Source organism: Actinomyces sp. oral taxon 181 (assembly GCF_018370895.1).
Taxonomy (GTDB): Bacteria; Actinomycetota; Actinomycetes; order Actinomycetales; family Actinomycetaceae; genus Pauljensenia.
In genome coordinates this window covers 57,672-115,342 of record NZ_JAGYZL010000003.1, presented here as the reverse complement: position 1 = coordinate 115,342, position 57,671 = coordinate 57,672, and the positions used below count along the sequence as shown (strand labels likewise).

At 56.2% G+C, this 57,671-nt stretch carries 46 protein-coding genes and 1 tRNA gene (1 of these 47 only partly in view); 29 read left to right on the top strand and 18 right to left on the bottom strand.

The window, feature by feature from the left end:
• The 7 genes in view from KHW85_RS02390 to KHW85_RS02360 are tightly spaced (at most 34 nt apart) and all read left to right on the top strand, a layout consistent with a single transcriptional unit that may run on beyond the window.
• Nucleotides 1–122 carry the 3' end of an ATP-dependent DNA helicase RecG gene (locus KHW85_RS02390; RefSeq protein WP_291458654.1) on the top strand. 2,035 nt of this gene lie to the left of the window's left edge, so only the last 122 of its 2,157 coding nucleotides appear in the window; its start codon lies beyond the left edge, outside the window; the stop codon is at nucleotides 120–122.
• A 14-nt stretch (nucleotides 123–136) separates the two neighbouring features.
• Complete coding sequence (rsmD, locus tag KHW85_RS02385) at nucleotides 137–709, top strand: 16S rRNA (guanine(966)-N(2))-methyltransferase RsmD (protein WP_291458653.1); 573 nt, start codon at nucleotides 137–139, stop codon at nucleotides 707–709.
• Nucleotides 706–1,215, top strand: coding sequence for a pantetheine-phosphate adenylyltransferase (gene coaD / locus KHW85_RS02380; protein WP_291458652.1), 510 nt, complete (start codon nucleotides 706–708; stop codon nucleotides 1,213–1,215). The genes rsmD and coaD overlap by 4 nt, the downstream gene beginning before the upstream one ends.
• Nucleotides 1,208–1,924, top strand: coding sequence for a hypothetical protein (locus KHW85_RS02375; RefSeq protein WP_178707012.1), 717 nt, complete (start codon nucleotides 1,208–1,210; stop codon nucleotides 1,922–1,924). The genes coaD and KHW85_RS02375 overlap by 8 nt, the downstream gene beginning before the upstream one ends.
• Entirely contained in the window at nucleotides 1,917–2,480 is a 564-nt protein-coding gene (locus tag KHW85_RS02370; RefSeq protein ID WP_291458651.1) for a YceD family protein, read from the top strand. The genes KHW85_RS02375 and KHW85_RS02370 overlap by 8 nt, the downstream gene beginning before the upstream one ends.
• Nucleotides 2,480–3,232, top strand: coding sequence for a ribonuclease III (rnc, locus tag KHW85_RS02365; RefSeq protein ID WP_291458650.1), 753 nt, complete (start codon nucleotides 2,480–2,482; stop codon nucleotides 3,230–3,232). Before KHW85_RS02370 ends, rnc begins: the two co-directional genes overlap by 1 nt.
• Before the next feature lie 34 nt (nucleotides 3,233–3,266).
• Nucleotides 3,267–3,881 carry a response regulator transcription factor gene (locus tag KHW85_RS02360; protein WP_034234131.1) on the top strand — a complete coding sequence of 205 codons (615 nt, stop codon included), beginning with the start codon at nucleotides 3,267–3,269 and terminating at the stop codon, nucleotides 3,879–3,881.
• Nucleotide 3,882: 1 nt separating this feature from the next.
• Here the strand turns inward: KHW85_RS02360 and KHW85_RS02355 are convergent, their stop codons facing one another.
• The 5 genes from KHW85_RS02355 to KHW85_RS02335 all read right to left on the bottom strand — a co-directional run bounded on the left by KHW85_RS02355 (nucleotide 3,883) and on the right by KHW85_RS02335 (nucleotide 11,793).
• On the bottom strand, nucleotides 3,883–5,523 hold the full coding sequence (locus KHW85_RS02355) for a GAF domain-containing protein (protein ID WP_291458649.1): 1,641 nt from the start codon (nucleotides 5,521–5,523) through the stop codon (nucleotides 3,883–3,885).
• Entirely contained in the window at nucleotides 5,520–7,313 is a 1,794-nt protein-coding gene (cydC, locus tag KHW85_RS02350; protein WP_291458648.1) for a thiol reductant ABC exporter subunit CydC, read from the bottom strand. Before cydC ends, KHW85_RS02355 begins: the two co-directional genes overlap by 4 nt.
• Nucleotides 7,310–9,019, bottom strand: a complete 1,710-nt coding sequence (cydD, locus tag KHW85_RS02345; RefSeq protein ID WP_291458647.1) for a thiol reductant ABC exporter subunit CydD — start codon at nucleotides 9,017–9,019, stop codon at nucleotides 7,310–7,312. Before cydD ends, cydC begins: the two co-directional genes overlap by 4 nt.
• 87 nt (nucleotides 9,020–9,106) lie before the next feature.
• On the bottom strand, nucleotides 9,107–10,228 hold the full coding sequence (gene cydB, locus KHW85_RS02340) for a cytochrome d ubiquinol oxidase subunit II (RefSeq protein WP_291458646.1): 1,122 nt from the start codon (nucleotides 10,226–10,228) through the stop codon (nucleotides 9,107–9,109).
• A 14-nt stretch (nucleotides 10,229–10,242) separates the two neighbouring features.
• Entirely contained in the window at nucleotides 10,243–11,793 is a 1,551-nt protein-coding gene (locus tag KHW85_RS02335; protein ID WP_291458645.1) for a cytochrome ubiquinol oxidase subunit I, read from the bottom strand.
• 417 nt (nucleotides 11,794–12,210) lie between these two features.
• Here KHW85_RS02335 and KHW85_RS02330 point away from each other — a divergent pair, with 417 nt between their 5' ends.
• The 10 genes from KHW85_RS02330 (at nucleotide 12,211) to KHW85_RS02285 (ending at nucleotide 21,551) form a co-directional block, all read left to right on the top strand.
• Entirely contained in the window at nucleotides 12,211–14,658 is a 2,448-nt protein-coding gene (locus KHW85_RS02330; protein ID WP_291458644.1) for an Rne/Rng family ribonuclease, read from the top strand.
• A gap of 174 nt (nucleotides 14,659–14,832) precedes the next feature.
• Nucleotides 14,833–15,153: a 50S ribosomal protein L21 gene (gene rplU, locus KHW85_RS02325; RefSeq protein ID WP_034251010.1), complete on the top strand. Its 321-nt coding sequence runs from the start codon at nucleotides 14,833–14,835 to the stop codon at nucleotides 15,151–15,153.
• Nucleotides 15,154–15,182: 29 nt separating this feature from the next.
• A complete protein-coding gene (rpmA, locus tag KHW85_RS02320; RefSeq protein WP_009748005.1) occupies nucleotides 15,183–15,443 on the top strand; it encodes a 50S ribosomal protein L27 in 261 nt (86 codons plus the stop codon).
• Nucleotides 15,444–15,541: 98 nt separating this feature from the next.
• Nucleotides 15,542–17,065 carry a GTPase ObgE gene (gene obgE, locus KHW85_RS02315; protein WP_291458643.1) on the top strand — a complete coding sequence of 508 codons (1,524 nt, stop codon included), beginning with the start codon at nucleotides 15,542–15,544 and terminating at the stop codon, nucleotides 17,063–17,065.
• The gene (gene proB, locus KHW85_RS02310) at nucleotides 17,066–18,175 is read left to right on the top strand and encodes a glutamate 5-kinase (RefSeq protein ID WP_291458642.1); all 1,110 of its coding nucleotides are present in this window, start codon (nucleotides 17,066–17,068) and stop codon (nucleotides 18,173–18,175) included.
• Between the two features lie 3 nt (nucleotides 18,176–18,178).
• Nucleotides 18,179–19,459: a glutamate-5-semialdehyde dehydrogenase gene (locus KHW85_RS02305; protein ID WP_291458641.1), complete on the top strand. Its 1,281-nt coding sequence runs from the start codon at nucleotides 18,179–18,181 to the stop codon at nucleotides 19,457–19,459.
• An 11-nt stretch (nucleotides 19,460–19,470) separates the two neighbouring features.
• Nucleotides 19,471–20,082 (top strand): nicotinate-nucleotide adenylyltransferase, encoded by a 612-nt coding sequence (gene nadD, locus KHW85_RS02300; protein WP_291458640.1) that lies wholly within the window; start codon nucleotides 19,471–19,473, stop codon nucleotides 20,080–20,082.
• A gap of 93 nt (nucleotides 20,083–20,175) precedes the next feature.
• The gene (gene rsfS, locus KHW85_RS02295; protein ID WP_291458639.1) at nucleotides 20,176–20,601 is read left to right on the top strand and encodes a ribosome silencing factor; all 426 of its coding nucleotides are present in this window, start codon (nucleotides 20,176–20,178) and stop codon (nucleotides 20,599–20,601) included.
• Nucleotides 20,598–21,377 (top strand): histidine phosphatase family protein, encoded by a 780-nt coding sequence (locus KHW85_RS02290; RefSeq protein ID WP_291458638.1) that lies wholly within the window; start codon nucleotides 20,598–20,600, stop codon nucleotides 21,375–21,377. The genes rsfS and KHW85_RS02290 overlap by 4 nt, the downstream gene beginning before the upstream one ends.
• A 101-nt stretch (nucleotides 21,378–21,478) precedes the next feature.
• Nucleotides 21,479–21,551, top strand: a tRNA-Ala gene (locus KHW85_RS02285).
• A 165-nt stretch (nucleotides 21,552–21,716) separates the two neighbouring features.
• On the opposite strand, the gene KHW85_RS02280 is transcribed toward KHW85_RS02285, so the two are convergent.
• Nucleotides 21,717–23,738 carry an oligopeptide transporter, OPT family gene (locus KHW85_RS02280; protein WP_291458637.1) on the bottom strand — a complete coding sequence of 674 codons (2,022 nt, stop codon included), beginning with the start codon at nucleotides 23,736–23,738 and terminating at the stop codon, nucleotides 21,717–21,719.
• A gap of 173 nt (nucleotides 23,739–23,911) precedes the next feature.
• On the opposite strand from KHW85_RS02280, the gene KHW85_RS02275 reads away from it, so the two are divergent.
• Nucleotides 23,912–25,192, top strand: coding sequence for an MFS transporter (locus KHW85_RS02275; RefSeq protein WP_291458636.1), 1,281 nt, complete (start codon nucleotides 23,912–23,914; stop codon nucleotides 25,190–25,192).
• Between the two features lie 63 nt (nucleotides 25,193–25,255).
• On the opposite strand, the gene pepN is transcribed toward KHW85_RS02275, so the two are convergent.
• Nucleotides 25,256–27,814 (bottom strand): aminopeptidase N, encoded by a 2,559-nt coding sequence (gene pepN, locus KHW85_RS02270; RefSeq protein ID WP_291458635.1) that lies wholly within the window; start codon nucleotides 27,812–27,814, stop codon nucleotides 25,256–25,258.
• A gap of 144 nt (nucleotides 27,815–27,958) precedes the next feature.
• On the bottom strand, nucleotides 27,959–29,923 hold the full coding sequence (locus KHW85_RS02265) for a M13-type metalloendopeptidase (RefSeq protein ID WP_291458634.1): 1,965 nt from the start codon (nucleotides 29,921–29,923) through the stop codon (nucleotides 27,959–27,961).
• A gap of 200 nt (nucleotides 29,924–30,123) precedes the next feature.
• On the opposite strand from KHW85_RS02265, the gene glpA reads away from it, so the two are divergent.
• The 4 genes from glpA (at nucleotide 30,124) to KHW85_RS02245 (ending at nucleotide 35,122) form a co-directional block, all read left to right on the top strand.
• Nucleotides 30,124–31,791, top strand: coding sequence for an anaerobic glycerol-3-phosphate dehydrogenase subunit GlpA (gene glpA, locus KHW85_RS02260; protein ID WP_178706958.1), 1,668 nt, complete (start codon nucleotides 30,124–30,126; stop codon nucleotides 31,789–31,791).
• Nucleotides 31,784–33,031, top strand: a complete 1,248-nt coding sequence (glpB, locus tag KHW85_RS02255; RefSeq protein WP_291458633.1) for a glycerol-3-phosphate dehydrogenase subunit GlpB — start codon at nucleotides 31,784–31,786, stop codon at nucleotides 33,029–33,031. The genes glpA and glpB overlap by 8 nt, the downstream gene beginning before the upstream one ends.
• Nucleotides 33,028–34,302: an anaerobic glycerol-3-phosphate dehydrogenase subunit C gene (locus KHW85_RS02250; RefSeq protein WP_048712114.1), complete on the top strand. Its 1,275-nt coding sequence runs from the start codon at nucleotides 33,028–33,030 to the stop codon at nucleotides 34,300–34,302. Before glpB ends, KHW85_RS02250 begins: the two co-directional genes overlap by 4 nt.
• A 64-nt stretch (nucleotides 34,303–34,366) precedes the next feature.
• A complete protein-coding gene (locus KHW85_RS02245; protein WP_291458632.1) occupies nucleotides 34,367–35,122 on the top strand; it encodes an SDR family NAD(P)-dependent oxidoreductase in 756 nt (251 codons plus the stop codon).
• Between the two features lie 42 nt (nucleotides 35,123–35,164).
• On the opposite strand, the gene KHW85_RS02240 is transcribed toward KHW85_RS02245, so the two are convergent.
• The 5 genes from KHW85_RS02240 to KHW85_RS02220 form a co-directional block, all read right to left on the bottom strand.
• On the bottom strand, nucleotides 35,165–35,980 hold the full coding sequence (locus KHW85_RS02240) for a sulfite exporter TauE/SafE family protein (RefSeq protein ID WP_291458631.1): 816 nt from the start codon (nucleotides 35,978–35,980) through the stop codon (nucleotides 35,165–35,167).
• Entirely contained in the window at nucleotides 35,970–37,253 is a 1,284-nt protein-coding gene (locus KHW85_RS02235) for an anaerobic sulfatase maturase (protein ID WP_291458630.1), read from the bottom strand. The genes KHW85_RS02240 and KHW85_RS02235 overlap by 11 nt, the downstream gene beginning before the upstream one ends.
• Nucleotides 37,250–38,407 carry an ROK family transcriptional regulator gene (locus KHW85_RS02230; RefSeq protein ID WP_291458629.1) on the bottom strand — a complete coding sequence of 386 codons (1,158 nt, stop codon included), beginning with the start codon at nucleotides 38,405–38,407 and terminating at the stop codon, nucleotides 37,250–37,252. The genes KHW85_RS02235 and KHW85_RS02230 overlap by 4 nt, the downstream gene beginning before the upstream one ends.
• 68 nt (nucleotides 38,408–38,475) lie before the next feature.
• Complete coding sequence (locus tag KHW85_RS02225; RefSeq protein WP_291458628.1) at nucleotides 38,476–40,005, bottom strand: sulfatase-like hydrolase/transferase; 1,530 nt, start codon at nucleotides 40,003–40,005, stop codon at nucleotides 38,476–38,478.
• 10 nt (nucleotides 40,006–40,015) lie between these two features.
• On the bottom strand, nucleotides 40,016–41,476 hold the full coding sequence (locus tag KHW85_RS02220; protein ID WP_107086741.1) for a sugar porter family MFS transporter: 1,461 nt from the start codon (nucleotides 41,474–41,476) through the stop codon (nucleotides 40,016–40,018).
• 257 nt (nucleotides 41,477–41,733) lie between these two features.
• On the opposite strand from KHW85_RS02220, the gene KHW85_RS02215 reads away from it, so the two are divergent.
• Complete coding sequence (locus KHW85_RS02215; protein WP_291458627.1) at nucleotides 41,734–42,441, top strand: hypothetical protein; 708 nt, start codon at nucleotides 41,734–41,736, stop codon at nucleotides 42,439–42,441.
• A 51-nt stretch (nucleotides 42,442–42,492) separates the two neighbouring features.
• Here the strand turns inward: KHW85_RS02215 and KHW85_RS02210 are convergent, their stop codons facing one another.
• Nucleotides 42,493–43,224 (bottom strand): TIGR03943 family protein, encoded by a 732-nt coding sequence (locus KHW85_RS02210; RefSeq protein ID WP_291457393.1) that lies wholly within the window; start codon nucleotides 43,222–43,224, stop codon nucleotides 42,493–42,495.
• Nucleotides 43,221–44,234, bottom strand: a complete 1,014-nt coding sequence (locus KHW85_RS02205; protein WP_291458626.1) for a permease — start codon at nucleotides 44,232–44,234, stop codon at nucleotides 43,221–43,223. Before KHW85_RS02205 ends, KHW85_RS02210 begins: the two co-directional genes overlap by 4 nt.
• Before the next feature lie 340 nt (nucleotides 44,235–44,574).
• Between KHW85_RS02205 and ileS the strand changes: the two genes are divergently transcribed.
• Nucleotides 44,575–47,853: an isoleucine--tRNA ligase gene (gene ileS / locus KHW85_RS02200; protein ID WP_291458625.1), complete on the top strand. Its 3,279-nt coding sequence runs from the start codon at nucleotides 44,575–44,577 to the stop codon at nucleotides 47,851–47,853.
• Between the two features lie 90 nt (nucleotides 47,854–47,943).
• On the opposite strand, the gene KHW85_RS02195 is transcribed toward ileS, so the two are convergent.
• The gene (locus KHW85_RS02195; RefSeq protein WP_291458624.1) at nucleotides 47,944–50,757 is read right to left on the bottom strand and encodes a DNA methyltransferase; all 2,814 of its coding nucleotides are present in this window, start codon (nucleotides 50,755–50,757) and stop codon (nucleotides 47,944–47,946) included.
• Nucleotides 50,758–50,930: 173 nt separating this feature from the next.
• The gene (locus tag KHW85_RS02190; protein WP_291458623.1) at nucleotides 50,931–51,179 is read right to left on the bottom strand and encodes a hypothetical protein; all 249 of its coding nucleotides are present in this window, start codon (nucleotides 51,177–51,179) and stop codon (nucleotides 50,931–50,933) included.
• Nucleotides 51,180–51,332: 153 nt separating this feature from the next.
• On the opposite strand from KHW85_RS02190, the gene KHW85_RS02185 reads away from it, so the two are divergent.
• Genes KHW85_RS02185 through KHW85_RS02165 form a run of 5 tightly spaced genes read left to right on the top strand, consistent with a single transcriptional unit; the run spans nucleotide 51,333 to nucleotide 56,967 of the window.
• A complete protein-coding gene (locus tag KHW85_RS02185; RefSeq protein WP_291458622.1) occupies nucleotides 51,333–52,337 on the top strand; it encodes a LacI family DNA-binding transcriptional regulator in 1,005 nt (334 codons plus the stop codon).
• Between the two features lie 27 nt (nucleotides 52,338–52,364).
• Nucleotides 52,365–53,690, top strand: a complete 1,326-nt coding sequence (locus KHW85_RS02180; RefSeq protein ID WP_291458621.1) for a sugar ABC transporter substrate-binding protein — start codon at nucleotides 52,365–52,367, stop codon at nucleotides 53,688–53,690.
• Nucleotides 53,691–53,693: 3 nt separating this feature from the next.
• Entirely contained in the window at nucleotides 53,694–54,587 is an 894-nt protein-coding gene (locus KHW85_RS02175; RefSeq protein ID WP_291458620.1) for a sugar ABC transporter permease, read from the top strand.
• A complete protein-coding gene (locus KHW85_RS02170; RefSeq protein ID WP_291458619.1) occupies nucleotides 54,584–55,471 on the top strand; it encodes a carbohydrate ABC transporter permease in 888 nt (295 codons plus the stop codon). The genes KHW85_RS02175 and KHW85_RS02170 overlap by 4 nt, the downstream gene beginning before the upstream one ends.
• 8 nt (nucleotides 55,472–55,479) lie before the next feature.
• A complete protein-coding gene (locus KHW85_RS02165) occupies nucleotides 55,480–56,967 on the top strand; it encodes an arylsulfatase (RefSeq protein WP_291458618.1) in 1,488 nt (495 codons plus the stop codon).
• Nucleotides 56,968–57,012: 45 nt separating this feature from the next.
• On the opposite strand, the gene KHW85_RS02160 is transcribed toward KHW85_RS02165, so the two are convergent.
• Nucleotides 57,013–57,576, bottom strand: a complete 564-nt coding sequence (locus tag KHW85_RS02160) for a hypothetical protein (RefSeq protein WP_291458617.1) — start codon at nucleotides 57,574–57,576, stop codon at nucleotides 57,013–57,015.
• Between the last annotated feature and the right edge of the window lie 95 nt (nucleotides 57,577–57,671).

Sequence of the window (57,671 nt, the reverse complement as noted above, 5' to 3'; positions counted from 1 at the left end):
AAGCCCGAGAAAGCGCGGGCGAACTCGTTGCGGCAGATCCTTCTTTGGCCTCGTATCCGGAATTAGCGGCAAGTCTCAATGACGCTTCCAGCGAAGAGCTGGTGTGGATGGAACGCAGCTAACGTAGTCTTAAAGCATGACACGAATTATTGCCGGCACTTTGAAAGGTCGGACCCTGCATGTCCCGCCTTCGGGGACGCGCCCAACGTCTGAGCGCGTCCGTGAGGCAATGTTTTCGCGCCTTGAACACATGGACGTTATCGAAGGAGCTCGCGTTCTTGATCTGTATGCGGGAAGCGGAGCTCTGGGTTTTGAGGCGCTTTCGCGCGGCGCAGATCAATTAACCCTGGTTGATTCCTCGCAGGGTGCGCTGCGAACTCTGAAAAAGAATGCCGCCTTGGTTGCTCCGGGCAGCATAGTTATTGGTGCGGATGCGCTCGCGGCAGTTTCTGGACGGCTGAGCGGCCAATATGACCTAGTTTTTATTGATCCTCCCTATGAGTGTGAGAGCGCAACTATCACCGAGATCCTTACAGCATTGCTCGCATATTTAAGTCCAGATGCCTCGGTTGTCGTTGAGCGATCGACTCGCTCGACAGCTGTCGAGCTGCCTAAAGGACTCATCTGTGAGGACCAGCGCGATTGGGGGGAGACTCGCGTTCTTTTTCTTGCGCCCCCACTTCCACAAACCGGTAAGGAGAGTGAATGAAAGCCGTCATTCCCGGAAGCTTTGATCCACTTACCGTCGGGCATCTGGACTTTATTACTCGGGCGTCACGTCTTGTTGACCACCTGATCGTTGCCGTTGGAGTGAATTCAGCCAAGGCCTCGGCCAGCGATATCCGATGCCGCGTGGAAAGCGCCCGCGCGGGGCTTGCTCACCTGGCGAAGGTAGAAGTCCTGCCCATGAACACGCTTTTGGTTGATTTTTGTCGCGCACATGATGCGGATCTGGTGATCAAAGGGGTGCGCGGAAACGGTGACGTGGAGTCAGAGATGGCTCAGGCCGTGACAAATCGAGAGATCGGGGGAGTGGAAACACTGTGGATCCCCACCGATCCCGCGCTGGGACACGTGTCCTCATCCCTTGTTCGTGAACTTTTTGCGTGGGGAATGGATGTCTCTCGGTATGTTCCGGCCCCAGTTTTGGCCGTGTGGGGAGAAAATAGAGAAGCAGTGTACGCGCAAGACCCAATTGGAGGAGACAATGGCTGAAAACCATGATGAGCACGCGGAATCCTCGCAGCAGTGGGAGGATCAGACCGTGTACGGTCCCTCGACTGTGATTGCGGCTTTGGACCGAATTGAAGACCTCCTTGAGGCTGCACGTGCAGTTCCGCTCTCTGCTTCGGTAATGGTGAACCGAGCGGAGGTTCTTGATCTCCTCGATCAGGCTCGTGAAGCTCTTCCCGATGACCTCAAGGCCGCAGATGCGGTTGTTGCCGACGCAGACGCAGTGCTTGTGCGCGCGGACTCGGCCGCAGAGACGACCATTGCCGAGGCTAATGCCCGCGCTCGTTCGACCATCGACGAAGCCCGTGAAAAGGCTGATCAGCTGGTCGCTGAGGCCGAGGAACACGCCCAGAAGACCCGTGAAAAGGCCGAAGAAGATGCGAAGCGTGTGCGTGAACAGGCTGAGGCGGATGCGGAGAACACCCTTGCCGACGCCAATGCGCAGGCAGAGCGCCTTGTATCCGGAGAAAACATCAAGCAGATGGCTGAGGAGCGTGCACGCGAGATTGTTGGGCAAGCGCGTGCAGCTGAAAAGCAGATGCGTACCGGTGCCGATGAATACGCTGCCTCTTCACTTGCAGAACTATCTGCACTTCTTCAAGAACTTCAACGCCGTACCGATGCCGGTCGGCGTGCCATTGCTGAACGCAATGGCCGCGATATTACGAACGTGACTTTAGAAAATGAGTGAACCTTTAGAGATTTCTCTTCGTGATCTTTCGCGCTCGCCTGGTTCGACGCGCGACTATCACCTGACTTGGCAGGTTCCTGACGACCTGGGAACCTCGGTTATGCGAGTGGTTCCAGGAACCGAATTACCTATCGACGTGACTATTACTTCGGTTGATGACGGAGTTCTGATTCGTGCGCATACCGATGTTGATATCGACGGCGAATGCGTGCGTTGTCTTGATGAACTGACGCGTCACTATTCGGTCGATGTTGATGAACTGTTCTTCGAGCCGAAGGCTGCACAGCGTTTGCGTAATGAACAGGATGAGGAAGCAGAAGATTTCCCGACGATCTCGGCGCGCGACACCATCGATATTGAAGGAATTGTGCGTGACGGCATCGTGACGCTGATGGAAGACCGTCCTCTGTGTAAGCCTGATTGCCAGGGGCTTTGCCCGGGATGCGGTGAAAAATGGGAAGATCTTCCCGAAGATCATGAGCATGTGGTGATCGATCCGCGTCTTGCGGGTCTGTCGGGTCTTCTTGACCAGCTCACCGCGCGGGATGAGAACTAATGGCTCGTCGTTCAAAGCTTCCTGTACCCCCGCGTCCCAATACTGATACCTTGCTTGAGGCATGGGGAACTCCTGTGCGCCAGGATCTGTTGGAACTTGCGCTAATCCACCGTTCGTATGCAAATGAAGCCGGTGGAATTGCCCATAATGAACGCCTTGAGTTCCTGGGTGACTCTGTCCTTTCGATTGTCGTGGCCGACGAGCTGTATCACCGCCATGGCGACGTCCCCGAATCTGAATTGTCGCGGATGCGGGCAGCAACTGTTTCTCAAGAACCCTTAGCGCAAGCAGCTCGGCACATTGAGCTGGGGGAGTACATCTACTTAGGGCGTGGGGAAAGTACTCACGGTGGTCGAGACAAAGACTCCATCTTGTCTGATACTTTCGAAGCTCTGGTCGGTGCAACCTATCTGAGCGTAGGTATCGAAGGCGCGCGTGCAACTATTTTGCGGCATCTAGGTTTCTTGCTGGTTCATGCAGTCGAACGTGCTGCTGAACAGGACTGGAAGACAACCCTGACTGAGTTTGCCTTCAACCATGACCTAGGGGCGGTGACCTACGAGGTTGAGGGCGAAGGCCCAGACCATCAGAGGGTTTTTACTGCTCATGCCTTTGTTGCCTCAAGGGATGCCGAAGTTGGCCAAGGTGTTGGTACTTCGAAGAAACACGCAGAAAATGCGGCAGCAGCTGATGCAGTTGCTCGCCTCAGCGGTGAGAAGCGCGTTGATGAACAAGGAGAAAAACGTGACTGAAAACGATACCCCTTTGCAGACCCCAATCCGAGTCATGATCGTTGATGATCATGAGATCGTTCGTCGCGGGATTGCAGAGATTGTCGATCGTGCAGATGACCTTGAGGTGGTTGCAGAGGCCGGGACAGTTCAAGATGCTCTGCGCCGCGCTCAATTGGTCAGCCCCGATGTGATTTTGGTGGACCTCCAGCTTCCCGACGGAACGGGCATCGACATCATGGAATCTCTGGGGCAGACAAACCCCGAGATCCGCCCGATCGTCCTGACTTCTTTTGATGATGACGAGGCCCTGGCAGAATCCCTTGCAAAGGGTGCACGTGCCTACGTGCTCAAGACCGTTCGCGGTGCAGAAATTACCGATGTCATTAAGGCAGTCGCACAGGGACGCATCCTTCTTGATGAGCGAACACTGACCCGCAGGCGTGCAGATCATGATGATCCCACCGCAGACCTGACTCCTTCAGAGCGTAAGGTCTTGGAGCTGATCGGTGATGGCCTGTCGAACCGCGAAATTGGCGCAAAACTGGGCGTTGCAGAAAAGACCGTGAAGAACCACATCACATCCTTGCTGTCGAAGATGGGGCTTCAACGACGCACTCAGGTTGCTGCATGGGTAGCCGGACAGCGCGCTGCCGCTTGGCGTAACTGAGCTAGGCCAGGGGAACACTCCAGGTAATCTTTGTTCCTTTTCCTTCAAGACCTGTACCAACGGTGAAGGTTCCGCCGTTGAGGCGCGCACGTTCTGCCATATTTGCAAGGCCTGAATTGCGTGTATGTGCGGGGTCAATCCCGACTCCGTCATCAGAAACGGAAACCGTGAGCCTACCCGTTTTCCCGCTTCCCTCAAGTTCAACATTGACCGCACCCGCAGTCGCGTGTGCGTGACGGGCAATGTTGGACAGTCCCTCTCGAACGATTGCAACCGCATCATCGCTTCGCGAATCGTCAACGCGAGAATTGAGCAATTCAACGCGGTGATCTTCGCATTCTTTCTGTTCGTTGACCGATTGGCCGTCGACAGAAATGAGGAGCGAAGGCGCAAAGCCTAAAAATGAACGCGAGAGGGAGGACTCTCGACGGATACGCTCCACCAAGCCAACGTCAGAATCGGGTTCACGCAGATTATGGACGATTGCGCGGATCTGACGCACGGCCTCGTCAATGGACGCTAGAGACAGGTCAAGAGCGTGGATCACCTCGTCGACGCCGACTTGTTTTTCGCTGATCTTTTGCTTGGTCGAGTCCAATTGCATGCCCGCCGCAAAGAGCTGCTGGATCGCAAAATCATGTAGATCGCGGCCAATTCGATCACGTTCGTCAAGGAGGGAAGCGACGTCTTCAGCGTGGCGAGCCGAAGCGAGCTCCAGTGCAAGCGCAGCTTGAGCGGCCAGTGATTCCGCTAAAGCCAACTCGGAGTAGTCAAATTCTGGTTTTCCGGGAAGACGGAGCAGGATGAGGACGCCTGCGGGCTTCCCTCTTCCACGAAGAGGCGCATAGAGCGCCGGACCGAATTCGGAAAATTCGGGGATGCGCATGGTCTGGGCGCGCGCGAGGGAATCAACAATCATGCCGGTCCCTTCGTTAAGTACCGACATTGCGCGGCCTTCGTGGGGGAAGACAATTCCTAGCAAACGATCAGCGTGATGACCATCGGTAATTTCTGCAGCCCAGGTATCTTTCACTGAGGGCAAGACGATAATCGCGGTATCCGCCTGCGAGACGTCGCGAACGGTTTGAGCGATCAGGGTTAAACCTTCTTCCTCGTCTGCGCCTTCGAGCATCGAGGTGGTCAGCTGCTGCGAGGCTCGAATCCATCGCGCGCGCCTTCGAGCATCTGCATAGAGGTGAGCGTTTTCAACGGCAATACCGGCTGCCGCCGCCAAAGTCTGCACAATGCGAAGTGCACTGAGTCCGAAGCCTCCCAGGCGATTGACCAGGTATAGGCGTGCATAGATTTGCCCCTTGAAGGTGACAGAAACTCCTAGGAAGTTCTCAATTCCTTCAGCATTGTCAAGGGAAGCAGGATCGTTGAGAATCGCATATCCCTCATCGGTAATGCGTTGGATCAACTCGTCGGGAAGATTTGAGGCCTCACCGGCTGGAGCATCGCCGTATTCGACGAACATCGTCGTATCGCCCCAGGTATCAAGAACCGATAGCCCTGCGTAGCGTGCGCCGGTTAATGCGCATGCGCGCTCGACGAAATTCTCAAGGACTCGTTGAAGATCTAGGCTTGAGGTGACGTCAAGAGCAGCTTCAAGAAGTCGTGAATCGGTCCTTTCGGGGCTCATTCTTCCTCCTGCTTAAGTGCCCAACGGAAAGCTTCGCTCCTTGCGATGAGCTCATCACGTGTTCCTCGTTCAACGATGCGTGCAGGACGCAAGCGAGGATCATCGTGCGGATACCCCATCAGGATAATCTCATCTGCAATGTCAAGAGCGCTCAGGCGGTGCGTGACAATCACCAAGCCTTTATTCACTGCGTGTGCACGGATGGTTCTCATTAGTGCATCTGCGCTGTGAGGATCAAGGTGCTCACTGGCTTCATCCAAAAGCATGATGGGTGCATGTGAGGCGAGTGCTCGGGCAGCAAGAAGTCTGCGACGCTCACCACCGGATACTCCCGTTGCCCCAGCCCCAATTACGGTATCGATTCCCTGAGGAAGAGAAGCACACCAGTCCTTGAGGCCAACGGTGCTCAGAAATTCCTGAGCTTCTTCCTTCGACAGATCAGCGCGTGCAACGCGAAGATTTTCGTAGATGCTGGTTGCGAAGATATGGGCGTCTTCAGCGGTTACCTGAATGACGCTTGCACTCTCCTCGTGGGGAATGTCCCCAAGAGGAACCCCGTTGAGAGTGAGCTGCCCATCGCGTGCGGGGATCAATCCAGCCAGAGTATTCAGGAGTGTTGTTTTACCAATTCCCGAAGGGCCAACGATTGCGACGCAGCGACCGGGGACAACATCAAGATTGAGGTTTTCAACCAAGAGCGGGCCATCGGGCCATCCGATCGCCAGGTCACTTGCTTGAAGATTGGGGTGGTGTGTCGCATCTTCGGGAAGCCGAGTCTGCGCGATCTTCGAGGCCGTGGTGGTCGGTGCCTCCGAGCCGATAAGTTCGCGGATCCGCAGTGCTGCTTGAGCGCTACGGACGAGTTGCGCCATCGCGGAGTTCATCTGAGCCGAGGCCTCGAAAGAAGACAGGGGAGTGAGGGTAATGACCGCGAGAGCGACGGCGCTGAGGATCTGAGCCTGAACGGATGGAACTCCAACGAGGAGCGCCCCGACAACTGCTAGTCCCATAGATGCGCGATCGATGAATTGAGCCCAAGCAGAGGCGCGGGCGGCCCCTCGTCGAGATGACTCAATGTTGTCCTCGCTGCGTTCGAATTCGCCGCGCGCACGGTCAATGAGTCCGTTAATTGCCAGCTCATCGTAGCCATCGATCAAGGTCACCAGCGAGCTGCTCAGGGCAGCGCGTGCCTGGATTCCTTCGACTTGAGCTGCGCGTTGCGCTCGAGCGGTGATAACTGGGGCAACGATCCCAGAAAGGATTAAGCAAAGCGCCAAAATGACTGCGGCACCTGGAGAAAGAAATGCCAGAGCGCCGACGGTCGCGCTTCCTACAATCGCTGCGACACCTGCGGGAAGGACAGACTTCACAATAAAATCGCCGACCTCGTCGACATCGGATCCCATACGTGCCAGCAGATCACCGCGGCGAAGTGAGATCACTCTGCCGAGATCTGAAGATGCTAAGGCGTCGTAAAGGCTCAGTCGCAGATGGTCCATGCCCTCGAGCGCAACGCGGTGGGAAATCAGGCGTTGAACATAACGCAGAAGGGCACGCGAGACACCGAAAAGACGTACCGATGTTGCAGCAACAGAAAGTACTAAGACGGGAGGCATCTGTGAGGCTCGCGCGATGAGCCAAGCAGATGTTGCACCCAGAGCGATCGATGAACCAATTCCTAGGCTTGCCAGAAGGAGCGCGCCGATAAAACGCCACTTATCAACTCGGAGCAGTGACAACGCCCATCGCAAGGAGGAAGCTTCCTCAGAAGTGAGAATCCGCATTTTCATTGCTCTCCTCCAACTTCTGCCAATTCGGCCTGATCCTTAACCCGCGAATGAACGCTGATCACTTGGTCTGCTGCATCGATAAGAGCCTGGCGATGTGCGATCGCAATGACCGTTCGACCTTTCTTGCGCAGAGCCTCCATTGCTTTCAAAACGATCTCTTCACTCACAGCATCCAGGTGGGCGGTAGGTTCATCCAAGATGACAATGGGAGTTTGTGCTAGCAAAGCGCGGGTAAGGGCGAAACGTTGCCGTTGTCCAACGGAAAGACCGGCCCCGTCTTGGCCAATTTGCGTATCCCAACGCTGAGGAAGCGTGTCCAGAACTTCGGTGAATCCGCAAAGTGCTGCGGCAGCCTCGAGTTCTTCTTCTGTTGAAGGCGGAAGCTGCTCGCGTAGGCTTCCGGGAAGCAAAGAAGGGTGCTGCGGTACCCAAGTTATGGCTTTCCACAGTTTTTCTGTGGGAATGTTCTGAAGGGGAATTTCTTCTCCTTCAAAGGTCCGGACCATCAGGTATCCACTCTGAATCGGAAGCAGCCGCATCAGCGCGTAAATCGTACTGGTTTTTCCTGAACCTGAGGGGCCTGCAAGGACGCTCAGCGTTCCTGGCAGGATATCCGCGTTCAACCCTGCAGGTGCCCAAGTGCCGCGTGCCTCAATTGAAAGATCGCGCAATGAGAAGGCAGCTGAAGACCAATCAATACCGTGATCATCCTGAACAGAGTCTTCCCCTTCCGAGTCTTCAGCCATTGAAGGAATGGGAGTTTCTAAAATCTCGAAGGCTCGTTCGGCAGCGGCGACACCATTTGCGGAGGCGTGAAATTGAGCTCCGACCTGACGAAGAGGCTCAAAAACTTCCGGTGCAAGCATGATGACGGCTAGGCCGGTGAATAAAGAAACATGACCAAAAACCATTCGGAAGCCGACTTCGACGGCAACCAAGGCGACGCAGAGCGTGGAGAGAAACTCCAATACAGCGCCAGAGAGAAAAGCAATGCGCAGCGTCGACATTGTTGCGCGCGTATTGGATCGCGAGAGAGATTCTAAATGCGCACGAGGAGCGCTTTCTCGGCCCAAGGCGCGAAGGGTCGGCAGTCCTGCAATCAAATCCAGCATTTGCGCGCCCAAGGTCTGCATTGTTTCCAGTTTTTCTGAGGAAGCGCTCTGAGTAAAACGGCCAATTAAGGCCATAAAAATTGGGATCAGCGGAACAACGATTGCGGCAATGAAGGCCGACCAGAAATCGAGGAAAAGGATTGTTGCCAGGGCTAGGGGAGTCACAGTTGCTGTGAGAACCAACTGGGGAAGATAGTCGACGAAGTAAGGGGAAAGGTCCGTCAGGCCTCGGGAAAGGAGGGTCGAGGCCTCGGAACCGTGAGTGGCGCGCCAGCGTGGCCCCAGGTTTGAGATGTGTGTCAGGACGCGTCCACGCAACTCTCGGATTGTCCGGTCTGCTGCTCGGTGACCCAAGGCCTCGCGAACTCCGATGAGCGCCGCGCGTGCGATAACGATAGCGACCAAGAGAAGAAGCGGCGTGCGTACCTGGGCAAGCGAGGCACCAGATGTGACTGCGGGGGAGAGAGCGGCAGAAAGAGCAAGAGTCTGTGCAATCACCAAGACTGCCGTCACAATCCCCAAGATTGAGATGAGGAGGATATGACGACGCGCGCTCGATGCGTACTTGAGAAGACGGGGGTCCAGTGGGCGCATTCTTCTATTTTCTGTCCTTCGAGACGGTCGTGCTCGGTGAAAAAACTGGTGGCCCCGGTTCCCCGAGGCCACCAGCAGTGCGGACGATCAGCCCGCGAGGAAATTCTGATCCAGTCGGATCTTGTTCAAGATCAAACCGGTATTCGTTGAAACATCCGAGGAAGAAACGCGAGAGCGGAATTTCCAGTAGGACCACGCAGTGTAGACAAGAACCACGGGGACCAAGCAGAGGGCAACGATCGACATCACGGTGAGAGTTCCCGTAGTCGATGAGGCCTGTGCGATGGTCAGCGAATAAGCGGGATCGATGCTCGACTTCATGACGTTGGGCGCCATAGCTGCGAAGATCCATGCAACTGCTCCGGCCATTGCGAGGCAAGAGAAGAGGAAGGACAGACCTTCGTTACGCAAGACAGCCTGCGAGAAGACAGTCGAAGCGATGAGGCACAGTGCTGCGATGAGCAACGGGAGCCATGCCAGGACATTCGTTGTGTACGCGAACTGTCCCCAGATGACCCACACTGCAGCCAGAGCAGTGGCAACCACTGTCGCGGGAGCTGCGAAACCATTCGCACGTTCCTTCAGGTCACCTTCGGTCTTGAGGGCCAAGAACTGAGCGCCGTGAGCGAGGCACAGGGCAACCAGGACAAGACCACCCAAGAGAGTGTAGGGGGTGAGAAGTGAGAAGAAACCACCGGTCAGCTGGTGAACAGCTGTATTGAGGGAGGAGGGGACGTCGGCAGGTGCAACGACCGCGTTCGTTCCGTGAGTAACGACCTCAATCTTCATTCCCTGAACCAGGTTGGCAAATGCCACACCGAAGAGAAGGGGAACAAGCAGCGCGGAGACGGCGTGAACGCGATCCCAGACACTGCGCCATTGCTCAGACTTGAGCTTCGAGCGCCATTCAATCGCGCAGACGCGAACGATGAGCGCCAGCAGAATGAGGAAGAGTGCCAGGTACATTCCCGAGAACATGGTTGCGTACCATTCGGGGAATGCTGCGAAGGTCGCGCCACCGGCGGTCAGCAGCCAGACCTCGTTACCGTCCCAGTGGGGGCCGATTGTGCGTAGCGCTTGGGTGCGCTCGCGATCATCGCGTGCGAGGAAGCCCTGGAGCATTCCCACTCCGTAGTCGAAGCCCTCGAGGACCAGGTACATGGTCCACAAGACAGCGATGAGGATGAACCACAAAATACTCAAAGTCATGGTTTTTCCTTTCCTCAGTAGCCGAATGAGAGTGTGCCAGAGACTGCTTCCTTATCGGTAGCGTCCTTGGGGCGGGGGTGGAGTCCCTCGACGGCGTAGCGCTTCATGAGGATGAACCACACGACACCGAGGATTGCGTAGAGGATGGAGAAGACGCTCATCGACACCAGGACCTGCCAGGCGGGAACAGCGCTGGAGATACCGGCAGATGTCATCATCATGACCGATCCGACGGGATCGCCGCTTTCAAGGCCTGCGATGTTGGGAACAACGACCCAGGGTTGGCGGCCCATTTCGGTGAAGATCCAACCGAAAGAAGCACCGAGGAAGGGCATGGGGATTGATACGAGCGCGAAGATCCCCAGGGCCTTCGACGCGGAAGTCTGTCCCTTACGGGTTGCCCACAGTCCCCACAGCGCGAGTGCCGCGGAGAATGCTGCTGTACCGATCATCAGGCGGAATGTCCAGAAGGTCACCATCTGCGGGGGACGGAAATCGTATTGCTTCGCGTCACCGTAGGTCTTGACAAAATCCTCATTGGAGTTGAGGAGCTCAACCATGCGCTGCTGCTCATCTGCAACACCCTTAACCTCTGCAGAGAAGGAGTTATGAGACATGAAAGCAGCGACACCGGGAACCTGAATGAACTTGGTCGGTTGCTTGCCGTCATCGCCCAAGGGGCAGTCGCCGAACTGTGCAACGGTGAATGCTGCGCCTTGAGTATCGACACAGACACCTTCTGCAGCTGCCATCTTCATGGGCTGAATCTTGACCAGTTCTTGGCCCTGGAAGTGGCCGCTTGCTGCGGTTCCGAGCCCGCCGATGAGGATAACGAGCAGGCCGAAGCGGGCGATCGGACGCCACATAGACGAGGCTTCCTTTGCTCCCTCTTCACCACCGAGGCGCTTGGCGCGGGTCATCCACCAGAATGCGATGCCTGCAACGAAGGTGCCGGCAACAAGCCAAGCAGAGGTGATGACGTGGGAGTACTCCCACACAAGAACGGGGTTTGCGACGACCTTGAGGAAGCCGGCTACTCCGTCGAGCTCTGCACGGCCCGTTTCGGGATTGAAGCGTGCACCGACGGGGTGCTGCATCCAAGAGTTCGCGCCCAAGATCCACAGCGCCGAGAACATCGTGCCAAAGGAAACGAGCCAGATGCAGGCAAGGTGCCATCCCTTGGAAAGGCGGCCCCATCCAAAGATCCACAGACCCAGGAAGGTTGATTCAAGGAAGAAGGCCAGAAGGGCCTCGACTGCGAGCGGAGCGCCGAAGATATCACCGACGTAACGCGAGTACTCCGACCAGTTCATGCCGAATTGGAATTCCTGCACGATACCGGTGGCAACGCCAAGGGCGAAGTTGATCAGGAGCAACTTGCCAAAGAATCGAGTTGCCTGGAGCCATTCCTCTTTACCGGTCTTGTGCCACACGGTCTGCATAATTGCGACCAGGAGTGACAGACCAATGGTGAGAGGAACCAAGACGAAGTGGTAAACGGTCAGGATGCCGAATTGCCATCGTCCCAGTGTCAGCGCATCAAGTGCTGCTGGAGCAAAGGTCATGGTCATATTCCTGTCTCAGGGAAATTGTGTTCAGGGTGTGTCATAAGTTCGTCACGGCTGTGGCAAAACTTTGACGACGTTGTGTCAACAAATATAGTTGCCTACCGTGTTTAATGCCGTTTTTCTGAATAAAACCGCAGCTGTGTCGTTTTATTTAAAGTGATTCTATGGTGACGCGGTGGACATTGAAAGAACCGCCGTGAAAGTGCCCGGGCATGCCCGCAATCCCTATGAGAGAATGGGGGTTGCGAAATGGGTGGAGCGCACTCTCTACTCATCACAGAGCGGCCTGCTTGCAACAGATGAACGCCTGTGGTTGCCAGTTGCAACTTCGATAAGACTTCCGCTTTATTGCGTGTAATACAGACCTAGTAGTGCGAGCTCGGTCAACATACTGACATTGTGAAAGAAGAGGCCATGCCTGAAACCCCAGCAGCAACTCTGCTTTTCCAGGCTCCGACATTCCAGGAACCGACTTTTTCTGCCCCCGCCAATACTTTGCAGAGTGAGACGGAAGAAAAACCCCGTCGTCGCTCGCGTACCCGCGAAGTGAAGGCGGAGGAAACGACCGAAGAATCAACGACGAAGAAGCGTTCGCGTTCGCGAAAGAAGGCTGCAGACGACGATGCCTCCTCAGAGGCCGCTCAGCCAAAGCGCCGACGCTCTCGGCGTAAAGATCAGGACGAAGAAGCTTCCGAGGTTGTCGAGAAAGAACAGCCAGCACCTGCTAGTGAGGCTGCTGACGGCGCGGATAACTCTGAAAATGGTGAAGAGACGACGCGCCGTCGTCGCCGCCGTCGCGTTCGCGCCTCTGAAGCTCAAGAGGGAGCTGACGAAGTTCAAGCACTCAAGGGTTCAACCCGCCTCGAGGCCAAGAAGCAGCGCCGCAAGGAAGGGCGTCGTGAGGGACGTCGTCACCACCGCATTACCGAATCTGAATTCCTGGCTCGACGTGAGTCTGTGAATCGTAAGATGGTGATTCGTGGCCAAGATGGTCTAGATCAGATCGCAATTATTGAAGACGATCTTCTGGTCGAGCACTATGTTGCGCGCCGTACTCAAAAGACGGCGGTTGGCAATATCTATATGGGGCGCGTTCAAAACGTTCTGCCTTCGATGGAAGCTGCCTTCGTTGATATTGGTAAGGGACGAAATGCTGTCCTTTATGCCGGTGAAGTGAATTGGGACGCTGTCGGTCTTGAAGGAAAGCCTCGCCGCATTGAATCTGCCTTGAAATCCGGTGACCCGGTCCTCGTTCAGGTCACAAAGGATCCGATCGGCCACAAGGGTGCGCGTCTGACCAGTCAGATTACTTTGGCTGGACGCTATCTTGTCTTGATTCCCGGTGGCTCCATGATGGGCATTTCACGAAAGCTTCCTGAGCGTGAGCGCATCCGTTTGAAGAAGATCCTTAAGCAGGTTGTCCCTGATTCTGCCGGCGTTATTGTGCGTACCGCAGCTGAAGGGGCAACGGAAGAACAAATTCGCGATGATGTTCGCCGTTTGACTAAGCAGTGGGACGATATTGAATCCAAGCTTTCTTCGACGAAGAATGCCCCGGTTTTGCTGCGCGGCGAGCCTGAACTTGCGGTTCGTGTTGTCCGTGACATCTTCAATGAAGACTTTGCAGAGCTCATCATTGAAGGTAGCGAGACCTATGAAACGGTCAAGGCTTACGTTGATGAGCTCTCTCCAGAGCTTTCTGATCGCGTGACCAAGTGGGTTGGAACAGAAGATGTTTTCCATGCCTACCGCGTGGATGAGCAGCTTGCCAAGGGAATGGACCGCAAGGTCTGGTTGCCCAGTGGTGGCACGCTCATCATCGATCGCACCGAAGCCATGACCGTCATCGACGTCAACACCGGTAAGTTCATCGGTGCGGGCGGAACTTTGGAAGAGACGGTTACCCGAAATAATCTCGAGGCCGCCGAAGAGATTGTCCGTCAGCTTCGTCTGCGCGATATCGGCGGAATTGTCATTATCGACTTCGTTGACATGGTTTTGGAGTCGAACCGTGATCTTGTTCTTCGTCGTCTGGTTGAGTGCTTGGGCCGAGATCGCACACGTCATCAAGTCACTGAAATCACGTCACTGGGTCTGGTTCAGATGACCCGTAAGCGTGTCGGTGAGGGGCTGGTTGAGGCATTCTCTACCACCTGTGAGGCTTGCGAGGGCCGCGGATTCATTGTCCATCACCACCCGGTAGAGATTCAGGGTGCGGCTGAGGAAGCCCCGAAGCGTCAGAAGAAGTCTCAAAATCGTACGCGTGTTGAGGATAGCCCTGAGCATGAGCGAGCTCGTGAGGCGATGACTGCAATCGCAGCTGCAAGCAGTCGTGAGGAATCAGCTCAGTCTGCTCACCAAGACGATGAAGCGCAAGTTTCGGATGAAAAGTCCGAATCTGCACAGCAGGGTGCGTCGCAGCAGCGAGAGGCTGTGCGCGAGGCCTCGACAGAGATAAAACGCCAGCGTCGTTCACGCAGGGTCACGCGTCCCCAGGAAGATGGTCCTGCTACCCGTGGGGGAGAAGCTGATTCCGAGTCTCAGGATGCCCCCACAGCTGCGCCCGAACAAACCCAGCTGCAATCTGCAGCGGTTCGTGACGAAGCTTCGACCCCCGAGAAGGCTACTAAGCCGCCTCGTCCTGCGCGTTCACGTCGACGTCGCGCGGTGAGTGAGGCGAGTGAACCCACTCGGGTCCATATTGATCTTCCGGAGCCAGCTGCACCCGTTGCTGCAACCCATACGACGCAAGAGATTGTGATCAGCGTTCCCCCGCGGAGTGAAGAAACAGCTCCTGTAAAGCGCTCTCGCCGGCGCCGGGTTGCCGTGAGTGAACCCGCAGCACCCCCGGTTGAAGGGTGACAGTGCCCAAGCACACACCCAAAAAACGAAGAAAATCCCTCTAGCGGTTTGCTTCAGTCGGGGTTTTCAGCTAAATTTGATCGTCGGCGCAACGAGCGCCAACGGGCTTAGTGTTTCTTGATGAGGAACGTTGTTCGAACGTGGAAGCCTAGCCCGTCCAAGTTTCGAGAAGAGATGAGCTTCAACGTGGTCTACGCGATCGTCAAGGCCGGCGGCCGGCAGGAAAAGGTGTCCGTCGGTGACGTCGTCGTCGTCGACAAGCTGGCAGAAGAAATTGGTGCCAGCATCGAACTCCAGCCTTTGATGCTGGTCGATGGCGATGCAATCACCGTCGAACCCAGCGCACTGGAGAAGGTCACGGTCAAGGCAGAGGTTGTTGACTCTGCTAAGGGCCCGAAGATCTCCATTATTAAGTACAAGAACAAGACCGGTTACCGTAAGCGTCAGGGCCATCGCCAGAAGCTCTCGGTTGTCAAGATCACTGAGATCGCCTGAACCGTTCGATATAGAAAGTAGACGTCGAGATGGCACATAAGAAGGGCCTTGGCTCCTCCCGCAACGGCCGCGACTCGAACGCCCAGCGACTGGGCGTCAAGCGCTACGGCGGCCAGCTGGTAAACGCCGGCGAAATTATCGTTCGTCAGCGCGGCACCCACTTCCACCCCGGTGAGGGCGTTGGTCGTGGCAAGGACGACACCCTCTTCGCGCTGCGCGCGGGTGCGGTTGAGTTCGCAACCCGTCGTGACCGTAGGGTTGTCAACATCGTTGAGCCGGTCTCTGCCTGAGACCGACCGCTGATTGGGGGCGTCCGGCACAAGGCCGGATGCCCCTTTTCACTATCCTGATTCGCGCTGGCGCGCACTGGCCAAGACTGGAGACCACAGTGGCAAGCTTTGTCGATCGAGTAACGATTTTCGCCCAGGGAGGCAATGGCGGCCATGGCGTTGCCTCGGTGAAACGCGAAAAGTTTAAGCCGCTGGGAGGACCTGACGGTGGAAACGGTGGCAATGGTGGCTCTGTCATCCTTCAAGTCGACCCCCAGGTCACGACTCTGCTGACCTACCACCGGAACCCGCATCAGCGCGCGGAAAATGGAACCCAGGGCATGGGTGACTTCCGTCAGGGAAAAAATGGTGCGGACACAATTCTTCCTGTCCCGGATGGCACCGTTGTGAAGTCGACTCGCGGTGAGCTCCTTGCTGACCTTACGGGGGTTGGAGCTCAATTTGTCGTAGCCGAAGGTGGCCGCGGTGGTTTGGGGAATGCTGCCCTCGCCTCGAAGAAGCGTAAGGCTCCCGGTTTTGCTCTTCTGGGCGAACCCGGTGAAGAACACAATGTTGTTCTGGAGTTGAAGTCTGTTGCAGATGTTGCCCTTGTTGGATATCCCTCGGCTGGAAAGTCATCGTTAATCGCTGCGATGTCTGCAGCGCGTCCAAAGATTGCCGACTACCCCTTCACAACCCTCGTTCCCAACTTAGGCGTTGTCCAAGCTGGAGAAGCACGCTTCACCGTTGCTGATGTTCCCGGACTCATTCCCGGTGCTTCTGCAGGCAAGGGACTCGGTCTAGATTTTCTGCGCCATATCGAGCGTTGCGCAGTTATTGTGCACGTCTTGGATACTGCGACTTTTGAGGTCGATCGAGATCCGGTTTCCGACCTGCGGACGATTGAAGCAGAACTAGCTGCATACGAAGGCGATCTAGGCGAGATTGAGGGCTATGTTCCCCTGATGCAGCGTCCTCGTGTGATCGCGCTGAACAAGATCGATATTCCTGACGGCAAGGACTTGGCGGAGATTACCAAGCCTGAGCTTGAGGTCTTTGGTTGGCCGATTTTTGAGGTCTCAGCAGTAAGCCACGAAGGCCTGAAGGAATTTTCATTTGCGCTTGCTCGCCTTGTCGATGAACATCGAGCACAACTGCCCGCTCTCGAAGCGGCACGTACGGTTCTTCGGCCTCGACCGGTGGGAAGCAAGGATGAGATTAGCGTCCGCGTTGTCGAACACGCGGGGGAGACCGTTTACCAGGTGCGTGGGCGCAAACCCGAGCGTTGGGTGCTCCAGACCGACTTCTCCAACGACGAGGCCGTGGGTTACCTTGCCGATCGCCTTGCCGGTGCCGGTGTAGAAGAAGAACTGATGAAGGCGGGAGCTCACGCTGGCGATACCGTCGTTATCGGAACTCTTCACGACGGCGTTATTTTTGATTGGGAGCCTACCTTGACGACCGGTCCTGAGCTGCTTGGACAGCGAGGAACTGACCTGCGTCTGGACCGAAACGAGCGGCGTACAACAAGTGAACGTCGCGAACGCTATCGCGACATGATGGACGCGAAGTCAGCGGCTCGTGAAGAACTGTGGACCGAAAGGGCCAGTGGTGTCTGGACCGATCCGGAGGATGAACGCTAAATGTCCCCAAGGGGTAGTGCGGTGCAACAGGCGCGTCGCATCGTTGTGAAAATCGGCTCCTCATCGCTCACGCGTGAGGATGGCGGGCTTGATCTGAATCGCATTGATTCCGTTGCAAGGCTGGTTTCGGCGAAGGCAAGGCGAGGATGCGAGATTCTCATTGTTTCTTCGGGAGCTGTCGCTGCCGGTTTGGAGCCCCTCGGACTGAGTGCGCGCCCGAAGGACCTTGCAAGTGTGCAGGCTGCTGCGGCGATGGGACAGGGATACCTGATGGCTCGCTGGTCCTCAGCTTTCCAGGCTCACCATCTACACGTTGCGCAGGTGCTGCTGACCGCTGCGGATGTGATGCAGCGTGAACACTACACGAACGCGATGTCTGCGCTGGATAAACTTCTTGCCTACGGTGTTGTGCCGATCATTAATGAAAATGATGCGGTCACGACCCGTGAGGTACGTTTCGGTGATAATGACCGGCTGGCCTCGTATGTCGCGCAAATGGTGGGTGCGGATATCTTGATTCTGCTGACCGACGTCGATGGGCTCTATACAGCTCCTCCTTCGCAGCCCGATGCTCGTTTAATTTCTGAAGTTCACGCGACCGATGAACTCAGCAACGTTGATGTCAGGGGAGCGGGCTCGTCGGTGGGCACTGGAGGCATGGCAACGAAGCTACATGCAGCTAGCATGGCGCAACATGCCGGCATCGGAGTTGTTCTTACCAGTGCTGATCGTTTGAGCGAGGCTCTCAGCGGCGAAGCAGTTGGTACGTGGTTTGAACCCACGCGTCATCGCCCAGCTTCTCGCACGCTTTGGATTGCCCATGTCGCCACCTCTAATGGTCAATTACTCATTGATGCCGGTGCACGCAGAGCAATTACCCATGGGAAGAAATCCCTTCTTCCCGCGGGTATTAGAGAGGTCTTGGGTGTTTTTTCAGCGGGCGATGTTGTCGACATTGCAGATGATAATGGACTGATTGCGCGCGGAATTTCGCGCTACGACTCAGATACACTCGCGCGCATCATTGACTCGCACGAGGGCTCGGAAACGAATAAGCACATGCGCCCAGCGGTTCACCGCGATGATCTAGCCCTTCTGGTTCGGGAGTAGAACATGAGTAATGATCTGGATATTTTCGAGTTGACTGACCGTGCGAAGCGGGCGCAGCGAGCGCTGGCAACGTCGACTACCGCGCAGCGCAACGGCATTCTCCTGGCGATTTCTCGCGCAATCGTCGACCACTGTGAGCAGATCCTTCATGCGAATGCGCAGGACTGCCAGCGTGCCGAAGAACGCGGTATGGCTGCTGGTCTTATTGACCGTCTCCGACTTGATGAATCCCGTATTCGCGCGATTTCCAGCGCGGTACTTGACGTTATTGCTCTTGAGGACCCCGTTGGTACCGTGATCCGTGGCGGTCGTACAGACGATGGTCTTCGTGTTACTCAGCTTCGAGTTCCCATGGGTGTTATTGGGATGATTTATGAGGCTCGTCCGAATGTCACTGTCGACGCCTCGATCCTGTGTTTGAAAGCCGGAAATGCGGTGATCCTTCGTGGTGGAAGCGCAGCGCAGAATACCAACGAGACTCTTGTTGAGGTTATTCGTTCGGCCATTGATTCCCTTGGTTTTTCAGCTGATCTTGTCCAAACAGTTGATCCCTGGGGGAGGGATGGGGCACGTGCCATGATGCGCGCACGCGGAGGTATTGATGTTTTGATTCCGCGCGGTGGCGAAGGCCTGATCCGTGCAGTGGTGGAAGAATCGACCGTTCCTGTTATCGAAACGGGAACGGGAAACTGCCATGTCTATGTTGATTCGGGGGCAGACGTTGATGCGGCGCTGCGAATCATTATCAACGCGAAAACTCAAAGGGTGGGGGTCTGTAACGCAGCTGAAACCCTTCTTGTCCACCGCGATATGGTTCATAATTTCCTCCCTCAAGCTTTGGCGGAGCTTACTCGTCTTGGAGTGCGCATTCATGCCGATGCTGCAGCGCGTGAATGTGCCGCGCATGTGAGTAGCGTTGATCAGAATTTGATCAGCGAGGCGACAGAGGACGACTGGCGTACCGAATATTTGTCAATGGACCTGGCAGTGAAGGTCGTTGACTCTATTGAAGAAGCGGTTGAACATATTCGTCGCTATTCATCAGGACACACAGAAGCGATTTGTACGGTTTCAATAAGTGCGGCGAACTATTTCCGCTCAAATATTGATAGCGCAGCTATTGCCGTCAATGCCTCGACACGCTTCACTGATGGTGGACAACTTGGATTGGGTGCGGAAATCGGTATATCCACGCAGAAATTACATGCCCGTGGTCCAATGGGATTGGCTGAGCTGACAACCAGCCAGTGGGTTATTGAAGGTGACGGAGCAGTTCGAAAGTAGGGAAGGGAAGCATGCCAACTTTGGACTCGGCCTCGGGAAAACGACGTCGCTCGATCGGAATTATGGGTGGAACCTTCGATCCGATCCACCACGGTCACTTGGTGGCGGCATCTGAAGTTATGGATGTCTTCCAGCTCGACCAGGTGATTTTCGTCCCCACGGCTATGCAACCCTTCAAAGCGGGTCGCAAAGTGACTCCTGCGGAACACCGATATTTGATGACGGTGATCGCGACGGCCTCGAACCCCCGATTCTCAGTTTCGCGAGTCGATATTGATCGAGGCGGGACAACCTATACGATCGATACTCTTCACGATCTGCGAAAAATCTATCCGGATGCGGATTTCTACTTCATCACTGGTGCGGATGCACTGACACAGATCGTCCAGTGGAAAGACGCTGATCTTCTCTTCGAAATTGCGCACTTCATTGGGGTGACACGTCCGGGACACGTGCTTGATGCGAAGAAACTTCCAGCTTCGTCGGTGTCCTTACTGGAGGTGCCCGCAATGGCAATTTCTTCAACCGACTGCCGCAGGCGTGTCGAACGTGGAAAACCGGTGTGGTACCTAGTGCCCGATGGGGTTGTCCAATACATCAACAAATACAGGCTGTATCAGTAGCCCTCATACAGTCGTTCAGTTGCTGGACCATCGTGTCCTTCGGTAGCCGCACGGACCAGAAAATGGCAGACTGAAAACGGCGAAAGGAAAAATGTGGACGTTCAAAGCAAAGACCTGATTAGCAGTGCCCTGCGCGGCGCGGCCAATAAACTCGCGCAGGATCCAGTGTTGATTGACGTTTCACAGCGTCTGGGGATCGCGGAGTCTTTCCTTCTGGTCTCTGCCCCTTCGTCGCGTCAGGTGCGCGCAATCGCTGAGGAAATCATGGATGAGATTGGGCGCGATTACCACATCGTTCCTCAACGCATCGAGGGTCGCAGCGAAGGAACCTGGGTGTTGGCCGACTACGGCGATGTTGTTATTCACGTGATGAGCCAGGAAGACCGCGAGTTTTACGCTCTTGAGCGTTTGTGGTCAGATCAGACAATTACCCGCCTTGAACTTCCTGACGTGGCGCCCGGTGCACGCGTGCGTCCGTTTATGACTCCTTCACAGGTTATTGAGGAGATGAGCGAATGAGTATTGATACTTCTTCCGTTTCTGCCGAGGCCGTTGCTGGGTATTCCCAGATTGCTGGCGCACGGCGGATTGTTTTTCTTCGCCATGGGCAGACCGACTACAACGTCCAGCATCGTTTCCAGGGGATTATTGATATTCCTTTGAACTCGGTTGGTCGTGAGCAGGCTGTCGAAGGCGGTAAGGTTCTGGCTCGCCGGCTTGCCGGTGGAGGTCGAATTGGTGGTCTGAACGCCGATTATGTTTCAGCAACGGCTGTTCGTCTTGTCTCTTCACCTTTGGAACGTGCGTTAAATACTGCTCAGGCATTGGCTGAGGAGCTGAAGACCCTAGGCGTAGATGTGGGGGAGATCGCGGTCGATAAGCGCCTTCTCGAGCGTTCCTACGGCGTTTTTGAAGGTTTGGATTTCGATCATATTGCCGAGCAATACCCCGAGTGGTTGCTTGAGTGGCGTCAGACGGGCGAAAGTGCGGGAGCTGGTGTTGAGCCCGGAGGCACAGTGGGCGATCGCGTTCGCGAGGCCGTGCTTGAGCATGCCGCAGAGGTCCCCGAAGGTGGTACTTTGGTTGCCGTTTCGCATGGCGCTGCTATCGCGCGCGGTGTGATGTCCACGATCGGCTTGGATCCGCGTCATTTTGATTGCATTCGCGGCGTTGACAATGTTCACTGGTCAGAACTTGTTCTTGCCGGTGGCGGCGGTTCTGGTGCCTCGGGTGCGGCCCGTTGGCGTCTGGCTTCACACAATGTTGGGGCTCGCCCGGAGGTCTTTGGGGCGTAGGGGAGCGCAGGTGTGTTTCCTCGCACAGCTCGTTAATTTTGCCTTGGCGGGTATCGTCCGCTATTCTTAACAGGTCCGAGCGAGAAATCGCCGGAACCTACGGGGCTATGGCGCAGTTGGTAGCGCGCTTCCATGGCATGGAAGAGGTCAGGGGTTCGAATCCCCTTAGCTCCACAAAAAGACCGCTGGATGTGTGAACATCCAGCGGATTTTTGTATAGGAAAAGAAGTTAAATACGCGCGGCTACTGATAAGAAGTGATCTCAGGGAGTGCTTCGAATAGAGCGGGAGGGGAGTCGGATCAAATCCGGCTCCCCTCCAACTTTAGGCTAAGCGACGCTTAGTGCACGTCGATTGCTTCCTCAGCTCCTGCCTCGGGAAGGGTAGGCTCACTATCCGTGCGCGCAACCACTCCACGAATCCAGCGGTAGAGGAGGGCAATGCTTCCGATGAAGAAGATCGCGCCGATGAAGGTTGCCGGCGTTGCGAAGGAATCGCCCACGACGGCAAGGGGTTCTTCACTTCCTGTTGCGCCAACAATACCCGCGTAGATCACGCCAAAGAGGCTTTCGCCGACGATCAAGCCGGTTGCTAGGAGTGTACCCATACGGCGAGCACGCTCGGGATCCTTGCGAGTGAGCGACCAACGATCGTAGAAGAAGCCGATGATGCCGCCGACGGGAATCAGAATCGTCAGCGAGGCGGGAAGATACATACCCATGCCCACTGCCAAAGGCGGCAGAGCAAAACGACGCTTCGTGGTGAGGTTCAAAACCTCGTCAATGATGACGATAACAATGCCGATGATGGCTCCCAGACCCAGGAGGCTCCAATTCTGAGTTCCACCGATGACGCCCTTTGCGAGGGCGGAAATCAACGAGGCCTGAGGAGCGGCAAGCGCGTCAGCGCCGGCGTTGGGAGCTCCCTGGAAACCGAAGGCATTCTGCATAAGGTTCAAAACCGGAGGAATGACAAGCGCGCCAAAAACAACACCGATGACCAAAGCCACCTGCTGCTTCCACGGGGTTGCGTTTACCAGCTGACCGGTCTTGAGGTCCTGCAGGTTATCGTTCGAGATCGTCGCAATACAGAAGACAATCGCTGCGGTAAAGAGCGTGTAGGCAATTAGGGCTGTTGTCTCTGCAGCAGAGGAGCCGTGACCGTGAACCGCAACAATCGCCAGCGCAGTGAGGACGACAACCAAAATGCCCACGCCGGATACGGGGCTATTGGATGAACCGATGAGGCCGGCCATGTAACCACAGACCGCTGCGACCAGAAGGCCTGCAAGAAGGGTGAAGATCACCGAAACAGCGATGAGCATTGCTGTGTTATGTGCGATTTCCGTGCCGTTTGTAAACAGCCAGAGCAGGCCGCCCACGGGGATCATTGACAGCACAATCACCAGTGCGACAACCGTGATCGGGATGTCACGTTCGGTCTGAGGAACCTCGCCACCATCGTGACGGGTGTGTGAGGAGCGCATTGCATCGCGGATTCCCTTGACGATCGGAGAAATGATCTTGATAAGGGTCCAGATTGCGGCAACAGCCATGACACCTGCACCGATATAACGTACTTGGGTGGAAAAGACTGTATCGACGACATCAGACAATGCCGATCCATCAAGCTGGCCGGCGCTGAAGTAGGGAATCAGGATGAAGTAGGAAACGAACATGCCGATGAGCATCGCGATGCCAACAGTCAATCCAACAAGGTGCCCAACGCCGATCAGGGCAAGCGACAGGGAAGTGCCAATCGAGGTTGCTCCAGCTCCGAGCTTAAACGTTGCGGAAATCGATGAGGATGCAACCTTCATGTAGGACAGCAAAGACATCGCTGCTGAGCAAATCGAACCCCAGATAATTGCGTGGAGGCCAAGAGTGTTATCGTCTGACTTCTCGTGTGCATCGCCGACTTTGAGGATTTCGGCTCCTGCGACACCTTCGGGGTAGGGCAGATCAGATCCGGTTACCAGCGCTCGGCGCAGCGGGATCGAGTACATAACGCCTAGAAGGCCACCGACTGCGCAAACGGCCATTGTCGTCCAGTAGGGGAAGCCGCTCCACCAGCCGACAATGACCAAGCCGGGGAGGATGAAGATTACTGCGGAAAGAGTTCCTGCAGCAGATGCAATCGTTTGGACGATGTTGTTTTCTTGGATGGTGTGATCGGCAAAAAACCGTAGAATTGCCATCGAGATGACGGCTGCAGGGATCGAGGTTGCGAAGGTTAATCCGACTTTCAATCCGAGGTAAACGTTTGCCGCGGTGAACAATAGGGTGATAATTCCACCAATAATAATGCCGCGGAAGGTTAATTCCTTTAGTGACGAGCGAGTGCTCGTTGTAGGCGTAGACACGTGAATCCTTTCCGTGTGCTGACGGTGGGTGTGGTCGCTAATGCGGCCATCTCTCGGTCAGACTAGTGATTACAAGTCTAATCTCCTTATGAAAACTAAGTTCAATGCATGGTCACAATTTGGGAAAATTTTGTAAATACTGGGGATAATGAAATGAAGAACACACAGCGATGATGACTGAACGGCGAAAATCGTATTCCAGAGCCGCAGTCTCGACGTCTCTTGCCTTCCTTGGCATCGTCGTCATGAGTATGACCATGCGTTCCGGGGCAACATCAATTGGACCGTTACTTGGGCATATATCGCAGGCCTATCACGCGGGCGCGGGTGCACTGGGAGTTCTTTCTGCTCTTCCCTGTTTGGTTTTTGCAGGTGTTGGTCTGATGGCCGTCCCCATGTCGAAGCGCTGGGGAATGAGTATGCTCCTCACGCTTGGGACATTCATCAGTGGGCTTGGTTTGCTTTTTCGTCCCTGGGCTGGGAACTTTACTTTCTTCTGTGTCCTCAGTGTTGTTGCTCTCGTTGGGCCCGCGCTGGCTAATGTCTTGGTTCCCGCGTGGATTAAGTTCCACGAGGCCGGGAGGGGGACCCTGCTTGTAACTGCCTATGGGACGCTCCTTTTAATCGGCGGTGCCTTTGGCTCAGCTCTTGCTGTTCCTCTTGCTGGCAGGGATGGCCGTTATTGGCAGTATTCTCTGGCAGCTTGGGTTGTCTTTGCCTTCTTGGCAGGTCTGGTGTGGATCAGGGTTACAGTGCGTGCAGGCAAGGATCGCCCTGATGGCGCAGCGGTGCGGGTAGTGCATGAATCGCTCTCGGACGATAAACCTCAAAATCAGGAAGATTCTCTGCGAGTTTCGACCTCGAGATTGCCAATCTACCGCTCGCGAACAGCTATTGCTCTGGTTCTTGGATTTGGGCTGCAATCACTCAACGCCTATGTGCAATTTGCCTTCCTTCCTCAAATTCTGATGAATTCCGGGTACTCTGCATCCTTTGCTTCTCTCATGGCGGCGCTGGTCAATTTGTGGGCGGTTGTTGGCGGACTGGTGATTCCCTTCATGATTGATACCGTTGGAACGCATATTCCATGGCTCGCTGCATTCTTGGGTCTTCTTGCCTTCAGCGGTTGGATTGGACTTGCAGCGTTCCCCGGGAGCTATGCACTGATCTGGGTATCACTCTTAGCAATCGGCGGTTTTACCTTCCCACTGATTTTGGCGCTCATTCCCGCACGCTCTCGCGATGCCGCAGTGACTGCGGATCTGTCGGCCTTGGTTCAGCCGATCGGCTATATCATCGCTGCAGTTGGACCGATTGGTTTTGGTCTTTTGCTTCAGTCGCTTGGGAATCAAACCATTCCATTGATTGCCATGTCCGTAACCGGTTTACTCATGGGCGTAGCAACCTTTGTTGGTGCCGGAACGGGAATGATCGATGATGAGCTTGAAGTCTAAATTCGTATAAAACAAAGTGGGGGTTGGTTCACGTAGAACCAACCCCCACTTATATCGCTTATATCAGTTCAGGTCTGCAGCCTGAGCGTTCAGCATGCGCTCAGTGGTCGAAATCTGCTCGCGGAGCAGGCGAAGCAATGCAGCTGATGCCGTCCGGTGGTTGAAGATCCACTCGTTTCCCTTGGCGATCGGATCGATACCCTGGGTGTATCCCGCAATGGCCTTGGGGAACATCAAGGTCACAATATCTTCAGCGATGTGGAAGGTGTGATCCCTCCAGATCTGCTCAAGAGAATCGAAGTAGTCGGCAACCACCGGGACATACATGTCGGGGTTCGTTCGCGCCTGGGCCCAGAAGCCTGAAACCATCGCCCAACGGGTGTCATTGGGAATGGACAGATCGCGAAGAACAGCATCCCATGTCTGCTGCTTGACACCCTGATCGGGCACTGCGGCTCGCGCAGCGGCGGCCTTCTGGTGACCCGTCATCGTGTCGTCTTCGCTCTCGAGGGCTGCGATCTCGGCCTCGCCGGCAACGCCTCCGCGTACCAGAGCAATGAGAAGAGCCCAGCGCAGGTCAACGTCCAGATCCAGGCCCATCAGGGTCTGGGTTCCGTCGTAGAGTCCCTGAATGGCCTCGAAGTGCTCGGGGAGAACAGCGCAGTGCGCAAGCTCGCGCACAAAAAGCTGTTGTTCGTCGGAGTGGGCCGCCGCGGTACGCGCAAGGATAAGCAAAGCTGAAGCAACGCGCTCTTGCAGAGCAGCACGCTTCGAAGGCGCGACGTAGGTTTCCAGTGCCTGGTCAAGGTGACGCAGGTAAAGACGCAGCATGGTCGCATTGCGCTCAACAGGCAGAGCGGTGAGCAACAGCGTGAGGTAGTTGTGTGCGGGCATCTCACCATCGCGGGTCATGTCCCAAGCCGAGGCCATGATCACGCCGCGAGTCAAGGAATCCTCGAAGCGTGAGATATTGCGGATTGCAAAGTCAAGAGACTGCGGATCCAAGCGAACCTTTGCGTAGGCCAGATCTTGGTCGTTAATGAGGATGAGATCAGGGCGTGCGATTCCCTGAGCCTCTTCGACGATGGTCGAGGCGCCATCAACATCAAGTTCCTGGCTGAAGACACGAGAGATTGTTCCCTCTTCGTTTGCGCTGTAACCGGAAACAATCAAGCGGTGAGGACGCAGAGATGACCCCTCAGAGAAAGACTCCTGAAGCACAGCAAGCTTGGTGATCGTCCCGTTATCGTCGACCTCAATTTCGGGGCGAAGCAGAGTGATGCCTGCTTCTTCCAGCCAGACTCGCGACCACTGCTTGAGATCGCGGCCCGAGGCCTTTTCAAGTTCGTCAAGAAGATCTGCCAAGGTTGCGTTCTGGTAGGAGTGCTTCGTCAAGTATTCATGCAGGCCTGCGAAGAAGTGCTCGCGGCCAACATAGCTGACTAGCTGGCGGAGAACCGAGGCTCCCTTTGCATAGGTAATACCGTCGAAGTTCACCTCAACATCGGCAAGATCACGGATCTCAGCGGTAATGGGGTGAGTGGTAGGAAGCTGATCCTGGTTCATACCCCAGTCCTTACGGAGCATGAAGCCGGTCCAACCTTCTGTGTATTCGGTTGCCTCAGCCAGAGCCAAGTGGCTCATAAATTCAGCGAAAGACTCATTGAGCCACAGATCGTTCCACCACTGCATGGTGACCAGATCGCCAAACCACATGTGTGCCAGCTCGTGGAGGATCGTGTTGGCACGAGCTTCCAAGTCAGCAGTCGTGGGGCGGGTACGGAAAATGTACTGGTCACGGAAAGTGACACAGCCGGCGTTCTCCATCGCACCCGCGTTGTATTCGGGGACGAAGATCTGGTCGTAGGTCTTGAAGGGGTAAGGAATTCCGTAAGCGGCCTCGAAGAAGGAGAATCCCTGGCGGGTGATTTCGAGGATGCGATCAGAATCCAAGGAGTCGATAAGGGATGCGCGGCACCACACGCCGAGGGGAATTGTGCGGCCATCACTGGAGACTAGGGAATCGGTAACGCCCTGGTAGGGGCCAGCGATAATCGCAGTGATATAGGTTGAGATGCGCTCGGTTTCTTCGAAATGATACGTCCAGCGATCCTCGTGAACCTCAGGCTCGGGGGTAGCCGAGTTCGAGAAGACCTTCCATCCTGCAGGAACGGTGACAGTGAAAGTAAAGGTCGCCTTGAGGTCGGGCTGCTCGAAAGTTGTAAAAACACGGCGGGCATCGGGAACCTCGAACTGCGAGTAGCAGTAGGCCTGTGAATCCGCGGGGTCCACGAAGCGGTGAAGGCCTTCGCCGGTGTGCATGTACTGGCAGTCAGCCTCAACAGTCAAGGTATTGTTGGCTGCAAGGGGAGGAAGGGAAATACGGTTGTCCTGGTGAATCACCGGGTCCAAAGTTTCGCCGTTGAGAACGATCGAATGAACGTTATTCGAGACTAGATCAGCAAAGGTCGCCTCTCCCTCAGTCGCACTGAAGGTAACGGTGGTGCGAGAAAGGAAGTCCCTGTCTCCGCGAGTGAGGTCGAGTTCGACGTCGTAGTGATCAACTGAGATCACTGCTGCGCGCTGCTGTGCTTCTTCGCGCGTCAGGTTCAGGCCAGGCATTGAGTACCTTCCAATTGTGTTGACGATTCACACGCGCATGCTGCGCGTAAACGTGTTTATTTTTGCATGTTTACGCCGATGGTGCGAACCTTGCCGCGCCATCTGTTGCATTGTTGTGACGAAATGAAAACTCAGTTGTCCTAGCTACCAAATATGAACGCGTTCGTTGGGGGCAATCCACAACGCGTCATCGGGTCCCAGATCGTAAGCTTCAGCAAAGGAATCCATGTTTGCGACAACCTGATTGCAACGGAATTCTGCGGGGGAGTGCGGGTCAATACTCAGGAGCTGTTTGGCGAATTCGCGTCGGATAGCGGTCCTCCACCCGCGTGCCCAGGAAGTGAAGAAGCGCTGCGCCGCGGTTAATCCGTCGATCACAGGGGTAGTTTCTGGTGTTTCCCCCTTTTTATTCAAACGAGAGACGTAGGCCTGCCAGGCAATAGAAAGACCAGCGAGATCTCCAATGTTTTCACCCAGAGTTAATGCGCCATTGACGTGGAGCGCAGGCTCCTCGCCCTCAAGATCACGTGGGGTCAGAGCATCGTATTGTTCGATCAGGCGCTTTGTGCGTTCTTCGAAACGAGCACGGTCCTCCTCGCTCCACCAGTTCTCCAGATTTCCCTCTGCATCGAAACGCGAACCTTGGTCATCGAATCCATGTCCAATCTCATGACCGATAATCGCACCGATTGCACCGAAATTCGATGCATCGTCAGCCTTTGGATCAAAGAAGGGCGCTTGAAGAATGGCCGCGGGGAAAACAATTTCGTTCATTGTTGGGTCGTAGTAGGCATTGACCGTTTGAGGCGTCATATGCCATTCACTGCGATCGACGGGGCCGCCCAACTTATCCCAGCGGCGTTGAACGTGGAACCTCGTCGCGGCCTCGACAGTATCAACAAGGGAAAGGGACTCCACGCTCAGCGGAGAATAATCGATCCAACGGTCGGGGTAGCCAATCTTCGGGGTGAAAGTTGAGAGCTTCTTGAGAGCTGCTGCTCGGGTTTCTTCACCCATCCAGTCGCATGTGGACAGGGACTGGTGATAGGCCTCAAGAAGAGAATGAACAAGCTCGTCCATGATGGCCTTGTTTTCAGGAGGGAAATGGCGCGACACCCAAATTTCACCCATGGCCTCGCCAAGGAGAGAAGATACCAGGGAAAGTCCACGCTTCCAGCGGGGGCGAAGTTCCTCGGTTCCTGAAAGAGCTCGACCGTGGAAGTTGAAAGATGCCTCAATAAACTCACTCGACAACAGCATCGCGTATTCATCGATGAGTGAATGTTCCATCCACAGCTTCAGTGTTTCAAGATCCGTTTGAGACCAGAGCGCGGTTGCATGTTCAAGGAATTCTGGCTGGGAAACGTTGAGAGTATCGACCTTATCGATGGGAAGATGCGCGGAGGTGGCCCATTCTTCCCAGGGGAATGAGGGATAAGAGCTGCGCAGTTCCTCCCATGTCATGGGGTGATCAGCCAAGAGCGGGTCGCGGTTCGAGACTGCATCGCGATGGAAGGACGCTATCTGCGTTTCCAGTTCTTTGACCGCGCGAGCATGTTCAGCTGCCTGCTCCTGATCAATTCCGACAAGGGTGAAGAGGGTGGCAACGTAGGCCTCCCAGGCCTCGAGGATTGGGCGATGCTGCTCCTCGCGGTAGTAGGCCTCGTCGGGAAGTGAAATGCCGCTCTGGTAAATATCCAATTGGTGCCGGCTGGAGTTGTGGGCATCGGTGCCGACATAGCTCCCGAAGAGGCCTCCAATGCCTTCGTAGCGGAAAGTCCCCATTAAGCGTGCGAGTTCGAGGTGTGTACTCACGGAGCGCAGACGCTCAAGCTTTCCTGCAATAGGGGAGTAGCCTGCGGTCTCGACAGCTTCTTCATCCATGAAGGTGCCGTAGAGATGGGCGATTAATTCTGCATTGTGTCCTGGGATTTTGCCTAAGCTCGCATCCTCGGCAATCTCCTTTTCCCATAGCTCAGATTGATCGTGGAGCTGGTTGAAGATGCCGTCCATCGGGCGATCTGCAGGAATCTTGTGGGTGGCAAGCCATTGGCCGTTGATGAAGCGGTAGAAATCGTCTTGAGGGCGGTAGCTCTGGGTCTCAGTCATAGGGACACTGTACGTTGCTCGGACGTGCGATTGCACCCCTAATGTTTAGGGATACCTAAGTTTCCTGCGAATGATTACATGGTAAATACCCCCGTCTGCACATATGTGCAAAACGGTGTGGGCGGATGTGCAGAGGCGTTAAAAGAGTAATGATTTAAGTGGTACATAAGCTCAAACAGAATTAAGGAACAGCGAACGCTATGAGGACGATGGAGACCGATGTCGTAGTCATTGGCGGCGGCTCAACCGGCGCCGGCGTTGTCCGCGATGTGGCAATGCGCGGATTCCGCGCAATACTTCTTGACCGAGCCGATATGGCTCAAGGAACCTCAGGTCGCTACCACGGCCTGCTCCACTCCGGTGGACGCTATATCGCATCCGACCCGGAATCTGCGACTGAATGCGCTGAAGAGAACGCAATTGTCTCGCGTATTAATGCCGATGCCGTTGAAAGGACAGGCGGCCTTTTCGTCACGACATCTGCAGATGATGAGGAATACGCCGACCACTTCCTCGAGCGCGCTAGGGCGGCTCGCGTTCCCGCCGAAGAGATTTCCCCCGCCGAGGCCCTGCGCCGTGAACCTCGACTGGACCCCCACCTCAAGAGGGCCTTCGCGGTTGAAGATGGAACCGTTGACGGTTGGCGTATGACGTGGGGCGCAGCTCGCTCCGCTATTGCCTACGGTGCTGAGATCCTTACCTACACGCGGGCAACCGGAATTCAGCGATCGGAGGATCGCATTGAAGCGGTTTTTGCGCGCGATGAACGAAGCGGTGAAGACATCCGTATCGATTGCTCCTTCGTTTTGAACTGCGGCGGTCCCTGGGCGGGACAGATCGCTGCTCTTGCTGACTGTCATGGCGTTGAGGTTGTCCCCGGCGCAGGCATCATGATTGCAATGAATCACCGCCTCTCTCAAACGGTTATTAACCGCTGTATCTGGCCTGCAGATGGCGACATCTTGGTTCCGGTTCACCCGGTGTGCATCATCGGTACGACGGACCTTAAGGCTGAGGATCCGGATAAACTTCCGATTCTTGCCGACCAAGTTCAGCAAATGCTCGATGCCGGTGAAGCATTGATTCCTGGCTTCCGCCAATCGCGTGCTCTTCACGCATGGGCAGGTGCGCGGCCGCTGATTAAGGACAGTCGTGTCTCCGAAACGGATACCCGCCACATGGCACGTGGAATGCATGTTGTCGACCACCTCAACCGCGACGGCGTCGATGGCATCTTGACGATTGCCGGCGGTAAGCTCACGACCTACCGCCTCATGGCAGAACGCATTGTTGACATCATGTGTCAGCAGATGGGCGAGGAACGTCCCTGTCGTACAGCGGAAGAAGCTGTTCCCGAGGCAGAAGGAAAGTCGAACTACTACATCGGCCACCGCCTCGACGAAGTCGAACACCACGGAAAGTCACCTTCCAGTGAAGAGATCATCTGTGAGTGTGAATTGGTCACCCGCGAAATGCTTGAACGCACCATGGATGCACTTCCCGGCGGCCAGCTTGATGACGTCCGTCGTCAGATTCGCCTGGGAATGGGACCCTGCCAAGGTGGCTTCTGCTCGCAGCGCAGCGCAGGAATTGCGCATGAACGCGGCGATATTGATGCTCCTCGTGCGAACGAGTTGCTTCGTTTGTTCCTGAAGAATCGTTGGATTGGTTTGTGGCCGATCCTCTTCGGAAAGCAGGCGCGCCAGGCGGCCTTGGACAACTGGATCCACGAAGGAACCCTCGACGTCGAGCATTTGCCGACCGTCCCCAACGCGGTTCCGCGTGAATGTGAATACTGGGATGCCCTTGAAGGCGAGGAAGAAAACCCCGCAGCTGGGGAAGAGAAGGAAGGTCATACTCATGCGTGACGCAGTCGTTATCGGAGCGGGCCTTGCCGGTCTTGCTGCCAGCATCCGACTGGCACAACGCGGAGCAAAGGTCACTCTTGTCACCAAGGGAATCGGTGGACTTCAACTGGGACAGGGAACAATCGACGCCCTTGGATACGCCCCAGAGTTCGTTCAGCATCCCCTCGAGGCCATTGAGAATCTGGCCAATGAACGTCCGGAGCACCCCTACGCCCGACTTGGCGTGGATTCGGTCGCTCAATCCTTCGAATGGATCCGTGAGCTTCTTGGCCCTGAACGCCTTGTCGGATCGCTTGACCATAACGTTCGCATCCCAACTGCACTGGGCGCTCTGCGTCCCACTGCGTTGTATCAGCCTTCGATGGAGGCTGGAATTCCAGTTGGCCAGGAATTCCTGATCGTTGGTTTCAACCGACTCAAGGACTTCTACCCGGCACTGGCAGCAGAGAATCTGCGCTTGCAAAAGGACGTAAACGGTAATCCGATCTCGGCGCGATCTGCATACGTCGATTTGGACGTCCGCGGTGAAGAACGCGATACGACGGGAACTAACTTTGCCCGTGCGCTCGATCTGAAAGAAAACCGTGTTCGCTTGGTTGAACTGCTCAAGCAGGTCGTTCGCCCCGGTGAAACGGTTGGTCTTCCTGCCGTGCTCGGGCTCAATGATCCGACTGCTTGGAAAGACATCCAGGAAATGCTCGGTCACCCCGTTTTTGAGATCATTCTGCAGCCGCCGTCGGTTCCCGGAATGCGCCTCAATCAGGAGCTCACCGAGATTGCGAAGGCAAACTGCCGCGTCATGCTGGGGTCGGCGTTAGTTTCTTACGAGGCCGATGGCGACCGACTGCGCAGCGTGACCGTTTCAACCGCGGGACACCCGCGCACCATTGAAACAAAGACTCTGATCCTTGCGGCCGGTGGTTTTGAGTCCGGCGCTCTGGAGATTGATTCTTACGGTAACGTCAGCGATACCGTGATGCGCCTTCCGCTGACCGGAGTCGATACCACCTTGCTGAATGGTGATTTTTGGGGAAGCGAACAGCCTCTTTTCAAGGTTGGCTTTGATGTTGATGAGCATATGCGTGTGTGCACTCCGGGTGCAGGACCCGTCTACACCAATGTGTATGCTGCCGGCGGAAACCTGAGCGGTGCAACCCGTTGGAAGGAAAAGTCCGGTGACGGGATTGCACTGGCAAGCGCGCTGCGCGCAGCGGATTCGATTGTGGAGGAACTTCAATGAGCCTGGAAATGGCACCCAGCGTCGAAGAAAGTGACGTTCTGGGGATTAACGGAGGCGAATTTGGCCTTCGATCGACCCTGGATGCCTGCGTGAAGTGCACGATCTGCGAAACGCAATGCCCGGTCATGCGCGTGACAGATCTTTTCGCTGGCCCCAAGTACTCCGGGCCGCAATCTGAGCGCTATCGCAAAGATGGCCACATTGTCGACCACTCGATTGACTACTGCTCCTCATGCGGTACCTGCTCGCTGGTATGCCCGCAGGGAGTGAAGGTCACTGAGATGATCCACCATGCGCGTACCGACATGAAGAAGAAGCAGGGAATCCCGCTTCGTGACCAGCTGATTGGTCGTACCGGCCTGATCGGCTCCGTCATGACTCCTTTTGCCCCCATTGCGAACTGGGCACTGGACGTGAAGCCGATTCGTGTCGCGATGGAAAAGGTCATCGGTGTTGACCGCAACGCTCCCATGCCCCGCGCATATGGACGTACTTTTGAAAGCTGGTTCAAGAAGCACACCCCGCTTCCTGAGTCAGGTACAAAGGGACAGGTCATCTTCTTCCACGGATGCGCCGGCCAATACTTTGAGGTCGAAACCTCCATCCACTCCGTCTTGGTTTTGGAGCACCTGGGCTACGAAGTTCTGGTCCCGCACCACGGCTGCTGTGGTTTGGCTCTTCAGTCCAATGGCCTTTACGACGAGTCGCGAAAGTATGTCTCTCGCCTGACGAACGATTTGCGCAAGGCTAACCGCGATGCGCCGATCATTTCCTCTTCAGGTTCCTGTGGTGGCATGCTCCGCCACGAAGCTCACGATATTTTGGGAATGGATACCCCTGAGCTCCGCGATGTTGCCTCGCGTACCTGGGATATCTGTGAGTTCCTTATTGATCTTTATGATCGCGGGGAGCTTGACATGGATATGCAACGCATCGATGTCACCATTCCGTACCACGCGCCTTGCCAGCTCAAGTCTCAAGGACTGGGTATGCCCGCCGTTGAGCTGATGAGCCTGATCCCCGGCGTGACGGTGAAGGAATCCCAGCAGCCTTGCTGTGGCATTGCGGGAACGTATGGAATGAAGAAAGAAAAGTACGCGATCGCTCAGGCGGTTGGAAAGCCCGTCTTTGACTTCGTCAAGCAGGTCAATGTCGAGCTTGCAGCGTGCGACACCGAAACCTGCCGTTGGCAGATCCGTACTGCAACGGGTGCGAATGTTGTTCACCCAATTTGGCTGCTTCACAAGGCCTACGGTCTTCCCGAAGGCTGAGAGTTAAAGAGTATCCCCGGGCGGCGCGCAGACGATGCGCCCCCGGGGATATTACTGTTACCCCATGAGTACCTCTCGTCGTGTCGTTGTTACAGGAGCTTCCAGTGGAATCGGGGAAGCAACCGCCCGTCTTCTGGCTGAACATGGATGGCAGGTCGTTGCCGTTGCCCGACGCTGCGAGCGCCTAGAGGCCCTTGCCGATGAGATTGGCTGCGAGTATTGGGCAGCTGATCTTAGCGACCACGCGCAGGTGGAAGAGATGGCTGCGCGCGTCTTGGAAAGCGGCCCCGTTGATGCGCTGGTGAATAACGCCGGCGGAGCTATCGGAGTTGATCGGGTCGCCGAGGCAGATCCTGCAAGGTGGAGTGCAATGTTTGAACGCAATGTCCTCACGGCTTTGCATTGCACGCAAGCATTTCTCCCCTCGATGCGCGAGCGGGGAGGGGACCTCGTCTTTCTGACCTCGACCGCCGCCCACGACACGTATCCGGGAGGTGGCGGTTACGTTGCAGCTAAGCACGCTGAACGCATTATTGCCAATACCCTGCGCCAAGAACTGGTGGGTGAACCCGTACGCGTGATCGAAATTGCCCCAGGTATGGTGCGAACTGAAGAATTTTCTCTCAATCGCCTGGGCTCTCAGGAAGCTGCCGACCGCGTCTACGAGGGGGTGGCACAGCCGCTTATCGCTGAGGATATTGCCGAGGCGATCGTGTGGACCCTCGAGCGGCCACGTCACGTCAATATCGATTCGATGATCGTGCGCCCGGTTGCTCAGGCGACGAATACTCTTGTGGCTCGAACTGCGCCCGAGGCCTAGGACAGGCGCCGCAGGTCGCGATCGCTCCGCCTCGGCTTCTTGTTATGCGCGTAGCGTGGCATAAGCGCTTACGCTTGCCACTCCGATCAAGAGAATAATGAATGCCCAGGCTAGTGCGGTCGAGCTTACCCTTCGAGTAAGTCGTGCACCGACAATGCCTCCGCACATCGAGGCCGCAGCGAAGCACGCAACCATGACCCCGGCCTCGGCACTGATATCCAAGGTCCCACCCAGTGCACGCGAAGCCAAGCCGAACACTGCTGTAATGAGCATGATCAACAGGGATGTTGCTGATGCTTTTTTCATTGGGTAGCGCAGAACAAGGTGAAGCGCAGGAACGATAGCGAAACCTCCACCGACACCAAAGAAACCGGTGAGAAAACCGGTCACGCTAGCGAGAAGAACAACTAAGGCTGCCTTCTTGAGTGTTGACGGAAGCGAGCGTGGGGAATCCTCAAGTGCGGCCTCGTCAATCGACGAAGGGGAAGCAACAGTGCGGGCGCGCAACTGTTTGTGCACCATGAATACCGCGACGAACGCCAGAAGAATACAAAACTCCAGCATGAGCGTGCGCGCTGACACCAACGGATTAAGGGCAGAGCCGCCCCAGGTGCCAACAATCCCAGCGAAGGCAAAAAGGCTTCCGTGCTTCCAATCAACGAGGCCGCTCGGGGCGCGGGTCACCAAGGAAACGCATGCAGTCGCGCCGACGATGATCAATGACAATGTCGCAGCTTGATGCGGATTTTGCCCCAAGAGATACACCAAGACGGGAACAGAAAGAATTCCGCCACCAGCTCCCAGCGCTCCAACAACAATGCCAATGCCGATGCCGACGATTGCCGCCTCAATGAGCACCGTGATCCTCCTTGATCGGGGGCGTGAGTCCCAGTGAATGAGCAATGGCTGGATCCATGATTCGATCAGCGCTTGTACCGCGCGAGATCAGGAAGGCCATCGCTTTGAAGTAGGGGAGAGCGTGGGAATAGAAATGCCGGTATCCCTGGCACAGGTAATTGTGCGAAGGCCCAGAATCGGTCGCGATGAAACGGTCCTTTGGGCATCCGCCCCAGCACAAACGCAGGAAAGGACAGCTCCAGCATTCATCATCCAGATCTTGCTTCTTCGTATCAAAAGCACGCATCTTTTCCGAAGTCGCAAGGGTTGGGAAATCGCTGTGCGCAATGTTGCCCACAAGCCACTCGGGCTCAACCCAGTGATCGCAGGCGTAGACATCTCCGTTAAACTCCATCGCCATATTTGCCCCACATGATGGCGCATGGACACAAACGCTTGCAGACCCAAAGAGCGCAGAGATGGAGGAATCGAAATCTTGTACGAAGACGGAGCCCACGTCAGAGCAGACCCACTCATCAAAAATCGAGCACAGGAAGTTTCCGTACCCTTGCGGTGAAGTGGAACGTGAAGTCACGCAGTCTCCGTCTTGGCGATAGAGCAGTGCCGAGCTTCCACTTCTCCACCCGAGTTCAGCTTGGCGCAGGTGCTCTTTGGGAACGCGCTCGACGATGGGGATAAATTGCATGTACTGCGCCCCGAGTTCATCTCGGAAATAACGGTAGACCTCAAGGCCGTGGTCTTCGTTAGCAGCGTGGACCGTGCACAAGATATTGGTGTCGACATCGGCGTGACGCAGGTGTTCCCACCCGCGAATCACCATCGAGTGAGTTCCATGCCCGCCGCGGTTGAGGCGATATGCATCGTGAAGAGGAGCGGGGCCATCGATGGAGATACCGACAAGAAAATTGTGTTCCTTGAAGAAACTGGCCCATGACGGCGTAATGAGTGTCCCATTGGTTTGGATGGCATGGCGGACCTCTTGGGTGGGACGACGATACTTTTCGCACAGCTCAATGAGGCGTTCGAAAAAAGGGAGGCCGCGCAGAGTCGGCTCGCCTCCCTGCCAGAGCATGGTGACTTCTCCGTCGAGACTGGCTGATAGAAAATTCTTGACGTAAGTTTCAAGAGTTTCTTCGCTCATTGTCTGGCGTTTTTGGTCGTAAAGCAGTTCCTTTGAAAGGAAAAAGCAGTACTGGCAGTCAAGGTTGCATGCGGCTCCCGTTGGTTTGGCAACAACCGAGAAGGGGAGCGTAAGGGTGGGGGAATGCGTCATCGTGTCCCTTCGCTTTCCTTCTTGATCGACGAGGCCGTGGTTTGGGATGCGTAGGCCGCGGCCTGGGCCCCAGCAAGTGGGCCAAGCTCTGCGCGGACGACATCGATGTGCCACTTCATTGCGGGAATTAATTCGCTCTCGAGGCCGTGGGCAATCATATCGGAGACCTGGGGGATCGCCTCGGGGAGTTCCCCGGCCACGATGATCGCTCGAGGGTTGATGAGAAGAGCAGCGTTTGCGCAGCAAGCCCCGACTGCACCCATCGCGTGTTCGAGGATCGATAGTGTTCGGGAATCCCGATTGTTCACTTTGGTCGCCAATTCGCTCAAAGAAGAGACATCACACTGGGCGCAGAGTGAGGGAATAGAGGCGAGGGTTTCTAGACACCCTTCTTTCCCGCATGTACATGGGGTGTGCACGTTCGGAACGCGCATATGCCCCAGTTCTCCAGTGAAGCCAAAGTCTCCGCCCGATAGACGATAGGAAATCACCAGGCTGGCGCCAATGCCGTTGGACAGTCGAACGTAAAGGATTGATGGGTATCCCTGACCCGCTCCCCATAGCGCCTCGCTCAGGGCAGAAAGACGGGCAGTTGTATCGATGAGGATATTCCCTTTCCAACGGCGTGAAATGATATCGATAACGCTTTCACGGCTGGGGTAAGGGGAATGGGGCGAGTGGGAAATATTTGAACCCATGGGGACGGGCAGACCAATCCCGATGGTACTGACGTAGTCAGTGATAATACCGCGCGCCTGTGCGCGCTCGAGGAGCATCGCTCCCATGGCGTCGAGTGCTTGAAGATAATTGATGGGACGTGAGGCGGGTACTGATTGTGCAATGAGGACATCGCCGCCTCGATTGAGTAAAACCCCAGCGAAAGAGGCTCGGCTGATGACAATGCCGACCGAGTAGGCGCACAAACGCGCCGATGTGAACAGAGTTGAAGGTCGGCCTGCTCCAGTCTTTTCGTCTTCTTTGAGGGAAATAACAGCGTGTGCATCGATGAGCTTTGCGATTGCACGCCCCAGCGTTGTTCTCGAAACCCCAAGGGCCTGGCAAAGTTCAGCACGTGACGCGGGGGGATTTTCGCCAAGATAGCTGGTGATCTGGTCTTCCAAAGAGGGCACGGCGGCGTGAAGATCGTAGTCCATGTCCTCTCCTTCGATGTTGTGTGGTGTGGGCCTCCCGCACGCCCCGGAAGGCCCACACCGATGGTGTGTTACTTACCCATGACCTCGTCGAGATCGCTTCGAGCGGTGTTGACCAGCGGAATATCAAAATCCGTCATGGCCGCCATCCACTTTGCGAAGGAGTGGTCTCCGCGCTCGCGGAGTTGGAGGTATAGGTTCGTTGCGAGTTCACGGCGGATGTCGTCGTAGACGGGCACCGTGTATACATTGTTCATCTCTGCGGGATCAACTCTCAAATCGTAGAGTTCATTGATTGACTCCGGTGAGATGACGAGCTTGAACTCTTTGGTACGCAGCATTCGTTGTTGCAGCGGGAAGTGGTGTCCGTGGAATTCGCAGACAATGTCTTCACGCCAACCGGGCACGTCTTCACCTCGCGTCAGGTCAACGATCGAGCGTCCGTCTTCGACCAGTGCCGGGTCAAGTCCAGCGATGTCGAGGACAGTTGCTGGAAGGTCAATCAAAGACACGAAGGCGTCGGATTGGCCGACCGCAGAAACACCGGGGATGTGTGCGATGAAGGGGACATTGTAGATGTCGTCGTACATCATCGGTCCCTTGTCGTTGAGGCGGTGGGAGCCGGTGAATTCTCCGTGGTCTGCGCAGAAGAAGACTGCGGTGTCATCGAGGATTCCCAGTTCACGCGCCACATCCATGATTCGACCAATTTCGAAGTCGATCATGGCCACGTATCCCCAGTAGACCGCGATGAGCTTCTTCCACTGATCGTTATCGAAGGACGATGTTGACCAGTAGGTCGCGTAGTTCTGCTGGATCTGGGGCTTACCGATGAGCGAGTCGCCGAAGTTTTCGGGCAAGGTGACATCGTTCGGATCGATCAAATCGAACCATTCATCGGGGAGGAAGTAGGGAAGATGCGGGCCAAAGAAGTGGACGTCCAAGCTGAAAGGCTGTCCGTTTTCCTTCCAATCGGCTGCATATTCGCGAAGCTTCTCGATGGCGCGATCGGCCAAGAAACGCTCGAAGGTTGCCTCTTCTGGTTGGTCGAGGCGTGCTGCAATAATGTGTCCGTCACGGCCACCGGGGAGCTTTCCTCGCCAAAAGTCATGTGCGCGAACTGGCGGAAGCCCGTGTTCGTTCAGCCATGCGACGTACTTCTCGTTGGCAACAGGGTTTTCGGCGCCCCAGTAGGTATCGTCGTCTGCACCGAACTTGTCGGGCAGGTTTGCTCCGCAATGGTACTTGCCGACGATGCCGACGTTGTAGCCCGCATCGCGGAGTGCCTGAGTGTAGGTCCAGGTCCCAAGGGGGATCATCGTCTGGTAGGCGATGTTCCATTCGGGGTTGGCCAGCACCAGGTGCTTTCCGGGTCGCTTTCCCGTCAGAAGTGACGCGCGAGCAGGTGTGCAGATTGCAGTGGGAGTAAAGCAGTTGGTGAAGGCGAAACCGTTACGTCCCATCTCGTCAATGACGGGGGTTTGGGCGTGAGGGTTGCCTAGGCAGCCGATCGTATCCGTGCGATGCTGGTCCGTCATAATCACCAGGACATTGCGGACATTATCCGGGATGTCACTGGAGCGTTCGTATGTGTCAGACATGATGGTCCTTTCACTTCTCGGAAGCAGCGAGTTTGTCCATGTCTTCGAGTTCTGTACCAGTGGTTTCCTTCAGGTACTTTGCGGTGAAGATGACTGCCAGGACACCGAATGCGCAGTAGATCCAGTAGGTGCCTGCCGGCGACCACGAGATCAGGAATGGGAAGAGCAGAACGACAAGGAAGTTGACGAAGAAGTCTGCTCCCGAGGCCATGGACATTGCGCCACCGCGAATCGAGTTGGGGAACATTTCGCCCATGACGATCGAGAAGATCGGTCCCCACGAGGAAGTGAAGCCCAGAAGGAAGGTGCACAGCGCTGCGACGGCGAGGAACGCCAAGACCGGGTTGTCTGCAACGTCGGGCTTTCCGTCCACAACGGGGGCCAGGGTGAAGACGGTTGCGACGACGCCGAGGGAAACAAAGATCAGCGTGCCTCCGTAGATAAGCATCCGCTTACGTCCCACATGGTCGACAAGAAGAATGCCGGAGACAACGCCGACGATCTTGAAGCCTGTGATGAGCAGGGTCTGCTGCAGTGCCATTGATTCGTTGAATCCAACTGCTGCGAAGAGCGAGTTCGAGTAGAAGAAGACGCCGTTGATGCCGGTGAGCTGCTGGAATGCGGCAATCATCATGCCGACCAAGACCAGTCCGCGCCACTTCGAGGAGAAGATTTCTCCAATGCTGAGCTTGCGTCCGCCAGTTTCTTCCATCGATGCGGCGATTGCCTTGACGCGAGCTGCCGGATCGTCTTCACCGCTGACCTTTGCAAGGACAGCCTCAGCTTCTGCGGTCTTTCCGACCGAAACCAGGTAACGAGGCGACTCGGGGATTTGTGCCGTAAAGATGACGAAGAGGAGAGCGGGGATGATGAGGCATGCGAAAAGCACCTGCCAGGTCTGCAGTCCCCAGAAGGCGGGCTTCGCAGCGCCGCCGGTCAGGCGCACGACACCCATATTGATGAGGCCGGCGAAGAACAGGCCGAGGATGATGGCCAGCTGACGGAAACCAATCAAACGGCCTCGGATATCAGCCGGTGCAATTTCTGCAACGTATCCGGGGGCAACGGTGGTTGCTGCGCCAAAACCAATGCCGCCGACAATGCGGGTGAGGAGAAGGAAGGGGTATCCGAAGCTTCCCAGAAGCGGTGAGATCGGTCCAAGGAGTGCTTCGAAGAGAAGGAAGGGGCCAACCCACATCAGGGTTGTCTTACGGCCGATCTTGTCGGAAATACGTCCCGCTCCAAGTGCGCCGATGAGGCCGCCAATAACACCGGCCGCGCCGGCAACGCCCTGCAGGAATGGGCCGAGGTGGAAGGTGGTGCCGACCGCTTTAATTGCGGCGTTGAGGACCATTCCTTCGAATCCGTAGAAGAAGGGGCCCAAGGTTGCAATGAGTGCAAGGAAAGTGGCGTATTTCCGCGCCCGACGTTGGGCTTCGGTCAGCGGAACTGCCGTACGTGAGGTTGACATGAGGTCCGTCCTAAAAGGGGAGAGGAATGAACTCATCGGATTGATCCGTGATGCCTCATCTTTGAGGCACTTACACGCTATCCCTGAGTGAATTTTGGGCGTTGGCGTGGACAAAATTAATTTCTGTGAGCTGTGTCATAGAAAATGCATTTCTTCTCACAGGAAAACCTCAGGTGCGACATAAAACAGACATAGAGGTGGTCCATACCTTAAAGACCAAGACGACAGGGCAGATGCCCCAGAGGAAAGGAATGCACATGAGTGCAGAAGATATGAACAAGGACCACTTGGACGAGACTCGAGTCATCGATACACAGGCCCAGGATGCGCAGGCACCTGATGCGCATGCAGACAAGACGACCTATGTGAATGTCGCCTATCAGAAGGAAGATGGAACCTACGAAGGTGCTTGGCTTCCCGCTGATGAGGTTGTCTCTCACGAGGCCTCAGCAAAGTCCTCCTGGAAGAAGAAAGCAGTAGCCGCCGGTGCTGCAGCAGCTTTCTTGGTTGCAGGTTTTGGTGCTGGTTGGGCAACGAGTTCGGTTGCCTCTCCCGCTCCCGCGCAGCAATCGCAGGCGGCGCCCGGACAGCCGGGTCAGGGTGGTCCTGGTGGTCAGCAAGGCCAGGGTGGCCCCGGTGGACAGGGTATGCCCGGTGGTCAGAATGGTCAGCAGGGTATGCCTGGCGGTCAGGGTGGCCCCGGCGGTCAGCAAGGCCAGGGTGGTCCTGGTGGTCAGCAAGGCCAGGGCGGCCCCGGTGGACAAGGTATGCCTGGCGGTCAGAATGGTCAGCAGGGTATGCCCGGTGGTCAGGGTGGCCCCGGCGGTCAACAAGGCCAGGGTGGTCCGGGCTCTCAGAACGGATCCTCCAAGAAGGGGTCCGAGAATTCAACTGCAAAGAAGAAGGCGGCAGAGAACTCTTCTCAAAGCTCTGACTCCCAAAACTCTGATTCCTCGTCTAAGTAATGAGGGACTCCCGGTAGGGGTGCTCGACGCTACCATGGCGCCTGGGCGCCCCTACTTCTTTTCGTAGACGAAGGGGGTATCGGGCGGATTAACGGGAGTAATGTTCGTTGCCTTCAGATAGAGGGCTTTCGAATTGCGAACTTCCAAGGTCCCCTGGATGCGAACCCATTGATCTGCCTGCGGCACGAATGAGGTTGTGTTATTTACGGCAAAACCTAAGGCATAAGCATCAGCTGCACAGCACCACATGGTCATTCTGGATAAACCGAAGCTGTCATCCGGACCAAAAGGTGGCATCCCTGCCTCTGAAGAGGCTTTATCTTTTGGCAAGACGAAACCGCTAACCTCGATGGTTTTCCCATCCCATTGATCGGGGTGAGTCACCATATCGATGACGCTCTCGTAGTAATTATTTGTGTCGATCACGCGGTCGGCGTGGAACTGCGCTCCGGAAGAAGAATCTGAAGATGAAGGGACAGGCGCCTGTGAAACAGTGGTCGCTGAGTTCGTTGACCCAAGGAAGTTTGAAGGGGCCAGTGAGAAAGGTAGGGACCAGGCAATGACTGGAATGAGAAGATAAGCCGCATTCGCGCGTGTTCTGTGAGTGTGTTTTTCCTGCCTGCGTGCAAGAAGATCGACGATGGCCCACAAGGCGAAGACAACACACAAGAAAATGATGAGCGGAAGGAAACGAGGCGGGAAGAAGTAGACCCATCGCCTCGAAAGAAAGAGGAACCCTAAGCTCACTGCAGCAAGCACAAATACCAAAGCGCGGGTCCTCACAATGCACCTCCCAAACCCCACCAGGTCAAGATAAAACCTGCCAGTGCAACAACGGCGGTGATGGTTGTGCAGATGCGAAGAGTAAATCGCGTCGAGAACACCGCTGACAACATGAAGACGTTCTTCACATCAAGCATGGGGCCCATGAGCATGAAGGTCATGAGTGCTCCGGGGGGAAGCAAACTTGTCATGCTCCGCGCCACGATCGCATCGGATGATGAACACTGAGAGAGAACAAAAGCCATCAACATTGCGACGGCAATGGAGACATATGAGGAAGTATGTCCCGTGATAAACCCAGCAGGGAGAAGCCCTTGGATGAGGCTGGAGAGTGCTGCTCCGATCAACATATAGGGCACGACGCGCAGGAAGGCTGAGGCAGACGTGGAAGAAAATGAAGAAAAGCGCCCTCGCGTAGCGTGCGCCGCGTGGACTCCGCAACCATGTGAACACTCACAGGAGTCATCCGACTCGCTCTGGCGCAAAACGGTTTTTAGGGATGGCATGCGGATGCTGAGCAAAGTAGCAATTAATGCGGTGCAGATGATGGCTGCCGCCACGCGGAGCGATACCGCTTTCAGTGAAGGGCCAAAGGCATACCACGTTGAAAACAGGACAAGCGGGTTGATGGACGGCGCCGCAAAAAGAATGATGAAAACAGTGCGCGGAGGAACGCCTCGACGGAGCAGCGTGCGTACAAGAGGAACGGTTGAACAATCGCAGACGGGAAGAAGCGCGGAGTAGACGAAAGCAACGAGGCAACCCGCAACGCGGCCTCGTGGGAAGATGCGCGCAAGCTGATGAGGGGAAAGGAAAACCTCGATCGCTGCAGCGATCAGAGAACTGATCGCCAAGAAAGGTAAAGACTGGAGTGTGATCCCCGAAAAGATCGCGATCATGCGGGAAATTGGGATCCCCGCTGCGGTCAATGCCTCTTGAAAGCGGTAGGCGCACACCAAAGCAAGGCACACAAGTGCTGTGACGGCCGTCGAAGGTCGGGAAATGTCCATCTGCCTTCTTCCTTGTTGGGTGGCAGGCTGCGTGCCATTAACTCTATTTACTCTATCGCGATGCTGATCTCATTTTTGTGCTGACAGTGAGATGAACATGCCATGTGTGCATGACTTGCGTAGACTGGAACAGGCGTTGATCCGGCTACATTTGTAGGAATCACCGGGGAGCATTCGGAAGAACGGGCGCGGTGTTGCACAGCGTCCCAGTAGAACCGAACGGGTAAGCCCGTCACAGCTGTTAATGAGCGGCTACGCAGCGCGTAGCAAGCGGGGTGGTACCGCGGGAATCGGCAACGCTGATCCTCGTCCCTGTGGACCTGCGACACAAGGACGAAACATGACGAAGCACGGCTTCTACCCGCGCCATCGCGATGAGCAAGTGGATCCAAGCCCGTCCTTCCCTCAGATGGAAGGACAGACCCTGGCTTTCTGGGCCGCTGATGACACCTTCCGTAAATCCATTACTCGCCGTCCCGCCGGCAAGGGCGGTCAGAACGAATTCGTGTTCTACGACGGCCCGCCTTTTGCAAACGGCCTCCCGCACTACGGTCACCTGCTGACCGGCTACATCAAGGACGTTGTCGGTCGTTACCAGACCATGCTCGGACACCACGTTGAGCGCCGTTTCGGCTGGGATACCCACGGTCTTCCCGCAGAACTTGAAGCACAACGTCAGCTGGGAATCGAAGACGTCACCGAGATCACGCGTCCCGGCGGAATCGGTATCGAGGCCTTCAATGCGGCCTGCCGGTCCTCTGTGCTTCGCTACACCAAGGAATGGGAAGAGTACGTTACTCGTCAGGCCCGTTGGGTGGACTTCGATAACGACTACAAGACCTTGGATATGTCCTACACGGAATCGGTCTTGTGGGCATTCAAGCAGCTCTACGACAAGGGCCTTGCCTACCAGGGTTACCGCGTTCTTCCTTACTGCTGGCATGACCGCACTCCCTTGAGCAACCACGAGCTCAAGATGGACGATGATGTTTATCAGGATCGTACTGATAACACCGTTACCGTCGGTCTGCGCTTGGAAAAGAAACTGCGCGAAGACTCTGAGCGTCCCGAATTGGCACTGATCTGGACGACTACGCCGTGGACCCTTCCCTCGAACGAGGCCATCGCTGTTGGTCCGCAGATCGACTACGTCCTGGTTCAGGTTGCTGCTGATCATGCGGGCAACTTGGCAGGGGAGCGAGTGCTGATTGCGGCAGACCTGGTTTCCGCTTACGCCAAGGAACTGGGTGAGGACCCGCAGGTTGTCGCCACCTACAAGGGACATGAGCTGGTGGGGCTTCACTACCACCCGATCTACGATTTCTTTGATACTCCGGAAAATCGTGCCGAAGGCGCAGCGCCCGGCCCCAACGGTTGGTCGATCATCGCTGCCGACTACGTGACGACCACGGATGGTACCGGTCTGGTCCACCAGGCTCCCGCATTCGGTGAAGACGATATGTGGACCTGCATGGAATACGGAATCGGTGTGGTTCTGCCCATCGACGAGGGCGGTGTTTTCACCTCCGAGGTCCCTGACTACAAGGGCATGCAGATTTTTGATGCGAACCGCTACGTCGTGGCAGACCTGCGCGAGCAGGGCGGACCGATCGCGCGTCGCGCGCCTGAAATTCGCGCCGTGCTGGTTCGCGAAAAGTCCTACGTGCACTCTTACCCGCACTGCTGGCGCTGCCGCAAGCCGCTTATGTACAAGGCTGTGTCTTCCTGGTTCGTTCGCGTGACCGAGATCCGTGATCGCATGGTCGAGCTCAACCAAGAGATCACCTGGACTCCCGCGCACATCAAGGATGGCATCTTCGGCAAGTGGCTGGAGGGCGCTCGCGACTGGTCGATTTCGCGTAACCGCTTCTGGGGTGCGCCGATCCCCGTGTGGGTATCGGACGATCCGCAGTACCCGCGTACCGACGTCTACGGCTCGGTTGCAGAGCTGGAAGCCGACTTCGGCGTGAAGGTCACGGACTTCCACCGTCCCTTCATTGATTCGCTCACCCGCCCGAACCCGGATGATCCGACGGGCAAATCGACCATGCGTCGTATCTCCGATGTGTTCGACTGCTGGTTTGAGTCGGGATCCATGCCCTTCGCGCAGGTTCACTACCCGTTTGAGAACCAGGAGTGGTTCGAAAACCACTACCCGGGCGACTTCATCGTCGAGTACATCGGTCAGACGCGCGGCTGGTTCTACACCCTGCACGTCCTTGCGACCGCGCTCTTCGATCGCCCCGCGTTCCGCTCTTGTGTCTCCCACGGCATCGTCCTTGGCGACGACGGCCTGAAGATGAGCAAGTCCTTGCGTAACTACCCGGACGTGGCCGAGGTCTTCAACAAGTATGGTTCCGATGCCATGCGTTGGTTCCTCATGTCCAGCCCGGTCGTGCGCGGCGGAAACCTCATGGTCAAGGAAGAGTCGATCCGCGATACAGTTCGCCAGGTACTCCTGCCCATTTGGAATACCTACTACTTCTTTACCCTGTACGCCGGTGCGTGCAACGGGGGAGAGGGCTACGAGGCCAAGCGTCTTGATCTGTCGGATCAGGCAGTTGTTGATGGCTTGCCTCAGATGGATCGCTACCTGCTCGCTCACACGCGCTCCTTGGCTGAGGACGTTCGAGGCGCATTGGACGCCTATGACGTTGCTGGTGCTTGCGACGCGATTCGCGACTACCTGGATGTTCTGACGAACTGGTACGTGCGTACTCAGCGTCAGCGTTTCTGGGACGAGGACAGCGCTGCATTCGACGCCCTCTACACCGCTTTGGTGACCCTCATGGAGTTGGCAGCTCCCTTGCTGCCGCTGCTTTCCGAGGAGATCTGGCGCGGCCTGACGGGCGGGGAATCCGTGCACTTGGTGGACTTCCCCGTGATTTCCGAGGCCGTGGCTGACTCTGCGCTTGTCGAGGCCATGGACGAGGTTCGTTCCGTCGTCTCTGCTGCTCACGCACTGCGTAAGACTCACCAGCTGCGCGTGCGTCAGCCCTTGGCGTCCCTGCAGGTTGTCTCAGAGCACCACAAGGAACTGGAGCCCTTCGCGGATCTGATTGCTTCTGAGGTCAATGTCAAGTCTGTGGTGTTTGCTTCTCCGGAGACGTCGGGCCTGCGCGTGCGCACCGAGCTTTCGCTCAACCCGCGTGCCTTCGATCCGGCTTTCCGTAAGCTCACCAGCCAGCTGTTCAAGGCTCAGAAGTCCGGTGAGTGGGAGGTCTTGGGTGATGGGTCATGCCGTTTCGCTTCGGTGGACGTTGATGGCGCTCCCGTGCTGCTGACCGGTGACATGTTCTCGGTGTCTACCTCCGTGGACGCGGCCGAGGGTCAGGTCGCAGATGTTCTGCCGTCGGGTACCTTCGTGGTTCTCGATACTGAGCTGACCCCTGAGCTCGAGGCTGAGGGCTATGCCCGTGACGTCGTGCGCGCGGTTCAGGATGAGCGTAAGAATGCCGGCCTGCACATTGCGGACCGCATCGACCTGACGCTGACGGTTCCCGCCGATCACGTGAGCGATGTCGAGACCTGGAAGGACATGATTGCTTCCGAGACTCTGGCATTGTCCGTGTCGGTTGAGGCCGGCGACAAGCTGGTTGTGAGCGTCGCCAAGCACTGAGTGCTGTCGCTTAAGCGGGCGGGCGGGTCGGGCGAAAGCCCGGCCCGCCCGTTTGTTTGTCCGTGGCTACCTCGATCACATGATGTGCGATCAGCTGTCTGTCGCGGTCATCTCCTGGTAGCGTTTGAAGAGAATCGCGAGGCGCTGTTCGTTCGTTTCCAGGGCCTTGCGCGCCCCGAAAGCTCGGTCAACCACACTATCGAGGACACGGTGGGCCTTGAGCAGGCTGGGGGGCATCGCCATCGGGTTGTACATGTCAACCAGGCTCGCCCCTGGCTGCTCGGCGCGAGCGTCCAAGACACCCTGCCCGGCCGCGATGATCGTGGCGCGCTGCTTGTCGGAGAGCTCGGGTAATGGGAGAGTGTTCCAGACGACCTTATTCGAGAAGCGCAGTCGCGACTCTAGCCTTCCGCCGATTGCCTTTTGCCAAGTAATGAACATTGAAGAACTGATGATAGCGAAAAGGAATCTATCGGGGTCGACTGCGGTAAAGAGCGCGTCGCTCGCAATTGTCTCTTCGTCAAGGTGTGCAACGGTGTAGAAATGTCGTGATTCTGATATGACGCGTGGGATAGCAACAAAAGGAACGGTTGGCTGGTGGTTTTCTTGGAAGAGGTGAGCAGTCTTTGCGCTCTCGTTGGTTGCCTTCTTCCTCGAATTTAGTCTGAACTCTTTGCAAGCGCTAACACGTTCCTTTAGCAGAAGGCTTCGTTGGATATCTCTCGAATCAAAATTGGATCCTGCCATCCACAAACACCAGCGATTTAAGCCATGGAGTAGCTCGCGAGCATTGCTAAAAGGTCGTAAGTACTTGGACGCGATTGGATCTTCAAGGAATTCTCGATAATCCTCCATTTCAACGATGAGATTGCCTCCGTCCGCCGGTTTTGATCCGAAACGTACCTCGGGAAGAATAGGGGAAAGAGGTCTTGTCCGCGCCTCGATAAAAATGTTCGCTCCTTCGATCAAATATGGGCTGATATGTTCGACAGGAGCGACCGCAGGCTGCGACTTGGGAGAAGAATAGGTAAAGAGCAGTGCGGGAGCTTTCTCATGAGGGGCACCCCGGTCGAAGCCTATGATGACGCAGTGGACGGCGGCGGCCCCCGGCGCCTCGGACGTCCATGCGAAAGTCTGGTGCGCGAAACGGATCCTCCAGCTGCCTTCGAGGAGAGGACGGAAGAGAGCAACGACAGGCACTCCTTGTGCGATCGAGTTCGTCGAGACGAAAGCGAAGCGGCCGCCGTTCGGGACGGATTGGAAGTAGTGGGATGCCTTGATGAACCATCCGGTCACGTAGTCGAGGTAGCCGTCGTAGCCATCGCCCCACACGAAGCGCAGGTCATCGGTCTGCTCCTCGGAACGCATGTACTGGCCGATGAAGGGTGGATTGCCGACGATCCTGACGTACGGGGAGGGCGGACACACCTGCGTCCACTCCGTGCGCAGCGCGTTGCCGATCGTGATGTGGGCGGACGCCTTGAGAGGAAGGATCGAGGGAGCCTGGCCGAGAAGCCGCTCCATCTCGCGGTTCGCCTGATGATGGGCCAGGTGCAGGGCCGTCTGGGCGATGCGGGCCGGCCATTCCTCGATCTCGATGCCGAAGAAGTGGTCTAGCTGGACAGTGATGTCGGCGCTTTCTCCCTGGTCATCGAAGAAGATCGTGGCCTGGAACTCGTCGTTATCCTTGCGGGCGAGCTCCAGTTCGCGGATGCGTTTGAGGATCTCCGTGTCTAGGTGGCGCAACTCTCGATAGGCAACGACCAAGAAATTGCCGCAGCCGCATGCCGGATCCATGACTCGTAGCTCGCCGAGCTCTTTGCGCAGGCTCTTGAGCTTGGTCAGATCGTGTGTGTGTTCTGCGAAGCGCTCACGCAGGTCGTCGAGGAAGAGGGGACCCAGCGTCTTGAGAATGTTCGTCTCGCTCGTGTAGTGCTCGCCAAGCTCGCGGCGAGCCTGAGGGGATTTGACCGCTTGGAAGAGGGAACCGAAGACGGCGGGGCTGATGCCGGACCAGTCGAAGGCGCACGCACGCATGAGTTCCTCTCTCATTTCGAGAGAGAAGCTTGGGATGCTGAGGGGCTCCGCGAAGATTCCGCCGTTGACGTAGGGGAATCGGGCTATCAGCTCGTCGAGGGTCGACTGACGCCGCTCGGCGGGTGTGTTCAGCGTCTGATAGAGGAGTGCGAGCTGTGCGCCGAGGTCGCTGCCGTCCTCGCGGGTCCGGGTCTCCAGGAACTCCGCGAACAGGTCGCGTTCCCACAGGCCGGCGTCGTCCCCGTAGAGGCAAAAGAGCGTGCGAATGAGGAAGATGGAGGCCTCGTGATCGCTGTAGCCCGACCCGTCCAGGGCCTCGTAGAGTCCGGCCATGACGCGGGCGGCCCGAATCGACGCCTCCTCCTGCTCGCGCGAACCGACCTGAACCATTCCGTATCCGGCGAGGAACTTCAGGTCGTCGACGTGATCGGGAAGTTGGGCGAGTTCGAACTCCGTGCGCCCTGATTCAATGTCCTCAGCGGTCATCATGTCTTGGTCGAGATCGACGATCCGAATGCGGCGGAAGTCGCTGATGATGAGGAGACGCGGAGTCTCAACGTCAGTGAGGTCGTGGATGTAATCGAGGGCTTGTTCTTCAGCCTTGTCGAGATCTTTCCCTGCAGACTTCATCTCAATTAGGGCTTCTCCGGGAATGAGCGCATCAATATAACCCTGGTGTCCTGTCGAGGAACGTACCGAACGTTTTTCGTACGAAATTGCTTTGCGCTTCGTGATACCGAAACAGGTCATGAGCTCACGCATGAACTCATGCCCCTCCTGTTTTTCGTCGCCAATGCAGTCCCTCCAGTCGTCGGCGAATTTGGCGCAACGCTGTCGGATCTCGTTCAAGGAGAGAGTTGCTGGCATAGCTTTTCCTTAAGATTGTGCAGTCTGAAGTGGGCAGATTACCTAGCTCGGGCATCACTGTCAGAGCAGTCTTGCAAATACACTTATTCTAGCGTTTTGGCAGATGAATCCCAGTACTTTCACTGTTACATGTCTTGTGTAGTGGAGAAAGGTTGGTCGGTCGTCACAACCTGTTATTTAACCGCATCGATAGCTTGTTTTGCGGTCTTCAGGCCAACGCCGGTGCGGTCTCGGTAGGCCTTGACGGCTTCGAGCTTGCGTCCATTGAGCACCAGTGCGCGTTCAGATGGGCTCAGTGCTAGGTCGATGGCTTCTCCGGAGGCTTTTAAGAGCCGTTCGAGATGTGCAACTCGCTCCTTCAAGCGCTCATTTTCTTCGCGCAGCTCGTCGAACTTGCGTGCATCCCCAATCCAGATACCCATGTGTGCCCTCCTTTGGGCTGTGTCTTTGTAATAGGGGCGATTCTATCAATGAGCTTATCCGCAAGAAAGGCGTCATTGTGTGCCAGATAACAGAGTTATAACGTTTTATGAAAACGTTTTAACTCGCCTCAGTTCACGCGCTACAGTATCGACATGGCCTCACGGGTCCGACTTGTTGACGTTGCACGAAACGCTGGAGTTTCACCGACTACCGCTTCACTCATCCTCAGCGGTAGTCGAGCAGACGCGTTCACTTCTGCGACCCAAAAGAAGGTTCACGAGGCCGCTCGAAGCCTCGGTTACACTCGTTCAATCCTTGGCTCCTCCTTGAAGTCCGGCGCCACGCGCACCATCTGCTTCTTCTACACCCCTCCCATGGACCGCTTCGTCGAGCGATTCCAACTACATGCGAGTGCACGCCTCGAAGAAGAAAACCTCCATCTGGTATCGATCCCGGTGCGTGTCGGTGATGAGCAACAGATCGTCAACGCATTGTCGTGCGGCCTCTACGACAGCGCCTGCCTCGCCTGCAATCCAACTAGCGCCGAGGCCTTAATGGATTTGCTCCCCACACCGCCTATTCCCATCATGATCTTTGGCACCCTTCCTCCAACGCCCTCCTATATCGGGGTAACCATTGACGAAACCGCGGGGATCACGCAGGCTCTCAGTGGCCTCGTCAATGGGGGAGCAAAGAAGATCGCCTACCTCACGCAGCGCCGAAGCGCCGAAGAACTCGAAAACGAACCGCGCTGGCACGCCTACACGAAATTCCTCAGCGATTCACACCTGGGTACTCCTCAAGTTTTGGCGTACACGGAGGGGAGCATTCCCTCTGCTTTCCAGTGCGCCACCACGATTTTCACCGGTCGGGACGACCTTCCCGATGCGGTGTATTGCGATTCCGACCGAGTTGCCATTGGCGCAGTCCTTGCAGCGACTCAATGCGGAATCGCAATTCCCGATGACCTCCAAATCATCGGCACAGGCGCCTCCGTCGATGGCGGCGACCTTCACCCCGCACTGTCCACAATTGGCCTCGACAACCAAGACCTGGATAGCGCGGTCACCTTACTGTCCACACTCAGCGGTGAAGAACCGGAGTCGACAACGCTGACCCTTCGGTGGCACTACATGCCCCGAGGGACGACGCACTAAACGAGAAAGAACATAAGGAGCGCAACGATGCGACACAGCTCTTCTAAGCGGCTCAGCCGCACTCTGTCGGTATGCGCGGCTTTTGCCATGGCCGCTTCTCTTGCCGCGTGTTCAACTCCCGGCGGAGTTGGACAACAGTCCTCTGGTTCCTCGAGTGATTCCTCGCAGTCGCTGGGAATTCAGGGCGATCGCACCGGTAAAGAAATCCTGATCTATATGTCGGCAGGCCGCGATTACAAGGCCTACACCGACACCTTCGCAGCTTTTGAGAAGGAACACAACGTCAAGATCAACGTCCAGTACTACCAGTGGGGCGACCTACAGCAAAAGCTCACCGCCGACTTCCTCTCCGGCCAGACTCCTGACCTCGTCGAAGAAAACGGCGGCTGGTGGTCCACTCGCTGGGGCGCAGACGGCAACATCATGTCCCTTGATCCCTTCCTTCAGAAGGAATCCGGATTCCTCGATGACTTCGTCGAATCAGGCCTTGCAAACCGTCAGGCCGATGGCAAGACCTACGGCATTCCTCTCCACGTGACCATGGGTGGCCTCGTCTTCGGAAACAAGGAAATGATGGATAAGGCCGGCGTGACCATGCCCAAGACCTGGGATGAACTGCGCGAAGCCTCCAAGAAGATCCAGGAATCCGGCGTTGAGTACGGTCTGGCACTCAACAACGACGCCTCCTACACCGTCCCCTTCCTCATGCAGGCCGGAGTCACCTTCACCAAGGATGGCAACGAGCCCATGACTCCCGCAGCCAAGGCAACCGAAGCCATGCAGTTCCAGCACGACCTGATCTACAAGGACAAGCTGGCCCCGGTCCCCGTCGCCTCGAATGACTACGCCGCACCGCGTAAGGTCTTCACCTCCAAGCGAGCAGGCTTCATTCTCACCGGCCCCTGGGATATCGCAGCAGTGCGCAAGGAAGATCCGAACTTCCCGCTGACCGTTGGTGAACCCCTCAAGGGCGATGTCCAGAAGACCTACCTGGCTGGCTCGGGCATGATGATCCCCTCGAAGTCGCAGAACGCAGAGCTCGCATGGCAGCTCATCAAGGACATGACCAGCCTCAAGGTCCAAGAAGCCGTCACCGCTGAGACCGGAATGGCAATGTCGCGTAAGTCGTGGGCGAACTCTGACGTTGTGAAGAACGACCCGATTCTCTCCGTCGTCGCTAAGTCGCGTGAATTTGCCGCGACCCCCGACAAGGCATTCTGGGGTAACGAAAACGCCGCGAAGATCGCCGATGCACGCAAGGTCATGTACGAGGAGATCATCCTCAACGGAAAGGACCCGGCTGCTCAGGTCCAGACCTACGAGACCACGGTTGCTGGACTTCTGAAGCAGTAACTCATGTCCGTCTCGACTCGGAACCGGGGGCGTCGGGGAGGGATGCGCGCACGCCAAGCACGTACCGCGTATCTCTTCCTGACCCCCGCGGTCATCTACTTCATTCTCTTCATGTTCTGGCCGCTGATCCAGGAATTTCAGCTGTCCTTCACGCGCGGCTTTACAACGCTGCGCCCCGTGGGATGGAAGAACTATTCCTCGATCATTCGTGACCCCGAAGTCCAACACGCCTTTGGAATCACCCTGATCTATGCGGCCTCGGCACTGATTTTGGGTGCGTGCGTTGGCTTGCTCCTTGCTCTCATCCTCAACCAGAAATTCCGTGGGCGCACCCTTGCGCGCACGATGATCCTGACCCCATATATGACCTCGGTGGCCATCGTTGGCTTGATGTGGCGCAATATCTTGGACCCGACGACGGGTATCTTGAACTCGGTGCTCTCCAGCCTGCACCTTCCCACCCAGCAGTGGCTCACCACCGCACCGCTGGCAACCCTTGTCGGGATTACCGTGTGGCAAGAAGCCGGCTACTTCATGCTTCTTTTCCTGGCTGGCTTGCAGGGCATCGATCCTCAGATTTACGAGGCCGCGCGCCTCGATGGTGCATCCCCTTGGAAGCGTTTCTGGTCCTTGACCCTTCCACTCCTTGCCCCGACAACACTCTTTGTCGGTCTGGTCGGAATGATTTCAACCCTCCAGCAATTCGGCCTACCGTACTTGGTGACCAATGGCGGGCCCGGAAACGCCACGAGCTTGTACGTCTACCAGGTCTACCGTGAGACCTTCCAGAGTGGAAACTTGGGCTACGCATCTGCCATGAGCTTCGCCTTCTTGGCAGTCATTATGGTTTTGTCCCTGATCCAGATTCGGACGGGACGAAGGAAAGAGGCACTATGATGTGCGTACCAACCCCGCCCCCGGCCTCGGCAGTCATCAAAAAGAAGAAGAGCATCGCTGACGAAGAGCTCTTCCCGGGTGCGCGCCTACTTTCGCTGATTTTCATTTGGATTGCCGCCGCGATCGCTGTTGCCCCGCTGCTGTACATGATCTCTTTGGCTTTCCAATCCGATGCGGAAGTTTCCGGTGGATCAGCGGTCTTGATCCCCGCGAAGTGGCAATGGGAGAACATCGGAAGGCTCTTTGCAGCCGCCCCCTTTGGTCGTTTCCTCTTCAACTCGATCCTGGTCGCCGGGCTGATCACCTGCTCGCACATCGTTTTCGCTCCGCTGGTCGGATACGTTTTTGCGAAGTTTGATTTCCCGGGCAAACAGGTCTTCTTCATTGCGATCTTGTCGACCATGATGATCCCGCTCTTCGTGCGTATGATCCCGCTCTACGTGTGGTTCTCGCAGATCGGATGGCTTGATACCTATCAGGGTCTGGTCATGCCATTCCTCATGAGCGCTTTCTCGATCTTCCTCATGCGCCAGTTCATTGCGGGCGTGCCCGACTCTTTGATCGAGGCGGCCCGCGTGGACGGGGCAAATGAGCTACGGATCTACCGTTCGATTGTCCTCCCGCAGTGCAAACCCGCACTGACGGTCCTGGGGTTGTTCACCTTCGTTTTCCAGATGAATGAATTCTTGTGGCCCTTGATTGCGACCAGCTCGCTGGAGATGCGAACAATTACCATTGGACTATCAATCTTTAAGAGTGAATCTTTCACCGCTTGGAACCTGACGGCAATGGGATCTCTCATGCTGTTTATCCCCGTGTGCTTGCTCTTCGTCCTCACGCAGAAGCACATCGTTCAGGGCATCGCGATGACGGGTATCAAGTAGGAGTTACCGTGAGTGAGAACCATCCGAATATCGTCCTCATTGCCGTTGATCAATGGAGGGGGGATTGCCTGTCGATTCTGGGACACCCCGACGTGCGTACCCCCTATCTTGATCAGCTAGCTGGGGGAGGAGCTCAGATGACGCAGGCCTATGCGGCTTGCCCCACCTGTGTTCCTTCTCGGATGGGACTCATGACCGGGACCGCACCAACGACGCACCGCCGGATCGGCTATCAGGATGGAATTACTTTCGATATGCCGGTTACGCTCCCCGGGGCACTTCGCGATGCAGGGTACCAAACCCAAGCAATTGGTAAGATGCACTATTGGCCCGAGCGCGGTCGCATTGGTTTTGATGATGTCATTTTGCACGATGGCTATCTTCACTACTCGCGTCACCGCGAGCGCGATTCGCGGATGTACGACGACTACCTGACGTGGTTGCGTGAGCAAGAGGGCGCGGGTGCCGCGGAGGACTACATCGATAATGGCCTCGAATGTAATTCGATGGTTGCGCGTCCCTGGGATAAGGCGGAAAAACTGCACCCCACGAATTGGGTCGTCACCGAGGCAACGCAGTGGCTCTACCGGCGCGACCCCACCTGTCCATTCTTCCTCTACCTGTCCTTCCACCGTCCGCACGCTCCACTCGACCCGCCCAAGTGGGCTTTCGATAGCTACGACCAGGACGAACTCACTCTTCCGGGCGAGGACAATTGGTCGGATGAATTGATGAGCGAAGAGAGACGGGATTGGGATCCGACCGCCCTCGCTGCTCACTATCGTGAGCGGGACGTGAGGCTTGCGCGCGCCGGCTACTACGGGCACATGACCCACATTGATTCCCAGATTTCCAGGTTTATTCAGACGCTAGGGGAGTTTGGACTGGCTGAAAATACGGTGATCGCTTTCGTCTCCGATCACGGGGATATGATGGGCGATCACGGACTGTGGCGAAAAGGTTACCCTTACGAGGCTTCCTCACACGTTCCCTTCATCTTGTATGGTGCTGGGATCGCTCCCGGAGCGCGCGTGGATAGCGTGGTTGAGATCCGCGACGTAATGCCAACCCTGCTGGACGTTGCGGGAGTTGAGATCCCCGAGGAAGTTGAGGGGCGCTCAGTCCTCCCCTTGATTGCCGAGGCCGATGGTGAGGTTCCGTGGAGAGAGTACCTTCACGGGGAGCATTACTTATTCGATCAATCGATTCAGTGGATTCGTTTCGGAGCCTACAAGTACGTGTGGTTCTCCGGTTGGGGAGTCGAACAGCTCTTCAACATCGATGAAGACCCCGAGGAATTGGTCGATCTGTGCAAACTTTCCGCTGATGCGCGAAGCAGCGAAGTCAGCGATGCGCTTCTTCGTGGAAGAAACTATCTGATCGCGGAACTTGAAGGACGCGAAGAAGGATATGTGTCTGAGGGAGGTTTAGTTCCCGGACGTGAGGCCGTGAAGGTCCTGACGCATTCCTATCCGCTTCGCGAAGAGGCACGTTAGGTCTGGAGCAAGGTTCGTCTCGATCATGAACCTTCTCGTGAAGGGTCAGTGGGATGAAGCCGGGTCGGGAGTGATGCTTGGATCTCCGTCGACAAAATATTTGTTCGTGTCGTGGGGATTAACGACGGAACAGGTGACCTCATAGGTGCTCTCAGTCGTTGCGCCCTTAGGGGTAGCGGTGAGGGAAGCGGTATAGGTATATTTCGAGTCCCCGCTCTCGGTTTTGCCCTGGTTCCTCACGGAGCGCGTCTTGATGATGCTGATAGCATCCATCTTTCCGGACTCGTCTACCGCTTTATAACAAGCCTTTCGGCTTTCTGTAGTGATCTCAATAGTGATCCCCTCGTCGAGGTAAGACGAAGTAGCAGTCGGTGAACTTGATGCGGATGACGATGGATCAGACGTGGTGCTCGATGAACCACTGCGGATGAGCGCTCGCATCAAGAAGAAACCGCAGATGATGGCTAAGACGATAGCAACAGCAATCCATACTCCAGCACTGCCTCTTTTCTTAGGCGTCTGTGGAGCCTGGGGTGCTTGGTACTGTCCTGCGGGGACAGGAAAGCCTTGAGGAGCGGGAGAAGCGGAGTTTGGAGTGAATTGAGACATGGTGTCCTTATCGATCTGCTCTGTTAATTGCCAACCTTGTCGAAGTTTATGTTTTAAATCATCGTCTGTAAAAAGTTCCTCTTTCGAATGTGTCC

Bases quoted from the DNA above. Each gene is read 5' to 3' on its own strand.
- rsmD (WP_291458653.1), top strand. From the start codon at position 137: ATGACACGAATTATTGCCGGCACTTTGAAAGGTCGGACCCTGCATGTC.
- coaD (WP_291458652.1), top strand. From the start codon at position 706: ATGAAAGCCGTCATTCCCGGAAGCTTTGATCCACTTACCGTCGGGCAT.
- KHW85_RS02375 (WP_178707012.1), top strand. From the start codon at position 1,208: ATGGCTGAAAACCATGATGAGCACGCGGAATCCTCGCAGCAGTGGGAG.
- KHW85_RS02370 (WP_291458651.1), top strand. From the start codon at position 1,917: ATGAGTGAACCTTTAGAGATTTCTCTTCGTGATCTTTCGCGCTCGCCT.
- rnc (WP_291458650.1), top strand. From the start codon at position 2,480: ATGGCTCGTCGTTCAAAGCTTCCTGTACCCCCGCGTCCCAATACTGAT.
- KHW85_RS02360 (WP_034234131.1), top strand. From the start codon at position 3,267: ATGATCGTTGATGATCATGAGATCGTTCGTCGCGGGATTGCAGAGATT.
- KHW85_RS02355 (WP_291458649.1), bottom strand. From the start codon at position 5,523: ATGAGCCCCGAAAGGACCGATTCACGACTTCTTGAAGCTGCTCTTGAC.
- cydC (WP_291458648.1), bottom strand. From the start codon at position 7,313: ATGAAAATGCGGATTCTCACTTCTGAGGAAGCTTCCTCCTTGCGATGG.
- cydD (WP_291458647.1), bottom strand. From the start codon at position 9,019: ATGCGCCCACTGGACCCCCGTCTTCTCAAGTACGCATCGAGCGCGCGT.
- cydB (WP_291458646.1), bottom strand. From the start codon at position 10,228: ATGACTTTGAGTATTTTGTGGTTCATCCTCATCGCTGTCTTGTGGACC.
- KHW85_RS02335 (WP_291458645.1), bottom strand. From the start codon at position 11,793: ATGACCTTTGCTCCAGCAGCACTTGATGCGCTGACACTGGGACGATGG.
- KHW85_RS02330 (WP_291458644.1), top strand. From the start codon at position 12,211: ATGCCTGAAACCCCAGCAGCAACTCTGCTTTTCCAGGCTCCGACATTC.
- rplU (WP_034251010.1), top strand. From the start codon at position 14,833: ATGAGCTTCAACGTGGTCTACGCGATCGTCAAGGCCGGCGGCCGGCAG.
- rpmA (WP_009748005.1), top strand. From the start codon at position 15,183: ATGGCACATAAGAAGGGCCTTGGCTCCTCCCGCAACGGCCGCGACTCG.
- proB (WP_291458642.1), top strand. From the start codon at position 17,066: ATGTCCCCAAGGGGTAGTGCGGTGCAACAGGCGCGTCGCATCGTTGTG.
- KHW85_RS02305 (WP_291458641.1), top strand. From the start codon at position 18,179: ATGAGTAATGATCTGGATATTTTCGAGTTGACTGACCGTGCGAAGCGG.
- nadD (WP_291458640.1), top strand. From the start codon at position 19,471: ATGCCAACTTTGGACTCGGCCTCGGGAAAACGACGTCGCTCGATCGGA.
- KHW85_RS02290 (WP_291458638.1), top strand. From the start codon at position 20,598: ATGAGTATTGATACTTCTTCCGTTTCTGCCGAGGCCGTTGCTGGGTAT.
- KHW85_RS02275 (WP_291458636.1), top strand. From the start codon at position 23,912: ATGACTGAACGGCGAAAATCGTATTCCAGAGCCGCAGTCTCGACGTCT.
- pepN (WP_291458635.1), bottom strand. From the start codon at position 27,814: ATGCCTGGCCTGAACCTGACGCGCGAAGAAGCACAGCAGCGCGCAGCA.
- KHW85_RS02265 (WP_291458634.1), bottom strand. From the start codon at position 29,923: ATGACTGAGACCCAGAGCTACCGCCCTCAAGACGATTTCTACCGCTTC.
- glpA (WP_178706958.1), top strand. From the start codon at position 30,124: ATGAGGACGATGGAGACCGATGTCGTAGTCATTGGCGGCGGCTCAACC.
- glpB (WP_291458633.1), top strand. From the start codon at position 31,784: ATGCGTGACGCAGTCGTTATCGGAGCGGGCCTTGCCGGTCTTGCTGCC.
- KHW85_RS02250 (WP_048712114.1), top strand. From the start codon at position 33,028: ATGAGCCTGGAAATGGCACCCAGCGTCGAAGAAAGTGACGTTCTGGGG.
- KHW85_RS02245 (WP_291458632.1), top strand. From the start codon at position 34,367: ATGAGTACCTCTCGTCGTGTCGTTGTTACAGGAGCTTCCAGTGGAATC.
- KHW85_RS02235 (WP_291458630.1), bottom strand. From the start codon at position 37,253: ATGACGCATTCCCCCACCCTTACGCTCCCCTTCTCGGTTGTTGCCAAA.
- KHW85_RS02230 (WP_291458629.1), bottom strand. From the start codon at position 38,407: ATGGACTACGATCTTCACGCCGCCGTGCCCTCTTTGGAAGACCAGATC.
- KHW85_RS02225 (WP_291458628.1), bottom strand. From the start codon at position 40,005: ATGTCTGACACATACGAACGCTCCAGTGACATCCCGGATAATGTCCGC.
- KHW85_RS02220 (WP_107086741.1), bottom strand. From the start codon at position 41,476: ATGTCAACCTCACGTACGGCAGTTCCGCTGACCGAAGCCCAACGTCGG.
- KHW85_RS02215 (WP_291458627.1), top strand. From the start codon at position 41,734: ATGAGTGCAGAAGATATGAACAAGGACCACTTGGACGAGACTCGAGTC.
- KHW85_RS02205 (WP_291458626.1), bottom strand. From the start codon at position 44,234: ATGGACATTTCCCGACCTTCGACGGCCGTCACAGCACTTGTGTGCCTT.
- ileS (WP_291458625.1), top strand. From the start codon at position 44,575: ATGACGAAGCACGGCTTCTACCCGCGCCATCGCGATGAGCAAGTGGAT.
- KHW85_RS02195 (WP_291458624.1), bottom strand. From the start codon at position 50,757: ATGCCAGCAACTCTCTCCTTGAACGAGATCCGACAGCGTTGCGCCAAA.
- KHW85_RS02190 (WP_291458623.1), bottom strand. From the start codon at position 51,179: ATGGGTATCTGGATTGGGGATGCACGCAAGTTCGACGAGCTGCGCGAA.
- KHW85_RS02185 (WP_291458622.1), top strand. From the start codon at position 51,333: ATGGCCTCACGGGTCCGACTTGTTGACGTTGCACGAAACGCTGGAGTT.
- KHW85_RS02180 (WP_291458621.1), top strand. From the start codon at position 52,365: ATGCGACACAGCTCTTCTAAGCGGCTCAGCCGCACTCTGTCGGTATGC.
- KHW85_RS02175 (WP_291458620.1), top strand. From the start codon at position 53,694: ATGTCCGTCTCGACTCGGAACCGGGGGCGTCGGGGAGGGATGCGCGCA.
- KHW85_RS02170 (WP_291458619.1), top strand. From the start codon at position 54,584: ATGATGTGCGTACCAACCCCGCCCCCGGCCTCGGCAGTCATCAAAAAG.
- KHW85_RS02160 (WP_291458617.1), bottom strand. From the start codon at position 57,576: ATGTCTCAATTCACTCCAAACTCCGCTTCTCCCGCTCCTCAAGGCTTT.